Source organism: Pseudonocardia sp. 2-7, assembly GCF_056341085.1.
Genome location: NZ_CP094507.1, coordinates 4,093,959 through 4,150,178, shown reverse-complemented (window position 1 = coordinate 4,150,178; position 56,220 = coordinate 4,093,959). Strand labels below are relative to the sequence as shown.

The 56,220-nt window shown below is 71.3% G+C and carries 53 protein-coding genes, 3 pseudogenes and 1 other annotated feature (2 of these 57 running past the window's edge); of the genes and pseudogenes, 30 read left to right on the top strand and 26 right to left on the bottom strand.

Features of this window, described 5'->3' with window-relative positions:
• From MTO91_RS19955 to mobF, 6 genes are all read left to right on the top strand, one after another.
• Window positions 1–202, top strand: the final stretch of a protein-coding gene (locus MTO91_RS19955; protein ID WP_476652269.1) for a hypothetical protein. The gene continues 332 nt to the left of window position 1, outside the view; only the last 202 of its 534 coding nucleotides appear in the window; its start codon lies beyond the left edge, outside the window; its stop codon occupies window positions 200–202.
• Entirely contained in the window at window positions 202–2,088 is a 1,887-nt protein-coding gene (locus MTO91_RS19950) for a type IV secretory system conjugative DNA transfer family protein (RefSeq protein WP_476652267.1), read from the top strand. The genes MTO91_RS19955 and MTO91_RS19950 overlap by 1 nt, the downstream gene beginning before the upstream one ends.
• Entirely contained in the window at window positions 2,085–2,744 is a 660-nt protein-coding gene (locus MTO91_RS19945) for a hypothetical protein (protein WP_476652266.1), read from the top strand. Before MTO91_RS19950 ends, MTO91_RS19945 begins: the two co-directional genes overlap by 4 nt.
• A complete protein-coding gene (locus MTO91_RS19940; protein WP_476652265.1) occupies window positions 2,741–3,400 on the top strand; it encodes a hypothetical protein in 660 nt (219 codons plus the stop codon). The genes MTO91_RS19945 and MTO91_RS19940 overlap by 4 nt, the downstream gene beginning before the upstream one ends.
• Window positions 3,397–4,269, top strand: coding sequence for a hypothetical protein (locus MTO91_RS19935; RefSeq protein WP_476652264.1), 873 nt, complete (start codon window positions 3,397–3,399; stop codon window positions 4,267–4,269). Before MTO91_RS19940 ends, MTO91_RS19935 begins: the two co-directional genes overlap by 4 nt.
• A 232-nt stretch (window positions 4,270–4,501) precedes the next feature.
• The gene (gene mobF, locus MTO91_RS19930) at window positions 4,502–8,887 is read left to right on the top strand and encodes a MobF family relaxase (RefSeq protein ID WP_476652263.1); all 4,386 of its coding nucleotides are present in this window, start codon (window positions 4,502–4,504) and stop codon (window positions 8,885–8,887) included.
• Here mobF and MTO91_RS19925 read toward each other — a convergent pair.
• The 7 genes from MTO91_RS19925 to MTO91_RS19895 all read right to left on the bottom strand — a co-directional run bounded on the left by MTO91_RS19925 (window position 8,872) and on the right by MTO91_RS19895 (window position 15,407).
• A complete protein-coding gene (locus tag MTO91_RS19925; protein ID WP_476652262.1) occupies window positions 8,872–9,543 on the bottom strand; it encodes a hypothetical protein in 672 nt (223 codons plus the stop codon). The genes mobF and MTO91_RS19925 overlap by 16 nt on opposite strands.
• A gap of 50 nt (window positions 9,544–9,593) precedes the next feature.
• Window positions 9,594–9,725 (bottom strand) — a sequence feature (AL1L pseudoknot).
• Window positions 9,683–10,015, bottom strand: coding sequence for a transposase (locus MTO91_RS19920; protein WP_476652261.1), 333 nt, complete (start codon window positions 10,013–10,015; stop codon window positions 9,683–9,685). Its footprint overlaps the feature before it by 43 nt.
• A 141-nt stretch (window positions 10,016–10,156) precedes the next feature.
• Window positions 10,157–11,257, bottom strand: coding sequence for a tryptophan--tRNA ligase (locus tag MTO91_RS19915; RefSeq protein WP_476652260.1), 1,101 nt, complete (start codon window positions 11,255–11,257; stop codon window positions 10,157–10,159).
• A gap of 9 nt (window positions 11,258–11,266) precedes the next feature.
• Window positions 11,267–11,950: a deoxynucleoside kinase gene (locus tag MTO91_RS19910; protein WP_476652259.1), complete on the bottom strand. Its 684-nt coding sequence runs from the start codon at window positions 11,948–11,950 to the stop codon at window positions 11,267–11,269.
• Between the two features lie 8 nt (window positions 11,951–11,958).
• Complete coding sequence (locus MTO91_RS19905; RefSeq protein WP_476652258.1) at window positions 11,959–12,987, bottom strand: phytanoyl-CoA dioxygenase family protein; 1,029 nt, start codon at window positions 12,985–12,987, stop codon at window positions 11,959–11,961.
• Window positions 12,988–13,025: 38 nt separating this feature from the next.
• The gene (locus MTO91_RS19900; protein WP_476652256.1) at window positions 13,026–14,675 is read right to left on the bottom strand and encodes a B12-binding domain-containing radical SAM protein; all 1,650 of its coding nucleotides are present in this window, start codon (window positions 14,673–14,675) and stop codon (window positions 13,026–13,028) included.
• Window positions 14,676–14,768: 93 nt separating this feature from the next.
• A complete protein-coding gene (locus MTO91_RS19895) occupies window positions 14,769–15,407 on the bottom strand; it encodes a hypothetical protein (protein WP_476652255.1) in 639 nt (212 codons plus the stop codon).
• Between the two features lie 379 nt (window positions 15,408–15,786).
• Here MTO91_RS19895 and MTO91_RS19890 point away from each other — a divergent pair, with 379 nt between their 5' ends.
• The 3 genes from MTO91_RS19890 (at window position 15,787) to MTO91_RS19880 (ending at window position 19,921) form a co-directional block, all read left to right on the top strand.
• Window positions 15,787–17,199 (top strand): IS1380 family transposase, encoded by a 1,413-nt coding sequence (locus tag MTO91_RS19890; RefSeq protein ID WP_476652254.1) that lies wholly within the window; start codon window positions 15,787–15,789, stop codon window positions 17,197–17,199.
• A gap of 385 nt (window positions 17,200–17,584) precedes the next feature.
• Window positions 17,585–18,373 (top strand): hypothetical protein, encoded by a 789-nt coding sequence (locus MTO91_RS19885; RefSeq protein WP_476652253.1) that lies wholly within the window; start codon window positions 17,585–17,587, stop codon window positions 18,371–18,373.
• Window positions 18,374–18,406: 33 nt separating this feature from the next.
• On the top strand, window positions 18,407–19,921 hold the full coding sequence (locus tag MTO91_RS19880) for an ISL3 family transposase (RefSeq protein ID WP_476652252.1): 1,515 nt from the start codon (window positions 18,407–18,409) through the stop codon (window positions 19,919–19,921).
• A 78-nt stretch (window positions 19,922–19,999) separates the two neighbouring features.
• On the opposite strand, the gene MTO91_RS19875 is transcribed toward MTO91_RS19880, so the two are convergent.
• The 6 genes and pseudogenes from MTO91_RS19875 to MTO91_RS19850 all read right to left on the bottom strand — a co-directional run bounded on the left by MTO91_RS19875 (window position 20,000) and on the right by MTO91_RS19850 (window position 24,930).
• Window positions 20,000–20,851 (bottom strand): vWA domain-containing protein, encoded by an 852-nt coding sequence (locus tag MTO91_RS19875; protein WP_476652251.1) that lies wholly within the window; start codon window positions 20,849–20,851, stop codon window positions 20,000–20,002.
• A gap of 150 nt (window positions 20,852–21,001) precedes the next feature.
• Window positions 21,002–22,006, bottom strand: coding sequence for an AAA family ATPase (locus MTO91_RS19870; RefSeq protein WP_476652249.1), 1,005 nt, complete (start codon window positions 22,004–22,006; stop codon window positions 21,002–21,004).
• The gene (locus MTO91_RS19865; protein WP_476652248.1) at window positions 22,003–22,809 is read right to left on the bottom strand and encodes a mycofactocin-coupled SDR family oxidoreductase; all 807 of its coding nucleotides are present in this window, start codon (window positions 22,807–22,809) and stop codon (window positions 22,003–22,005) included. Before MTO91_RS19865 ends, MTO91_RS19870 begins: the two co-directional genes overlap by 4 nt.
• Before the next feature lie 124 nt (window positions 22,810–22,933).
• Window positions 22,934–23,050 (bottom strand): annotated as a pseudogene (locus tag MTO91_RS19860) (SDR family mycofactocin-dependent oxidoreductase); the annotation flags it as partial.
• 13 nt (window positions 23,051–23,063) lie between these two features.
• The gene (locus tag MTO91_RS19855; RefSeq protein ID WP_476652246.1) at window positions 23,064–23,876 is read right to left on the bottom strand and encodes a mycofactocin-coupled SDR family oxidoreductase; all 813 of its coding nucleotides are present in this window, start codon (window positions 23,874–23,876) and stop codon (window positions 23,064–23,066) included.
• Window positions 23,877–23,988: 112 nt separating this feature from the next.
• Window positions 23,989–24,930, bottom strand: coding sequence for a helix-turn-helix domain-containing protein (locus MTO91_RS19850; RefSeq protein ID WP_073577338.1), 942 nt, complete (start codon window positions 24,928–24,930; stop codon window positions 23,989–23,991).
• On the opposite strand from MTO91_RS19850, the gene MTO91_RS19845 reads away from it, so the two are divergent.
• Together MTO91_RS19845 and MTO91_RS19840 are read left to right on the top strand one after the other, a co-directional pair.
• A complete protein-coding gene (locus MTO91_RS19845) occupies window positions 24,857–25,603 on the top strand; it encodes a transposase (RefSeq protein ID WP_476652245.1) in 747 nt (248 codons plus the stop codon). The two genes, MTO91_RS19850 and MTO91_RS19845, sit on opposite strands and share 74 nt — an antisense overlap.
• A pseudogene (locus MTO91_RS19840) lies at window positions 25,554–25,733 on the top strand (hypothetical protein); the annotation flags it as partial. The gene MTO91_RS19845 and the pseudogene MTO91_RS19840, both read left to right, overlap by 50 nt.
• Window positions 25,734–25,846: 113 nt before the next feature.
• Here MTO91_RS19840 and MTO91_RS19835 read toward each other — a convergent pair.
• From MTO91_RS19835 to MTO91_RS19815, 5 genes are all read right to left on the bottom strand, one after another.
• Window positions 25,847–26,038, bottom strand: coding sequence for a hypothetical protein (locus MTO91_RS19835; RefSeq protein WP_139282944.1), 192 nt, complete (start codon window positions 26,036–26,038; stop codon window positions 25,847–25,849).
• A 145-nt stretch (window positions 26,039–26,183) separates the two neighbouring features.
• A complete protein-coding gene (gene rraA / locus MTO91_RS19830; protein ID WP_476652243.1) occupies window positions 26,184–26,669 on the bottom strand; it encodes a ribonuclease E activity regulator RraA in 486 nt (161 codons plus the stop codon).
• Window positions 26,670–26,730: 61 nt separating this feature from the next.
• A complete protein-coding gene (locus MTO91_RS19825; protein WP_073577341.1) occupies window positions 26,731–27,936 on the bottom strand; it encodes a CaiB/BaiF CoA transferase family protein in 1,206 nt (401 codons plus the stop codon).
• The gene (locus tag MTO91_RS19820; RefSeq protein WP_476652242.1) at window positions 27,936–28,601 is read right to left on the bottom strand and encodes a GntR family transcriptional regulator; all 666 of its coding nucleotides are present in this window, start codon (window positions 28,599–28,601) and stop codon (window positions 27,936–27,938) included. Before MTO91_RS19820 ends, MTO91_RS19825 begins: the two co-directional genes overlap by 1 nt.
• A gap of 128 nt (window positions 28,602–28,729) precedes the next feature.
• The gene (locus MTO91_RS19815; protein ID WP_357439560.1) at window positions 28,730–29,167 is read right to left on the bottom strand and encodes a GlcG/HbpS family heme-binding protein; all 438 of its coding nucleotides are present in this window, start codon (window positions 29,165–29,167) and stop codon (window positions 28,730–28,732) included.
• A gap of 406 nt (window positions 29,168–29,573) precedes the next feature.
• Here MTO91_RS19815 and MTO91_RS19810 point away from each other — a divergent pair, with 406 nt between their 5' ends.
• The 5 genes and pseudogenes from MTO91_RS19810 to MTO91_RS19790 form a co-directional block, all read left to right on the top strand.
• Complete coding sequence (locus tag MTO91_RS19810) at window positions 29,574–30,332, top strand: SDR family NAD(P)-dependent oxidoreductase (protein WP_357439557.1); 759 nt, start codon at window positions 29,574–29,576, stop codon at window positions 30,330–30,332.
• A 35-nt stretch (window positions 30,333–30,367) separates the two neighbouring features.
• Complete coding sequence (locus MTO91_RS19805; protein ID WP_357439553.1) at window positions 30,368–30,814, top strand: flavin reductase family protein; 447 nt, start codon at window positions 30,368–30,370, stop codon at window positions 30,812–30,814.
• 96 nt (window positions 30,815–30,910) lie between these two features.
• Window positions 30,911–32,086, top strand: coding sequence for an LLM class flavin-dependent oxidoreductase (locus MTO91_RS19800; RefSeq protein WP_357439551.1), 1,176 nt, complete (start codon window positions 30,911–30,913; stop codon window positions 32,084–32,086).
• Between the two features lie 35 nt (window positions 32,087–32,121).
• The gene (locus MTO91_RS19795) at window positions 32,122–33,009 is read left to right on the top strand and encodes a hydroxymethylglutaryl-CoA lyase (RefSeq protein ID WP_476652240.1); all 888 of its coding nucleotides are present in this window, start codon (window positions 32,122–32,124) and stop codon (window positions 33,007–33,009) included.
• A gap of 341 nt (window positions 33,010–33,350) precedes the next feature.
• Window positions 33,351–33,494, top strand: a pseudogene (locus MTO91_RS19790) (IS481 family transposase); the annotation flags it as partial.
• Between the two features lie 233 nt (window positions 33,495–33,727).
• Here the strand turns inward: MTO91_RS19790 and MTO91_RS19785 are convergent.
• Window positions 33,728–34,018: a hypothetical protein gene (locus MTO91_RS19785; RefSeq protein ID WP_350589151.1), complete on the bottom strand. Its 291-nt coding sequence runs from the start codon at window positions 34,016–34,018 to the stop codon at window positions 33,728–33,730.
• Between the two features lie 131 nt (window positions 34,019–34,149).
• Window positions 34,150–34,320, bottom strand: coding sequence for a hypothetical protein (locus tag MTO91_RS19780; RefSeq protein WP_246352717.1), 171 nt, complete (start codon window positions 34,318–34,320; stop codon window positions 34,150–34,152).
• Between the two features lie 47 nt (window positions 34,321–34,367).
• Here MTO91_RS19780 and MTO91_RS19775 point away from each other — a divergent pair, with 47 nt between their 5' ends.
• The 4 genes from MTO91_RS19775 to MTO91_RS19760 all read left to right on the top strand — a co-directional run bounded on the left by MTO91_RS19775 (window position 34,368) and on the right by MTO91_RS19760 (window position 36,308).
• On the top strand, window positions 34,368–34,757 hold the full coding sequence (locus MTO91_RS19775; protein WP_343935656.1) for an HAD-IC family P-type ATPase: 390 nt from the start codon (window positions 34,368–34,370) through the stop codon (window positions 34,755–34,757).
• 88 nt (window positions 34,758–34,845) lie between these two features.
• A complete protein-coding gene (locus MTO91_RS19770; RefSeq protein ID WP_350589153.1) occupies window positions 34,846–34,998 on the top strand; it encodes a hypothetical protein in 153 nt (50 codons plus the stop codon).
• A 149-nt stretch (window positions 34,999–35,147) separates the two neighbouring features.
• Window positions 35,148–35,573 carry a DUF6153 family protein gene (locus MTO91_RS19765; RefSeq protein WP_357439545.1) on the top strand — a complete coding sequence of 142 codons (426 nt, stop codon included), beginning with the start codon at window positions 35,148–35,150 and terminating at the stop codon, window positions 35,571–35,573.
• Window positions 35,574–35,648: 75 nt separating this feature from the next.
• Window positions 35,649–36,308: a DUF305 domain-containing protein gene (locus MTO91_RS19760; protein WP_405415796.1), complete on the top strand. Its 660-nt coding sequence runs from the start codon at window positions 35,649–35,651 to the stop codon at window positions 36,306–36,308.
• Here MTO91_RS19760 and MTO91_RS19755 read toward each other — a convergent pair.
• Entirely contained in the window at window positions 36,266–38,422 is a 2,157-nt protein-coding gene (locus MTO91_RS19755; RefSeq protein WP_476652239.1) for a proton-conducting transporter transmembrane domain-containing protein, read from the bottom strand. The genes MTO91_RS19760 and MTO91_RS19755 overlap by 43 nt on opposite strands.
• A gap of 509 nt (window positions 38,423–38,931) precedes the next feature.
• On the opposite strand from MTO91_RS19755, the gene MTO91_RS19750 reads away from it, so the two are divergent.
• The gene (locus MTO91_RS19750) at window positions 38,932–39,789 is read left to right on the top strand and encodes an alpha/beta fold hydrolase (RefSeq protein ID WP_357439536.1); all 858 of its coding nucleotides are present in this window, start codon (window positions 38,932–38,934) and stop codon (window positions 39,787–39,789) included.
• 6 nt (window positions 39,790–39,795) lie between these two features.
• Here MTO91_RS19750 and MTO91_RS19745 read toward each other — a convergent pair whose 3' ends face one another.
• The 3 genes from MTO91_RS19745 to MTO91_RS19735 form a co-directional block, all read right to left on the bottom strand.
• Entirely contained in the window at window positions 39,796–41,436 is a 1,641-nt protein-coding gene (locus MTO91_RS19745; RefSeq protein WP_350589158.1) for an SLC13 family permease, read from the bottom strand.
• A 265-nt stretch (window positions 41,437–41,701) separates the two neighbouring features.
• A complete protein-coding gene (locus MTO91_RS19740; protein ID WP_476652238.1) occupies window positions 41,702–42,661 on the bottom strand; it encodes a DUF3048 domain-containing protein in 960 nt (319 codons plus the stop codon).
• 206 nt (window positions 42,662–42,867) lie between these two features.
• Entirely contained in the window at window positions 42,868–43,686 is an 819-nt protein-coding gene (locus tag MTO91_RS19735; RefSeq protein WP_476652237.1) for an IclR family transcriptional regulator domain-containing protein, read from the bottom strand.
• Between the two features lie 143 nt (window positions 43,687–43,829).
• Here MTO91_RS19735 and MTO91_RS19730 point away from each other — a divergent pair, with 143 nt between their 5' ends.
• The 5 genes from MTO91_RS19730 (at window position 43,830) to pcaD (ending at window position 49,182) form a co-directional block, all read left to right on the top strand.
• Entirely contained in the window at window positions 43,830–44,381 is a 552-nt protein-coding gene (locus MTO91_RS19730) for a flavin reductase family protein (RefSeq protein WP_073577353.1), read from the top strand.
• A 74-nt stretch (window positions 44,382–44,455) separates the two neighbouring features.
• Entirely contained in the window at window positions 44,456–46,051 is a 1,596-nt protein-coding gene (locus MTO91_RS19725) for a 4-hydroxyphenylacetate 3-hydroxylase family protein (protein ID WP_476652235.1), read from the top strand.
• Window positions 46,048–46,920 (top strand): dioxygenase family protein, encoded by an 873-nt coding sequence (locus MTO91_RS19720; protein WP_476652234.1) that lies wholly within the window; start codon window positions 46,048–46,050, stop codon window positions 46,918–46,920. Before MTO91_RS19725 ends, MTO91_RS19720 begins: the two co-directional genes overlap by 4 nt.
• Before the next feature lie 76 nt (window positions 46,921–46,996).
• Window positions 46,997–47,824 (top strand): adenylyltransferase/cytidyltransferase family protein, encoded by an 828-nt coding sequence (locus MTO91_RS19715; protein ID WP_476652233.1) that lies wholly within the window; start codon window positions 46,997–46,999, stop codon window positions 47,822–47,824.
• Window positions 47,821–49,182 carry a 3-oxoadipate enol-lactonase gene (gene pcaD / locus MTO91_RS19710; RefSeq protein ID WP_476652232.1) on the top strand — a complete coding sequence of 454 codons (1,362 nt, stop codon included), beginning with the start codon at window positions 47,821–47,823 and terminating at the stop codon, window positions 49,180–49,182. The genes MTO91_RS19715 and pcaD overlap by 4 nt, the downstream gene beginning before the upstream one ends.
• Before the next feature lie 364 nt (window positions 49,183–49,546).
• Here pcaD and MTO91_RS19705 read toward each other — a convergent pair whose 3' ends face one another.
• Window positions 49,547–50,473, bottom strand: coding sequence for a LysR family transcriptional regulator (locus MTO91_RS19705; RefSeq protein WP_476652231.1), 927 nt, complete (start codon window positions 50,471–50,473; stop codon window positions 49,547–49,549).
• 107 nt (window positions 50,474–50,580) lie between these two features.
• Here MTO91_RS19705 and solA point away from each other — a divergent pair, with 107 nt between their 5' ends.
• From solA to MTO91_RS19685, 4 genes are read left to right on the top strand one after another with little or no spacing between them, the layout of a single operon-like run.
• Window positions 50,581–51,765 (top strand): N-methyl-L-tryptophan oxidase, encoded by a 1,185-nt coding sequence (gene solA / locus MTO91_RS19700; RefSeq protein ID WP_476652230.1) that lies wholly within the window; start codon window positions 50,581–50,583, stop codon window positions 51,763–51,765.
• 32 nt (window positions 51,766–51,797) lie between these two features.
• Window positions 51,798–53,129 carry an aromatic ring-hydroxylating oxygenase subunit alpha gene (locus MTO91_RS19695; RefSeq protein WP_476652229.1) on the top strand — a complete coding sequence of 444 codons (1,332 nt, stop codon included), beginning with the start codon at window positions 51,798–51,800 and terminating at the stop codon, window positions 53,127–53,129.
• 39 nt (window positions 53,130–53,168) lie between these two features.
• A complete protein-coding gene (locus MTO91_RS19690) occupies window positions 53,169–53,630 on the top strand; it encodes a MarR family winged helix-turn-helix transcriptional regulator (protein WP_476652228.1) in 462 nt (153 codons plus the stop codon).
• Window positions 53,627–54,313, top strand: coding sequence for an SDR family oxidoreductase (locus tag MTO91_RS19685; protein ID WP_073577358.1), 687 nt, complete (start codon window positions 53,627–53,629; stop codon window positions 54,311–54,313). The genes MTO91_RS19690 and MTO91_RS19685 overlap by 4 nt, the downstream gene beginning before the upstream one ends.
• Window positions 54,314–54,332: 19 nt before the next feature.
• Here the strand turns inward: MTO91_RS19685 and MTO91_RS19680 are convergent, their stop codons facing one another.
• Window positions 54,333–56,220: the 3' portion of an FdhF/YdeP family oxidoreductase gene (locus MTO91_RS19680; protein ID WP_476652227.1), read on the bottom strand. 476 nt of this gene lie beyond the right edge of the window; only the last 1,888 of its 2,364 coding nucleotides appear in the window; the start codon falls outside the window, past its right edge; its stop codon occupies window positions 54,333–54,335.

Sequence of the window (56,220 nt, the reverse complement as noted above, 5' to 3'; positions counted from 1 at the left end):
CCGCGAGCCCGAACCCGACTCGCCGCCGCTCTACCGCACGCCGTCGGTGTACTGGCGGTGCAGCACCTGCGGGCAGCAGGTCACCGACCGGGGGCCGTTCGAGTCGCACCCATCCGACAACGAGTCCGGCCACGCCGAGGGCTGCACCCGTCACACGGGCGACGTCGCGGCGTGGACCGAGCGGACGGAGGGAGAGGACTGATGGAGATCCTGTTCAGCTCCACCGCGCTAGTGCTGGCCCTGTCCGCCGGCGGCGCGATGGTCGCGTTCACTCGCGGGGCCCGGATGCTCGCGGCCGGTCTGGCTGTCGTCGCGCTGCTGCCTGCGGCGACGATGGTCCAGGCCCTGTCCTGGCCCGCGCTCGTCGCGGTCGCCCTGGTGGCCGGTGTGATCGTGTGGCACCGGTGGTCGCGGTCGTCGGCGACGGTGTCGCGGTGGGCGTCGCGCACCCGGCGCAAGGTCGGTGTCGCATCTGGCCTGGACATCGTCCGGCACGCAGGCACCCTCGCCGTGCGGCGCCGGACCGGCACGGTGCGGCCGTCGCTGGTCGGCCTGGGCCGGTGGGAGCGGCTGCGCCTGCCGACGACCGAGGTGGCGGTCGAGCTGTGCCGCTCGGGTGCGCTGCGGGTGTGGGCCCTGGTCGAGGACGTCGTGATCGTTGTCGGCGGGCCGCGTACCGGTAAGACCGGGTGGCTGGCCGGGCGGGTCCTGGACGCCCCGGGTGCCGCGCTGGTGACCTCCACCCGTACGGATCTGCTGGACCTGTGTGCGCCGTTGCGGCGGCGGGACCGGGGTCCGGTGTTCGTGTTCAACCCGGCCGGGCTGGGGGAGCGGCGGTCGACGATCACGTTCGACCCGCTGACCGGCTGCAGCGATCCGGTGACCGCGACCGAGCGCGCGACGGACATGCTCGCCGCCGTCGCCCGCGGGTCCGGCGGTGACCGCGAGTTCTGGGACGGTCAGGCCCGCCGCGTCCTGGCCGCGCTGCTGCACGCCGCCGCGCTCGGCGGCCGCACGATGACCGACGTCATGGGCTGGGTGTCCGACCCCGGCGCCGCCGGGCGGGACGTCCCCGCACTGCTGATGCGCTCGGGTGTGCGGGCGTTCGAGCAGGACGCGATGCAGTTCATCACCACCAACGACCGCACCCGATCCTCGATCACCTCCAGCGTCATGCCCGCCCTGGCGTGGCTGACCCATCCCGCTGCCGCCGCGGCCGCCCAGCCCAGCGACGGGTTCGACGTCGCCCGGCTGCTCGACGACCGCGCGACGGTGTTCCTGCTCGGCGCGGAAGAAGCCCAGACCGCACCCCTGGTATGCGCACTCACCGGCCACATCGCCCGCGAGGCCCGCCGCCTCGCCGCGACGCGCCCGGCCGGACGCCTCGATCCGCCGCTGGGGCTGTTCCTCGACGAGGCCGCCCTCATCAGCCCCGTCCCGCTGGAGTCCTGGACCGCGGACATGGGCGGCCGTGGTGTGACCATCGTGTGCTGCTTCCAGTCCCGCGCCCAGCTCCTCGCACGCTGGGGCGAGCACAAGGCCGCGACGATCCTCAACAACACCGCCGCCGTCATGATCTTCGGCGGCACGAGGGACAAGGCAGATCTGGAGTTCTGGTCGACCCTGGCCGGTGAGCGGGACGAGCGGATCACCACGACCGATCTGCACGGCAAGGTCGCCTCCCGCACCGTCCGCAAGGTCCCGGTGCTCGCGCCGGCGCAGATCGCGAACCTGCCCGCCGGGCGGGTGGTGCTGATCCGGCGCGGGATCGCCCCGGTGATCGGCCGGGCGCGGATGGCGTGGAAGCGCCGCGACGTCCGCGACCACCAGCGTCAGGGGCGCCGCATCGATGTCCGAGCCGCCCGAGCATTCCGGTGGGACGAGCTGCGCATGTGGCGCGACGACCTCACCCAGCTCGCACTCGGCGTGCTCGCGAAGCGTTGGCCGGACCGCTACCAGGCCCGGTTCGAACGTCGCCGGGACGCGAACGCGATGTTCCGCGAGCTGGCCGTCATCCACGACAGCACCGGCCGGGATACCGCCCGCGCCGCAGGCACCGACGACGGCGACGAGGAGGCCGGCCGATGACGCGGCGAGACGCGGTCTACCCGCGCGACGTCGCGGCCCTGGAGTCCCGGCTGCAGCAGCTCCTCGCCGCCTGGGGCGGCGCCGACGAGGCGCAGATCGCGGACTACGAGGCCCGGCGTGAGTGGGTGCTCGACCGCATCGGCGACCAGATACGCGACCAGCGCCGCTACGACGAGCGGCTGCGCGACCCGCGGGCCGAGCACCGACGGCACGACCTGGCCGCCTACGGCCGGCACGCCCATCTCGCCGCGATCCCCGGCCTGGAGCGAGACGATGCCGAGGCTCCGAACGGCGCCCCGTACCGGCGGGAGGCCGGAACCGCGTACGCGGCGGTCGACCAACGGCTGGACGAGATCGACGACGCCCTGCGCACCGACACCGACGCCGAGCGCTACCGATGGCACGCCGACGAGGCCGGCGACCGGGAGCGCGTTCTCACCGAGGGGCCGGCGACGTTCATCGGCGGGATGTGGTTCACCCCGGACGACGACGCCCCGGGCGGTGTCCGCCCGTTGACCGAGGCCGAGCTGCGCCGGATCACCGATCAGGTCCGCGCGACCCAGGCCGATGCCCTCGCCCAGGACCTCGACCGGCCGCCGGACCACCGACCCGCCGAATCCCAGGACGTCGCCGACGGACAGGAGTGGGATCGATGACCGACCACAAGCCCGCGCACCCTGCCCCTGACCCGCGCGCGTCGCTGAACCACCTGGCCAACCAGGTCGACGAGCTGCGTCGCCGCGTCGACGACCTCGACCCGCTGAGCGGCCAGGTCGACGAGCTGGGCCGCCTCGTCGGGCGTCTCACCGACACAGTCGCGGCCGTGGCTGCCCGCCGGCGACCCGCGCCGGCGCCGTCCTGGCTGGTCGCCCCGGCCGACGAGGATGCGGTCCGCGACCGGCTCGACGAGCTGTGCGCCTGGCTGGCCGCGGTGTACCTGCGCTATCCGGACGGCGAGCAGGTGCTGCCGCTGTGCTGGATGTGGCACCCCGACGTCGTCGAGGAGCTGCTCTGGCTCATGCACGCCTGGTGCGCCGCCTACCAGGGCGCGGACGCCTCCGTCGCGGCGGCGGGCGAGTGGCACGACCGCCAGCGCCCCGGCGTGGTCAACCGGCTCCGCAAGTCCGTCGGGTCGTGCTCGCTGGAGCGCCACCAGACCCGCGAGGGCTGGCCGGACCCTCCCGGCGGCGCGATCGCCGTGCCCGGCATCGAGGCGGCCGGGCCGCTCGCCGCCTGGTGGGCGCTGCGCCGTGACCAGGTGGCACCGGAGCCGATCCCCACCGCCGACGGACTCGCGGGGGTGCGCGGATGACCGACCACTACGAGGCGGGGCCCGACCGGGCGGCGCGGTGGGGCCGGGCGGCCGTGTGGCTGCCCGGCCTCGCCGTCGCCATCGGCGCCGCGGTCGCGACCGCGCATGGTCTCTACGAGGTCGCCGCCGCAGCCGGAGTTCCCGCCGGGATCGCCTGGATCTACCCCCTCATCACCGACGGCCTGGCGCTGGTCGCCTACGCGGCCACCGCGCGGCTGCACGGCTCCGCCGCCCGCTACGCGTGGGTGGTCGTCACCGTCTCGGCCGGGCTCTCCGGCCTGGCACAGGCCAGCTATCTCGCCTCACCCGCCGACGCCGCACCGGGCGGGCTGGTGGTGAGCCCCGCGCTGCGCTTCGGCGTCGGAGCGTGGCCCGCGATCGCCGCTGCCGTCGTCGCGCACCTGCTCTACCTGCTCGCCGCCGCATCGCCCGCCGTGCCGGTCAGGGCGGCGGCGGGTGTCCGGCCGGACAGCCGGACACCCGTGTCCCAGCCGGACACCCGGAGCGTCGGACACCCGCACCGTGCCGTCCTGGACGGTCCGATTCTCCTGCCGCCCGAGCCGCGTCCGACCGAGCCGCCGTGCACCGCCGAGCCGCTGTCCGACGATGAGGCCGGGCACGCGGGACAGCTACCGGCCGATCCGACGCCCGCGGCGGACTCCCCGGCGCGCGACCGCGCCCGCGACGCCGCCGCCAAGCATCGGGAGCGGCACAACGTGCTCCCGACCGTGCGCGAGCTGCAGGCCCTCGCCGACGTCGGCCGAGGCACCGCCGCAGACGCCCTCAAACAGCTCCGAGACACCCCGCAGCAGTCCCCGACCGGCCTGCGCCTCGTCACCGACGACCAGGAATCCAGGACCCGACCATGAACAGCGACCTCAAGAACCGAGCCAGCACCACGAGCACGAGCCGAGCGACAGAGCACAACACCGACCAGCAGCACCACTACGCCGAACAGGCCAACAGCACCCCAAGATCAATAGCGTCACACCCTTGCATCACGATCCGCGGGTCCGTGCCGGCCTCCGGCCGACCGGTGAACCCACGCGCCGCCGTTGATCTTGAATGCGCCGATTTCATGATCGTTCCGGGGTGGTCGCGATGCTGAGGATCAGCAACGGCTACAGCCCCGAGTACCTCCTCAAGGAGGTCGCGACCGGGCGGGAGAACTACTACACCGGCGCGGTCACCGACGGCGAACCACCGGGCCGCTGGTGGGGCGCCGGGGCCGAACAGCTCGGCCTGACCGGGCTCGTCGACGCCCAGGACATGAACGCGGTCTACGAACGCTTCCTCGACCCGCGCGACCCCGCGTTCCGTGACCGCGACGCGTGGGACGAGGTGTCCACCCTCGGACACACCGGCCGCAACTACACCTCCGAGGACGAGCTGTACCGGCAGGCACTGGACAACGAGCCGGACGCGTCCGCCGAACGCCGGACACAGCTCCGGACAGAGGCCGGACAGAAGGCCCGGCACAACGTCGCGTTCTACGACGCCACGTTCTCCGTCCAGAAGTCCGTGACGCTCCTACACACCGCGTTCGAGGCCCGCGAGGTCGCCGCCCGCAACGCCGGACGCGTCGAGGAGGCCGCCGCGTGGGCCGAGTTCCGGACCGCGGTCGAGGACGCGATCTGGGCCGGGAACAACGCCGGGCTCGAGCTGCTGCAGCGGGAGGCCGGCTACACCCGCGTCGGACACCACGGCGGCGCCGCCGGCCGCTACGCCGACGCGCACGCGTTCACCGTCGCGTCGTTCTTCCAGCACGACTCCCGCGACCGCGACCCGCAGCTGCACATCCACAACGCGATCCTCAACCGCGTCGAGGGCCCCGACGGGACCTGGCGGACGGTCGACGGCCGCAGCTTGCACCGCTGGCGCCCTGCCGCGGCGGCGGTCGCCGAGCGCACCACCGAGGAACGGATCACCGCGTCGTTGGGGATGTTGACCGCGACCCGGCCGGACGGGAAGGCCCGCGAGGTCCTCGGTGTCTCCGAGCAGGCGATGGGGCTGGTCTCGACGCGGCGGCACAAGGTGACCGTGAAGACCGCCGAGCTGGTCGAGGCGTTCGAGGCCCGCTATGGGCACGCCCCGAACGGCTACCAGCTCGAACGCCTCGCCCAGCAGGCCACGCTGGCGACGCGGGCGGCGAAGTCGCACGACGGCGAGACCCGCGAGCAGCTCCTCGATCGGGTCGAGCAGAAGATGCGCCGCGAGGTCGACGGCGGCCTGGCCGGCATCGCCGACGCCGCCCTGGCCGCGCGCCCGGACCAGATCACCGTGCAGCAGTGGTCACCGTCGGAGGTGATCGAGGTGGCGCTCGCCGAGGCACAGCAGTCCAAGTCCGCGTGGACCCGCCCGGACCTCATCCGCGCCCTCAACACCGCACTGCCCGACCATCTCGGGGTCAGCGACGGCGCACAGATCGCGAAGCTGCTCGACTCGCTCGCCGACGAGGCGATCGACGCCGGCCTCGTGACGCTGCAGACCGAGCGCCCGGCCACCGACGTGCTGCCCGACGAGTACCGCCTCGCCAACGGCCGCTCGGCGTTCGAGGCCCCCGGCGGGACCCTCTACGCCACGAAGGAGCACGTCCACACCGAACGGATCCTCGCCGGCGCCGCCGGGAACCGCGACGGCGCCCGCCTCGCCGAATCCTCGATCGACCGGTTTCTGACGACGCTGGGGGAGCAGGGCACCCGCCTCGGCAGGGCGCAGGAGGCCGCGGTCCGCGGTGTCCTCGGCTCCGGCGCGCGGGTCGAGACACTCGTCGGGCCACCGGGCACGGGGAAGTCGTTCACCGTCGGCACCCTCGCCCGCGCCTGGACCGACCCGGAGCTGACCGGCGGGACACCACGGCGGGTGTTCGGGCTGGCGACCTCGCAGCAGGCCACCGAGATCCTCTCCGAGCAGGGCCTGACCTCGCGCAACATCGCCGCGTGGCTGGCCACCCAGGACCGCCTCACCGCCGGACGGGCCCGCGACGACGCCGATCTCGGGTTCCGGCTCGGCGCGGGGGACATCGTGGTCGTCGACGAGTCCGCGATGACCGACACCCCGGCCCTGGCCGCCATCCACGGCCACGTCGACCGCGCGGGGGCGAAGCTGCTGCTGGTCGGGGACCCGCGCCAGCTCGCCGCGATCGGCGCCGGCGGCGGCATGGACCTGATCGCGAACGCGGGCGGCGCCCGCTATGAGCTCAGCGAGGCCCGCCGGTTCACTCACGAGTGGGAGCGGGAGGCGTCGCTGCGCCTGCGCGAGGGCGACACCACCATCCTCGATACCTACCACCGCCAGGGACGGCTGCTCGACTGCGGCACCCGCGAGGCCGCCGAAGCATCGGCAGCGCGGGCGTGGCTGGCCGACACCCTCGACGGGAAAGCGTCGCTGCTGCTGGTCGACACCAACGACCAGGCCGACCGGCTCTCCGCCGAGCTGCGTGCGCAGCTGGTCGACCTCGGCCTGGTCGACGAGGACGGCGTCCGACTCGGCCGCACCGGCGCGTTCGCCGGCGTCGGCGACATCGTCGAGTCCCGCACCATCGGCCACGACCTGGTGGGCTACGAGGGCAACCACCGCGGCCCGCACACCCGCGAACGCTTCCGCGTCCTCGCCGTGCGCGACGACGGCGGCCTGGACGTCACCACCGACCTGAACCGCACCGCCGAGGACGGGGCGGGGGAGCGGATGGTGCTGTCCCCGCGGTTCGTCGCCGACGACCTCGCGCTCGGCTACGCGGGTACTCGCTATTGCGGGCAGGGCGCCACCGTGCAGACCAGCCACTCGGTGATCACCGACCGCACCGACCACGCTGCCGGCCTGGTCGGACTCACCCGCGGCCGCGACGCCAACACCGCCCACGTCGCCACCGTCACCGAGCTGCCCGACCCCGCGGACGGCGGCGAACACCACCAGCTCCACCGCTCACCGCAGTCCGTGCTCACGACCGCGCTGGAGACCGCCGAGCCGGACCGCTCCGCCCTCACTGTCGCCGAGGAGTCCGCCGACTGGGCCGACTCGGTCGCCACCGCTGCCGAGCTGTTCGCCGACGCCGCCCACCAGGCATCGGTACAGCGCACCAGCACCTGGCTCGACCGGCTCACCGACACCGGCGTCCTCACCGCCGAGCAGCGCGACCAGCTCGCCGCCGAGGACGCCGCCACCTCCCTCACCCGGCCCCTGCGCCGCGCCGAGGTCTCCGGCACCGACGCCTACCAGGCCCTGCACGACACCATCAGCACACAGCCACTGACCGGCGCCCGGAACCTGACCAACGTCATCCACGCCCGCCTCCGTGACCGGCAGCAGTTCGAGCCCCAGGTCGGAAGCTGGGCCGAGCGAACCCCGCAGCTCGACGACCCACAGATGAGCCGCTACCTCGACCGACTCGCCGAACACCTCGACCAGCGCACCACCGACCTCGGCAAGGAGACCGCCGAGGACGCGCCCCGCTGGGCCACCGAGCTGCTCGGCGACGTCCCCGACCGCGACGACACCGACGCCCGCGCCGAGTGGGAGCGCAAGGCCGGCGCCGTGGCCACCTGCCGCGCCCTCACCGGCCGCGACACCGAGGAACCCACCGACGAGGACGACAGGGCCGAGGCCCTCGACGTCCTGGGCAAGGCGCCGAAGCCCGGGATGGTCGAGTACCACGCCGCCTACTGCGCCGGATGGGACGCGCTCGGCCGGCCCCGCGCGGACCGCGAGGAGTTCGAGATGTCCGACGGGCAGCTCCGGATGCGCGTGCGCGCCTACGAGCGCCAGCAGGCCTGGGCGCCCCGCTACGTCGCCCACGAACTCGCCGGCACCCGCCAGGCCGCCGAACACCACCGCCACACCGCCGTCCTACGACGCACCGAAACCGACGCGGCCGACGACCCCGCCCGCGCCGAAGCCCTCCAGGCCGAGGCGACCGGAGCGACCGCACTCGCCGCCGAGCTGGACGAGCGGGTCGGCGAGCTGGAGGAAGTCGAGGAGGCTCGCGGGCGTTGGCTGCTGCGGACCGCCGTTGACAAGGAGAAGCACGACCGCGCGCTCATCGCGCTCGCGCACCGCAACTCCGACCGCGACGAGCCCGACGACCGGGTCTCCGCCGACGAGTGGCTCGCCGCCCACGACGAAGCGATGCGCGCCGAGGACGAGCACCGCCCGATCGCCGAGGATGACGTCGACGACCAGGCCGCCGAGGCCGCCGTGGATACTGCGCCCGACGACAAGCCGGTCCTGGAGACCGCGGTTCCCGACGTGCGAGAGATCGCCGAGGCCGAACCGCGTGAGCGGCACGAGGACGACGTCCGTGTGCCCACGACGGCCGAGTCCGAGGACGCGGTCACCCGTGCCCGCCGAGCGCTCGACGAGATCCACGCGCAGGAGGCGTACGAGGCGAGCCAGGACACCGCTGCCGACCGCGACGTCGACCACGCCCACGAGGACCCGTTCGCCGACGAAGCCGACGACGGGTGGGACGAGGACTACGCGGACTCCTGAATCTCGAACACCGTGCCCGGAAGCTCGGCCACGACGCGCCGCCACAGTGGCAGTTCGTGGTCGGGCTCCGGGCGGGCCAGCCAGCCCGGCTCGTAGCCGTCCTCAACCATCGTCAGGTAGAGATCGGCCTGCTCACGGGGGTCTGACCAGGTGCGCTCCTCCCGCCACAACGCGAGAAGATCGACGATCGGCTCGGGAAGCCGACCACCCAGGATCCGCTGCCGCGGTCCCCACTCGGGGACCGCGGTCGGGAGACCGTCCGGCGTCATACCTGTTTCGACGAGGTCCATCGGGTGCCAGCGGACCTCGTGCTCGCCGCCGCGTGGCACGTCGACGACGACCAGCCCGGATGGCAACGGCTCCGGCCGCTCAAGCGCGATCGAGAGATCAGCCTGCTCCCACACCAGCATCAGGCGCGCCGCTGCGGTCATCGACGCCATCCAGCCGAGGCCAGTGATCGCGCGGTGTGCGTCCTCGCCGCGGTAGAATGGCCGGGTACGCAGGTAGCCGACATAGGGCAGTTGCGGTAGTTCTGCGCACAGCAGGTACGCCGTAGGGGGAGGAACCCAGCCCCCCTCCGCCAGCATAGCCGCGGTCGTGCCGATCGCGAGCTGCTCCAGTTCGTCCACCCATGTCGGCTCGGTCATCGTCAGCATGGGCGCAGTGTGACTCGGACCCCTGACATCTCTGTCTCATAATACGTCTGCGGGGCGATCTGCACCCCGTGCTCCGAGAGCACCGCACAGATTGGCTCGACCCCGAAACGGCTTGGATGTTCGTGAACGAACAGAAGTCTTACCTGAGGCGACGGTCCGGCTCCGCCTGCGCGAAAAACGCCGAAGCAGTCTTCAGGATCCCATTCGCCCGCCGCAGCTCGGCGTTCTCCGCGCGCAACCTCCGCAACTCCGCCGCCGCATCATCGCCGTTGCCAGCCGAGCCGGGCCCGGAACCGGAATCGTGTTCCTGCGCCTCGACCCAGTTCCGGATCGTGGCTGGGTTGACGTCCAACAGCTCACCGACCTGCTGGCGCGCGGCCAGCTTCGACTCGCCGTGATCACGTAGACGGTCCTGGTAGAGGCGGACCGCGCGGGCACGGGTCTCCTCATCGAACTTCCGAGGTGCTCCCACAGGCTCCAGTCTCCTTGCTAGATCAGGAGCCTCTCCACCACCCAGGACGGTTCACGACCAAGAGAAGATCAACCACCGCAGATCGGCGGGGTTGACCGACCCCGCTCCTTCAGGAATGACACCCGATCGAGAGCCGTCCTCCTACTTCAACGACAACTCGCGCACGAAGAAGTCCTGCCGCATGGCCCGCTTGGCCAGGGCAAGAGTCTCCTCGGTGACCTGGTTAGCCCTCTGAGTGCCTAAGCGGATCGCGTCGACGACGTCGTCCGGCCGGGCCTCGTACTGCGTGCGGAGCGTTCGGATGGGCTCCAGGAAATCGTTCAAGGCCTCGATCAGCTGGCGCTTGAGGAACACGTCGCCGACCTCGCCCGCGCTGTAAAGCCGGCGTTGCTCGGCGACCCATTCCTGGTCGGGGTGGAACGTCTCCAGGAATGCCCACAGGGGGTTCTTGGCCGGATCGACCTCGCCCGGCTCCTTGCCGGTGATCCGGTTCGGATCGGTGTACATCGCCATGACCTTGCGGCGCACCGTGTCGGCGTTGTCGGATAGGAAAATGGCGTTGTTGAGCGACTTGCTCATCTTATAGAGCTGGCCGGTCCCGGCATTCGGGCCGCCGGTCCCGACCAACCGCTTGACGCGCCCCAGCTTGCCCTCGACGACCGGCATGAGCCCGCCCCGAGCGAGGTGGTCGTCGTCCGGCGTCGTCGGATCGACCCCGCAGTAGATCTGGTTGAATCGGCGCGCGACCTCGCGCGTGAGCTCGAGGTGGGCGAGCTGGTCCTCGCCCACGGGCACGAGCTCGGCCCGGAACGAGAGGATGTCCGCGCACTGGCCGACGGCGTACAGCGGGAATCCGAAGGGGTACTTGTCACCGAGCCCCTTGTCCTTGATCTCAGCGGCGAGCGTGGGATTGCGCATGACGCGGTTGAACGGCAGCAGCATGGACAGGAAGAAGGTGAGCTCGTCAATAGCGGGCACCTCGCTCTGCAGCACCAGGGAGCTGCGGACCGGGTCGATGCCCACGGCCAGCCAGTCGGTGGCAATCTCTATTACGTTCTGCCGGATCTCGTCGGGCTGGTTGGCGCGCGTCGTGAAAGCGTGCTTGTTGGCGATCAGGAAGTAGCACTCGTAATCGTCCTGCAGTGCCAGGCGGTTCTCGATGCTGCCCACATAGTGACCGAGGTGGAGACGGCCGGTAGGAGTGTCACCGGTGAGGATGCGCGGCCTGGCGGGAATTGACACGACGGCATCTTACGACGTCATCGACGCCGCTTGCGGCGAGGGCGGTGGGTCCGGGCTCAGCTCGTCGAGCACACGCAGGCGTGCATGCCGAGCGCAGAGCTCGCGAGCTAGGACGTCCGGGTCCCAGAACGAGTCGTAAGGGACGCGGATGACGGGAACCGTCCGGCTGATCTCCTCGACGAGCCCCTCGTAAACCTCCCGCATCGCTGAGAGGAACTCGACGGTTGTCTCGACCTGGCGGCCGCGCCCTCGGTCCCGGATCCGCCGCAGGGCCGTCTCGGGTGCGACGTCAAGGAACAGGATGAGATCGGGCGGTCCCATGACGTCCGAGAGGGCGCGGTAGAGGTTCATGTACGTGTCGCGTTCGAGCGGGGTCAGCGCGCCTCGGTTGAATAGGGACCGAGTGTAGGCGAGATCCTCAAGGACCGTGCGATCCTGTACCCCTCCTGCGCCGCACCACCTGATCTCCTGGTGCTGGGTGAACTGCTGGGTCAGCAGCCGCACCTGTGCGACGAAGCTGGTGCGCTCCGGAAAATCGTGCAGGTCGGCGCGGAGCTTGTCGTCGATCTCGGGGCCGGGGTAGACGCCCAGCTGCAGCCGGGCGCCCAGCTCGATGGCGAGGGTGCTCTTGCCGGCGCCGATCAGGCCACCGATGCCGATCAATGCACCGTCGAGGGAGTGCTGCGCTCTCACCGAGCCGATTATTCCCCATGAGGGACAGCCGCCGCCGGGTCGCACTCCGGGCAGACGGGCGAGTTGTCAGGATTCCATCGCGTGTAGGGCGGCATCGGGCGGCCCGCGAGTCGTTCCCGGGCCTGTCGCCACGCGTCGGCCCAGCTCTCGTGGCCCTCCAGCACCAACTCGGGATGCGCGCTACTGCGGGCTGCGAACCCGGGGAAGAAGGACCGTCCTGTGGGCTGGCCGATCGGGCAGTAGCGGATGTCGAAGCTCCAGCGCAGCCCGTCGCTAAGGTTGGGCAACGAGGCGTGGAACGTCGTGCGATGCAGGAACAGCACGTCGCCTGCCTTCATCGGCACCGCGACTGGCTCGCAGTCGTCGACCAGTCGCTCGGGAATGCCGTTTGCCGTCGGCGTGCGGCAGTGGTGGACCAGACCATGGCGGTGGCTGCCCGGGACCACCAGCAGGCAGCCGTTCTCCTCGGTAACGTCAGATACAGCCACGAAGGCCCCGACCATGTTAGTCCCGTCCGCCTCCGGGTTGATCACGGCGAGGTCTTGGTGCCAGAACGATGACCCGGTTAGCGGCGTGCGTTCGCCCGCCGGGAGCACTGACTCCGGTGGTTTGACGCGGACGTGCTGGACCGGGACGGAATAGATCTCCGGACCGACGAAGGTTTGGACGGCGTCGAGGAGGCGGGGATTCCGCAGGAGGTCAAACACAGCGGGTCCGGTATGGACGGGGCTGGTCGGGCGGAACGCGGGTGGATCGGTGAGGTAGGGGTTCAAGGTAATATCGAACGGCCCTTGGTATGCGCCGTGGGCCGCCTGCTGCACGTGCAGCAGGCGCTGCGCGAAGGGCTGTCGCGGGTCGTAACCGGCGAGGGTGCCGTCCTGCACCCAGCCGGCTGCGAGGCGGTCGAGCAGCGCCGAGTACTCGTCGACGACGGGCTGCAGGTCGGTGTCCGGGTCGAGTACGCCCTCCCACAGCACGTAGCCGGTCTCGTCGAAGTGCCGGCGCGCAGCAGTCTCCCGGTCAATGACGCTCTGCACCTCGTGGACCTCCTCGGATCGCTCGGTCGATGGTGGGCTTATACCGCCAGTGGCGTGTCGACGAACGCTCGCGCCCGTGCTCGGACGGGCTCCAGCCGGGCCGATGCGCTGAGCTTGGCCGCGCGCTCCTCCATCCACGCGTACCACGCGCGGATCTCGGCCGTATGGTCCGGCGACGTCAGGCGCAGGATCCGCTCCAGCGTCGGCGCTCGCAGGAAAAACGCGCAATTCGCCAGTTCGTAGACCTCGTTGAGGTCATCCTTGGAGAGCGCTCGGCTGACGGTCGGGAAGCCGTACGGGGGAGCGGTGCCGAAGAGATCGGGCCGCGGCTTGAGGTTGAACTTGCCGCCGTCGTCGCCGAGCAGGCGGAGTGCGGGGATCTCCTTTCTCGCCCGTAGGTACTCGACGGTGCCGATGTCGGGGGTGAGGATCGCCGCGCTCAGGAAGTAGATTGGCAGGTCCATGAGTCGGTCGAGATCGGCGAGTGCGCTGTCGAGCGTGTCGTGGGGGGCCCCGATGATGTAGCCCGCCACGACCCCAATCCCGACCGCGTCCAACAAACGAACGGCCTCCTGGTTCATTTCGACGGTCGTCGCCTTGTGGTAGTAATCCAAGCTCTGCTGGTCGAGCGACTCCAGACCGAGGAAGATCCGTCGGCACCCGGCGGCGAACATCTGCTCCGCGCGCTCGCGAGTGATGAACTCCGAACGCGCATTGCAGCTCCAGGTCGCCCCCTTCGACGCCAGCAGGTCCATAAGCCGGTCGAACTCGGTGTGCTGGAGGATGTCGTCGTCATGGAACTGAATCGAGTCGTGGCCGAACTCGTCGAGGATGTAGTCTAGATCTGCGCTCACGAGATCAACCGGGCGGGACACTGCGCGCCCGTGGATGAGATAGGTGGAGCAAAACGTGCAGCGTGCCCGACAACTCTGGGTGCAGATGTAGATCTGAGGTCGGCTGCCGGTGGCCTTCCACCAGCGTTCCTGCGGACGTTCGATCATGTTTGATCGTGACTGACTCAACTCGAACGCGAACGCAGGTGCCGGCAGCACAGCTAGCGAGTTGTCGTACGCGGCCCCGCTCATCTGCTCTTCGCCGTCGCGCACGAAGCAGATGCCGCGGGCGTCCCGGCCCTCGCCGAAGTCGGGATCGAGGAGCTTCGTGACGATGTGGCGCAGAGCGGCGCCGCCTTCGCCGCGCACTGCGACGTGCGCGAAGTCTGTGCGCGGCGCGACGGTGGCGTGCGCCCCGCCCACCACGATGCAGTGCTCCGCCGGGTCGAACCGACCCAGGAACGCCGCTGTCCGCTCGACCGCGAGGGTGTACAACCCGGCGAGAACGTAGCGCGCCTGTGCAGGGCGCAGCCATACGGCAACGGCGTTCGCCAGGTCCTCGTCGTCGTCGAAGCAGTCCTCGTCGAAGTAGCGGAACTCCGGCTCATGAGGCAGCAGACCGCGCTCCGAGTCGACCTGGAGCGAGCGGGCGAGATTCAGCAGGCCCAGGGACGGGTAGCGGGGGGAGAAACGCGGTCGGCCGCTGTCCAGGATCTCCAGCTGGGTGGTGCGGAAACCGTGGTGAATCAGGGCCAGCCGGGGTGGCCCCGCCTCGGTCGAGAACCGCCCGCCATCGCGCAGCAGAGCAAGGTCAAGCATGCGTTGCCCCTCATCGGCTCGGAGGTCGTCGGACATCACGTCGGGGGAAGAGCCCGTCCACCGACCGGCGGCGGACGGGCTCTACGACGGCGCCGGTCATGGCGCAGCCGAGCGGGACCTGCGGTTGGTTCAGAGCTGCGCCGCGGCCGCGATCGTCAGGCTCAGGCTGCGGATGAACTGCGTGGAGATACCGCGACGGCCTTCGCGGTCCAGGGTCACCTGCCGTCCGTAGGTCGCCGCGAGCTCGTAGAACTTGTCGGCACTGAGGTCGATCCCGAGGCTGGCCATTACCGTCGCGCCCACCTCCGGTGAGAACATCAGGCGGCTGGTGTACTCCGGCATCACCGCCATTACCTTCTCGAACAGGACGACGTTCGCCTGTAGGAAGCGATCGATGTTCGCGTCGTCGATGCCGACCGGCGCACCGACGTTCGTGGAACCGCGCAGGGTCATCACCGCCGCGTCGACGATGTGCCACGTGAACTCGCTCCGGGAATCGGCGCCAACCTCGTCGCGGCGCACATATTCGAGGGACCGCACCGCCTCATAGACATCGGTGGCGACGGGCGTCGAGAAGCCGAGCGCGCCGAAGACCCGCTCAACTGTTTCCGGATCCAGGATGAACATCGCCTGGCCCCACGAGTCCGTGAGTTCCATGGCCTTGGCGGAGATGCTGCCCGCGTGGACCTGCAGTCGATCTAATGCGTCGAGGTCGACCAGCTCGGTGGATTCCACACTAGTCTCAGAGATCAGTTGTGCGGTGCTCATTCAATGCCTCCAGAGCGAGGATGAGTGCCGGAACTGTGCCGGCATTGACCCCCGGGGTCATTGCCTGAGGCGCGCCAGCCTTTACACGCTAACCCGGGGGCCCGCTCGAGGACAAGATGCAGTGTGGAATTCTGCGCGATCACGATCACGACCTTTCGGCTATCCCTAGGTCTCTGATCTTGAAAGGATCACGGCGGGTACTGCGTACGTGCCGTGCATGGGGCAGGATGGGGGCACGACGCAGCGTCCTTTCGCCCTAACCCGCCTCTTCGTGATCTTGAGGGCTGGTCGGGACCCTGAACGCCGAAAGTGCCTAACGACCAGGTAGGGCAGGACTTGTCGAAGGTTCTGTTCACCGGGTCAGAGAGGCACTTTCCGAGTGCAGGCTACAGTCACGCGTCCGAAGATCATCGTCACCGCCGATGGGGACGGGGTGATGTCGCATGTCGGGTCGCGGCTGCTGGCCGATGTCGCCGACCGCACCTCGCTGACCGGGGAGTTGTCGCAGGTGCTGGCCGGGCTACGCCGGCCGCGGACCCGCCACGACCCCGGCCGGGTCCTGGTCGACATGGCTGTCGCGGTGGCCGATGGCGCCTCGACGATCTCTGACGTCGCGGTGCTGGCTGATCAGCTCGCGGTGTTCGGCCAGGTGGCGTCGGACTCGACCTGTTGGCGGCTGCTCGACCGCCTCGACCACCGAGTCCTGTCCTCGGTCGCCGCGGCGCGGGCCCGGGCCCGTGAGGTCGTGTGGGCCCAGCACGCCGAGACCCACGGCCGGGCGTTCCCGGCGTCCCGTGCAGCGGGCCGGGACCTTGGCGAGACTCTGGTCATCGATCTGGACGCGACGATCGTGATCGCGCATTCGGAGAAGGAACAGGCAGCGCCGACGTTCAAGGGGACCTTCGGGTACCACCCGATGCTGGCGTTCTGCGACAACACCGGCGAGTTCCTCGCCGCCCAGCTGCGCCGCGGCAACGCTGGCGCGAACACCGCCGCCGACCACATCACCGTCCTCGACCAGGCGTTGGCTCAGGTTCCCGACAGCTATCGGTACGGGCACCCGATCCTGATCCGTGCCGATACCGCGGGCTGCACCCGCGCGTTCCTCGCCCACCTCCGCAGCCTCGGCGAACACAGTGTGAACTGCGAGTTCTCCGTCGGTTGGGCGATCACCGACCGGGAACGCGCCGCGATCGGCGCGCTGGGCAGACGGATCTGGACCGCGGCGGTCGACACCGACGGCGAGCTGCGTGGCGGGGTGGCGGTCGCCGAGATCACCCGACTGCTTCCGGCTGCGTCGCTGGCCGGGTATCCGGCCGGGACACGGGTGATCGTGCGCCGCGAACGCCTCCACCCCGGAGCGCAGCTCGACCTCATGGAGACCCGCGACGGCTGGCGCTACACCTGCTTCGCCACCGACACCCGCGCCGGACAACTCGCCTTTCTCGACGCGCGGCATCGTGCTCATGCCCGGGTCGAGGACCGGATCCGCACCGGCAAGGACACCGGGTTGGGGCACTTCCCGTCGCGGGAGTTCGCGATCAACGCTGCGTGGCTGACCGTCACCATGCTCGCCGTCGACCTGCTCGCCTGGACCCAACAGCTACTCCTCGGCGGCGACCTGGCGCGCGCCGAGCCGAAGACGCTGCGCTACCGGCTGCTGCATGTCGCTGCCCGTCTGGTTCGGGGTGGGCGTCGGGTCCGTGTCCGGATCCAGCGCAGCTGGCCCTCGGTCGGCGAGTTGGCGGCCGCGTTCACCCGGCTCTACGCCCTGCCCGCACCGGCGGGCTGACACGACCCTCACCGCAGCGACAAACAGGACGGAGCACCCGGCAGAATCGCAGGCAGGACGATCTCGCACGCCCACAGCCGCCGAACGCTCGAACCAAGCCGAACCGCCCAACTGATCAACTTTGGATCGGCTCGATGTGACACGCTTTATGACACGAACTGTCGGTGGGCGACGTCGTCAGAGAAGTCTGTGCGTGGTGACCTGCGACTGTCGTCGCTGGTCGTTCACATACTCGAAGGTCGCGAACTGCCTTCCAAACTGGCTACGCGGGTTCGATTCCCGTCGCCCGCTCCACGCTCTGAACAGCGGAAACGCTGATCAGCTCTGATCTTGAGACAGACTTCGTGCATCAAACGTGGTGCGAGTCGGTCCTAGCGTTGACTGCATGGCAGGTCGACAGCTCGCGAGCACGGCTCGCGCCCGGGGCAGCATCACCACGCTTCCGAGCGGCACCATCCGCGTCCGGGTCTACGCCGGGATCGACCCGGTGTCCGGGCGCCGGCACTACCTCACCGAGCTGGTCCAGCCCGGGAAGAAGGCGCAGCGCGAGGCCGAGGCCGTTCGGGCCCGGCTGCTCGCCCAGGTCGAGGAGCGCCGCAACCCGCGGACCAACGCCACGGTCGACGAGCTGGTGCGGCGCCACCTCGACCAGTTCGCCGGGGCGCCGAACACCCTGCAGATGTACCGCGGGCACGTGAAGAACCACATCTCCCCGCTGCTCGGGCGGATCAACATCGGCCGCCTGGACCCCGAGATCCTGGATTCCTTCTACGCCGAGCTGCGCCGCTGTCGGATCCACTGCTCCGGACCCGGGCTCGTCGATCATCGGACCCGCCAGGACCACGAGTGCGACGACCGGTGCCGCCCGCACCGGTGCAAGCCGCTCTCGGCGACGACGATCCGGCACATCCACTTCATCCTCTCCGGCGCCTACAAGCGCGCCGTGCGCTGGCGCTGGGTCGCGGTGAACCCGCTCGCGCAGGCCGAGCCGCCGCCGGCCCCGAAGTCGAACCCGCGGCCGCCGAGCGCCGAGCAGGCCGCGCAGCTCCTCAACAAGGCGTGGGACGACCCGGACTGGGGCGCCTTGATCGGGACTGTAAGAACATCGGCTCTGGCACAGATGCGGTGGTGGCCGCGGGCGCGTCACGTCCGGGTGACGCGCTCGGCTCTGTGATCATCTCGCTGGTGCGGTCGTGATCTTGAGAGCGTGTTGTTCCCCGGGTTGTCGTCCCTGGTCGTCGAGGATGTCGTCGCCACCGGTTCTGTCTTACGGATCACCGCACGCAGCGCTATGTCCTCGGCGCCGTGCCCGCGATGCGGCACCGAGTCACGCCGGGTGCACGCCTGGCACCTGCGCCGACTGGCCGACCTTCCGGTCGGAGGACGCCCGGCCGTGATGGATCTGCGGGTCCGCCGGCTGCTCTGCACCGACGTGGAGTGCCCGCAGCGGACCTTCCGCGAGCAGATCCCTGCCCTGGCCAGCCGATACGCCCGCCGCACCCTACGGCTGGCGGCCACGATCGGGCAGGTCGCGATCACGCTGGCCGGACGAGCTGGTGCCGCCCTGCTGGCCACGCTCGGCGTGACGGTCTCCCGGTCGAGTCTGCTGCGCGCGCTGATGGCGCTCCCGCTACCGACCCTGCCGGTGCCCTCGGTGCTCAGCGTCGACGATGTCGCACTGCGCCGCGGGCGCCGCTACATGACCATGGTGATCGATCCGATCACCCACCGCCGGATCGACGTTCTCCCCGACCGGCGAGCCGCGACCCTCTCGGCGTGGCTACGCGACCGGCCGGGGATCACGGCAGTATGCCGGGACGGGTCGGCCAGCTACGCCGAAGCGATCACCGCCGGCGCACCGGAGGCGGTGCAGGTCAGCGACCGGTGGCACCTGTGGCACGGCCTCGGATGCGCAGTGGAGAAGGTCGTGATCGCCCACACCGCGTGCTGGCGACCCGCTGCGGCCGGCGCGACAAGCACACTGCGGGAGCCGGCGCTCGCGCAACGGACACGGGCCCGCCACGCCGCGGTCCACGCCCTGCTCGATCAGGGCGTGGGGCTACTCGAGTGCTCGCGACGGCTGGGCTGGTCGCTCAACACGATCAAGCGCTACGCCCGCGCCGCGCGGGCCGAGGAGCTGATCCGGCCACCCCGCTACGGGACCACCCTCGTCGACCCGCACCGCGATCACCTACGACGTCGGCTGGCCGCGAACCCGAACGTGGCGACCACCCAGCTGTTGGCCGAGATCCGCGAGCGCGGCTACACCGGCAGCGCGAACCTGCTGGTCCGCTACCTCAACCAGGGCCGGGCCCGCACCGAGCGGCCGGTGCCCGCGCCACGCCGGCTGGTCTCGTGGATCATGACCCGGCCCGCTGACCTGTCCGACGATGACCGCACCCACCTCGACGACCTGCTCGCGGCATGCCCGCAGCTCACCGCGCTGGTCGAGCACGTCCGTGGCTTCGCGAACCTGCTCACCCAGCGGCGCGGCGCCGAGGTGCGCCCTTGGATGACCGCAGTCGAAAGCAGCGACCTGACACCGTTGCACGCGTTCGTGCGCGGCCTGCGCAAGGACCTGCCGGCCGTCCTGGCGGGCTTGACCCTGCCCTACAGCAACGGCCCGATCGAAGGAGCGAACACAAAGGTCAAGCTCCTCAAGCGGCAGATGTATGGCCGGGCCGGGTTCCCGCTGCTCCGGCAGCGGATCCTGCTCAGCTGACTCGGCTCACCACCCAATCTGCGCCAGAGCCGATGTTCTTACAGTCCCCACGTTCGTCTCTCGCATGAATGATCCGCCTCAGTCGGTGAAGATCGTCGTGAGGGCCGCCGCGACGTCACGATGATCGCGCACCAGCCGGCACCGTCCGCGCCCGAGGCGGGCGAGGTCGCGACCGAGGTCGACGTCGTCCTCCCCCGAGGTGTCGAGCAGGACGTCGAGACGGGGCAGGCGGGCGGCGGTGAGGCGCGGGTCCGGGCCGGCGTTGTGCACGCAGTCCGACAGCAGCAACACCCGGGCGTCGCGCGGCGGCACCCCGGCGAGCTGACGGCTTGCGACCTGCAGCGCGAACGCCACGTTCGTCAGGCCCCGGGTGGGCACCCGCAGCAGCAGGTCGAGCACGGCCAGCGGCTCCAGCTGCTCGCCCGGGCGGACGAGCACGGCGGCGTCGGACCAGAACGCCACGACCGCGAGCGAGTCCCGACCCAGCTCCGCGGCCAGCGCGCCGACGGTGGCCGCCGCGGTACGCACCCGTTCGCCCTTCATCGACCCGGAGACGTCGACGACGAGCACCACCGAGCGGCGCGTGCGGACCCGTTCCCGGACCCACACGTCGTCCTCGGTGATCACGGCGGTGCCTGCCACGGACTCCAGGGTGCGCTCAAGGTCCAGCTCGTCAGAGCCCCCGGACCAACGCAGTCTGGTGAGCTCCCCGACGCCGCGCCGCGCCCGTCGGTCGCGGGGTGGGCGCGCCACCGCGAGGGTCCGGGCGATCTGCCGAGCCCGAGCCCGAGCGAGCAGGTCGGCCTGCGAGGACTCGGTGAGCTCCGCGAGCGCGATCAGGTCGGCGTCCTCGTCGGACTCCCCCGGAGCGGTGACACCCGCCCGCGCCGGGCGGGCCGCGGAGCGCCGCCGGTCACCGGACGACAGCACCAGCCCGCCACCACCGGCCGAGGGCCGGAAGAGTGAGGGCTCCTCGTCGAGCTGCTTGGGACGACGCCGCAGCGGCCGCAGCGCACGGGTGCGGCGACCCGAACCGGGGCGGTCTCGGCGGGTCAGCGGTGAGTCGGCCTCGACCGCTCTTCAACCGGGTTCCGCCGCCGCGGGCAGCAGCAGGAAGTGGTCCTCCCAGATCTCGTGGAGCACCTGCTCGGGGGTGGCCTCCACGGTCTCGTCGAGCTGGATGCGTCCGGACAGCGCGAGGAGCATCGCGTCCTTGACGAGCGCGGTGTAGTCCGGCGGGAGATCCCGAGGCGGCGCCACCGAGGGCTGCTCGGGCAGGGCCACGTCGCGCATCGCCGCGAGCTGCGCCGCGATCAGGGCGACGTCGATGGCGCCACGCACGCTGCTGCCCTGGCGGACGTCGTCGCGCTCGCGGGTGGCCCGCGTCAACGCCACGGCGTCGGCCACGAGCCGGGCCGAGGAGATCGCGGCGCGGCGGGTGACGATGCCCCGCTCGGCCTCGGCGTCCTGGTAGTCGATCGCCATCCGGCAGATCCGGTCGTGCACCGAGGTGGAGAGCCGGGTGGTGCCGATGGTGTCGTAGGGGTTCATCGACGCCACCACCCGGAACGTGGGCGCCGCCTCCACCGTGCCCACCCGCGGCACCGCGATCCGGCGCTCGGCCATCGCGGTGAGCAGCGTGTTGAGCGTGTCCTCCGGCGCCCGGTTGAACTCCTCGACGTAGAGGAACCCGCCGCTGCGCATCGCCTCCACCAGGGGTCCCGGCACGAAGTTGTCCGCGGTGTAGTCCTCCCGCAACACCCGCGCGGGGTTGTGGTGGCCCACCAGGCGGGTCGGGGTGAGGTCCGCGTTGCCCTCGACGAACAACAGCGGGATGCCCCACTCCGTCGTGATCGCCCGCAGCAGCGTCGACTTGGATGTACCGGGCGGGCCCTCCAGCAGGACGTCGCGACCGGCGGCGACGGCCGCGAGCAGGAGATCCAGTTCCCGCTCGCGGCCGACCAGATGCCGAGCGACCCTCGCCCGGACCCGGCGCACGGACCCGCCGTCGGCGCCGGTGACCCGGCTGCCGGTGATGGCGGTGTCGGGGACGGATCCGTTGATCGCCGTCTCGTGCAGCGTCATCGGATCGTGCAGCCCGCGTCGACCTTCATCTCCAGTCCGGTGACGTAGCGGGCCTCGTCCGACGCCAGGTAGAGCAGCGCGTTGCTGATGTCGACCGGGTCGACGACCTCGACCGGCATCGTGTTCATGAAGATCGGGCCCATCGTCGGACTCTGCTCGATGAACTGGTTCATCCCGCCCAGCCCCGCCACCAGCGGGGTGTCCACGCCGGCGGGGTGGATCGTGTTGACACGGATGTCGTGCTCGGCGAGCTCGTTGGCCAGCGAGCGCATCACGCCCACGATCCCGTGCTTGGCGGCGACGTAGGGGGCGAGCCACGGCTGCCCCTTGATGCCCGACGTCGAGCTGGTGATGACGATCGAGCCGCCGCCCGCCGTCAGCAGGTGCGGGATGGTCGCCACACAGGTGTGCCAGACACCGGTCAGGTTGACGTCGAGGGTGTCCGCCCAGATCTGCGGGGTCACCTCGTCCCACTTCTGCACCGTGCAGATGCCGGCGTTGGCGGAGACGATGTCGAGCCGGCCCAGCTGGGCCACACCCTCGTCGACGGCGGCCTTGAGCGCCGCGGCGTCGCGGACGTCGGCCTTGACCGCCACGATCCGGCGGTCCAGCGCCTCGACGGCCTTGACCGTGTCGGCGAGGTCCGCCTCGGTGGCCATCGCGTAGCCGACCGTGTCGAAGTCCTGGCAGGCGTCGACGGCGATGATGTCGGCGCCCTCCTCGGCCAGCCGGACCGCGTGGCTGCGGCCCTGGCCCCGGGCGGCTCCGGTGATGAACGCGACTTTGCCCTGCACACGCCCCATGGCGCGGCTCCTCTCGTGGATGGTGGTCTTGCTCGTGCTTACTTCTGCGTCATGCCGAGGTTGTCGAACCCCTTGATCCCGGCCGTCGAGCTGGTGAGGATGATCGCCCCGCCCGCTTCGACCAGATGTCGAGCGCGATGATGTCCGCGCCCTCCTCGGCGAGGCGCAGCGCGTGCGAGCGGCCCTGCCCCCGCGCCGCGCCGGTGATGAACGCGACCTTGCCCGTCACACGTCCGGCCATGGTCTGCGGCCCCCTACTTCTGGTTGAAGCCGGCGTCGACCGGGATCTGCGCGCCGGTGACGTAGCGCGCCTCCTCCGAGGACAGCCAGACGACGGCGTTGGAGACGTCGACGGGCTCGATCATCTCCACCGGCAGCGGGTTCTTCAGGGCCTCGAGCATCTCGGAGTGCTCGGTGAACCACTTCTGCATGAAGTCGTTGGTGACCAGCGGGGTGTTGACGCCGGTCGGGTGCACCGCATTGACCCGGATCGAGTACTTCGCCAGCTCCAGGGCCAGCGACCGCATCAACCCGACCACACCGTGCTTGGCCGCGGCGTAGTGCGCGATCTGCACGAAGCCCTTCATGCCGGCGGTCGAGCTGGTGAGCACGATCGAGCCGCCGTTGCCAGCCGCGATCATCGCGGGGATCGCCGCCTTGCAGGTCTTCCAGACGCCGGACAGGTCGATGTCGATCGTCTCGTCCCAGACGTCCTCGGTCATGTCCCAGGCGTTCTCGACGTAGGAGACGACGCCGGCGTTGCCGCAGACGATGTCGAGGCGGCCGAACTCGGCGACGCCCTCATCCACCACGGCCTGCATCGCCGCCATGTCTCGGACGTCGGCCTGCCGGGCGATGATGCGGCGGTCCAGGTCCTCGACCAGCTTCACCGTCTGCGCGAGGTCGTCGGCCGTGCCCAGCGCGTAGGGCACCGTGCGCATGTCCTGGCAGGCGTCCAGCGCGATGACGTCCGCGCCCTCCTCCGCCAGGCGCACCGCGTGCGACCGGCCCTGCCCCCGCGCTGCGCCGGTGACCAGCGCGACCTTGCCTGCCAACCGTCCGGCCATGTCGGCTCCTCCTTGAGCTGTCCTGTGCAGCTGAAGGTACGAGCGGCCGACATGCGGATCTTGACCGTGCCCGCACGCGCTCTTGCACGAGGCCGCACAGCCGGCGGAGGAGTCAGCTGCGGGCGCGTCGTTCCCGCGGGGTGATCCCGTAGCGCACCTTGAAGGCGCGGGTGAAGTGCGACGCGTGGCTGAAACCGACGGCGAGAGCGATCTCGGAGATCGTGCGGCGCGCCCAGCGGGTGTCGACCAGCAACGCGTGCGCCCGGCCGAGCCGCTCCTCGAGCAGCCACCGCCCCGGGGACGTGCCGTCGGCCTCCAGGAGCGCGTAGAGATAGCGCTGCGAGATGTTGATGCCGTCGGCGATGACGGCGGGCGTGAGCTCCGGATCGGACAGGTGACCGCGGATGAAGCTCCGTGCCCGGGCCAGGTGCACCGCGCGGACGGACCGGCCCTCGACATCGCCGCCGACCCGGTCGTGCAGGGCTGCGGCCACCAGGTCGAGGACGGATCCGCTGACCGGTGCCACCGATTCGGTCTTCTCACCATAGAGCGGAAGGGACCGCAGGAGCCCGGAGGCGAGCGCACCGACGCCGCTGGTCCCGGTGACGGTGACGCCGGTGGCCCCGGCGAACCCCGGCAGCCACGCGCCCAGCTGGTCGCGGGGCACGCGCACCACGATCTGCCGGGACCGGTCACCGAGGCGGCCGCGGTACGGACGGGCGCTGTCGAGCAGCACGAAGTCACCGGGCCGGTCGAGCACCGCGCGCCGTTCGTCCTGCTCGAACACCCCCTCGCCCTGCACGAGTAGGGTGAGGAACAGGTCATCGGTGTCGGCGCGGCTGATCAGCCGGGCCGTGCGGGCGACCTCGTGCGCGTCGGCGGTGACCGTGTCCACGTGCAGCCGGTCGACGATGCTGCGCACGATCTCTCCCACGAACCGGTCGGACGACGGCCCGGCGGCGTTCGCGGTCAGCTCGACGATGTGTCGGCAGATGGCGTCGCGCCAGTACGCGAAGCCGTCGTGGCCGTCGACGTCGGAGGTTGAGAGTCGCACTGCCATCAACCACCTCGCACGGCCGGGGTCGGGGTGCCTCCCATCGTGCCACCAACCGCCGCGATCCCGGCCGTCGAGCGAACGGTGGACCCCGCCGGCGCGGGCGCTCAGCTCGGGAGTTCCTCGAGGGTCTCGACGTCGCCGCCGTCGGGTTCGGGAACTACAGTGGAGCACGGGTCGTACCCTTCCGACCGGCGTTGGCGCGCCGGCCTTGCTTGAGGACCGTCAAGATCACCGGGAGGGTACGACCCCTCCCCGGTCATCCACAGGTCTCAAGCATTGCTCGACGGGGATGCCAGGACGCCCGTTCGCTGATCACCGCAGAGTGGTGGAGGGGATCATCTACCGGTTCCGGTGCGGGCTGGCCTGGCGTGATGTCCCGGTCGAGTTCGGTCCGTGGCAGACCCTGTGGAAGCGTCACCGCCGCTACAGCGGTGACGGCACCTGGGATCACATTCTCGCTGCTCTGTTGGCCGATGCCGACTCCGCCGGCCTGGTCGGCTGGGTGGTCAGCGTCGACTCGTCGATCATTCGCGCCCATCAGCACGCCGCGACCCTGTCCCGGGACACAGGGGGCAGGATCGAACTACAAGAATCTGCGCATCGAGCCGCCCGATCACGCCGTGGGTCGTTCCCGCGGCGGCCTGACCACGAAGATCCACCAGCTCGTTGACGGACACGGCCGTCCGCTGGTCGTACTCGTCGGACCCGGCCAGGCCGGCGACGCCCCGATGTTCACGTACCTGATGTCGCACCTGCACATCGACCGTGTCGGCCCGGGCCGGCCGCGGACCCGCCCCGAGCGAGTCCGCGCCGACAAGGCCTACTCCTCGCGGGCGATCCGCCGTCACTTGCGCGAGCACCGACCAGCCGGGCGGGCGCGGGAGGGCGCGGACCGCGCTCGGATGAGTCTCGGTCAATACCCCCAGCCGCGCCCCAGCATGGCGGAGACCAGCACGCTGACCAGCTCTGCGCCCCGATGCGGATCGGCCGCCCAGATGTCGCGGCTAAGCGCAAGCGTCAGGGTCGCCGCCACCTCACCGGTGCGCTCGTCGTGGACTACGCCCGGCGAGGCCAGCAACGTCCCCATCGGGTCGTCCGCGTTCACCGGCCGCAGCTCCTCCTCGCGCTCGTCGCCGTCCCGCTGTGGGACGGCGGTAGAACGACAGCGCTGGCGCGCCACCAAGATGACAGCGCCGTCAGATCGGCTCCAACAGGGGCAAGGCTGGTGCTCGTACAGTCGGGCTCGCCCCTCACGGCGTCCCGGCGAGCCTGCCGGGACGGGTGACGATCACCCCGTCGTTGTCGCTCCACAAGTGTTGTCCCGGTACGAAAGTTGCACCTCCGAAGCTGACAGGAATGTCGATCTCTCCCGTGCCGTCGAACGCACCGCGGCGCGGATTCGATCCGAGCGCCTTGATCCCCAGGTCGATCGTTGCCAGTGTGCGGGTGTCGCGTACGGCGCCGGCGATGACCAGACCTGTCCATCCGTTCTGCACTGCGCGGTCGGCGAGCACGTCACCGAATAGCGCGTAGCGCAACGAGCAGCCGCCATCGACGGCGAGGACCGCTCCGTCGCCAGGCCGGGCCAGCAGTTCCCGGAGGAGCCCGACGTCGTTGTGACAGCGCAGGGTGCGGATCGGTCCGTCGAACTCCGTGCGTCGGCCGTACTGGCGGAACTGCAGATCACAGCTATCGAGGATGTCGCCTTGGGCATCCATCCGGTCGGCGGTGTCCATCTGGTGATAGGCCTTCCGGTACGTGGTGGTTCCGCGTCGCGGGCGGTGGGACGGGTCGGTCCTAGACGACGGAGTCGTCGCGCAGCCGCTCGATTTCGGCGGCGTCGTATCCGAGGCTCGCGAGCACGTCGTCGGTGTGTTCGCCGAGCTCGGGCCCGGTCCATCGGACTCCGCCAGGGGTCGCGGACAGGCGCGGGGCGACGTTTTGCATGGCGAACTCGTGGCCACGGCTGTTGTGGGCCCGCACGATCGCGTTCCGGGCGGCGAAGTGCTCGTCGGCGAACATGTCCTCGGACCGGTAGACGCGGCCGGCGGGAACGCCGCCCTCGTGCAGCATGTCGAGGAGGACGTCGGCGGTGTGCTCGGCCGACCAGTCGGCGATCAGGTCGTCGAGCTCAGATTGACGTTCGCCGCGCGCGTGGTGGCTGGCGTAGCGGTCGTCGGTGGCGAGTTCGGGCCGGCCCATGACGGCGGCCAGGCGCCGGAAAACGGTGTCCTGGTTGGCGGCGATGAGGATGCTGCTGGCGTCGGCGGTGGGGTAGACGTTGCTGGGCGCGATGTGGGGCAGGATCGCGCCGGTGCGTTCGCGCTGGTGCCCGATGGCGTCCCATTCGGTCACCGAGGCCTCCATCATCGCCAGCACCGCCTCGTAGATCGCCGAGTCCACGATCTGCCCGCGTCCGGTCGTGGTTCTCGCGTTGAGTGCGGCGACGGCGCCGAGTGCGGCGTAGGTGCCGGCCAGGGAGTCGCCGATGCTGATGCCGGCGCGCGCCGGCGGTCGGTCCGGTTCCCCGGTCAGGTAGCGAAGGCCGCCCATCGCCTCGCCGATCGAGCCGTAGCCGGCGCGGGGAGCGTAGGGACCGGTCTGACCGAATCCTGTGACTCGCACGATGATCAGGCCCGGGTTGGTCTCCCATAGACGTTCCGGGGAGAGGTTCCAGCGTTCGAGCGTTCCGGGTCGGAAGTTTTCGATCAGGATGTCGGCCTGGTCGAGCAGTTGTTGGGCGATCTGCTGCCCCGGCTGCACCCGCAGGTTCAGGGTGATCGATTTCTTGTTGCGGGCGATCACGGGCCAGGTGAGGGAGTCACCGTCGGCGTTGGACACGCCCCACAGCCGCATTGGGTCGCCGACCTCGGGCGACTCGACTTTGACGACGTCGGCTCCCATGTCCCCGAGAAGCTGCCCGCAGAAGGGTCCGGCGATCAGCTGGCCCATCTCGACGACGCGAGTGCCTGCCAGCGCGCCCGCGGGGGGCTCTGTGGGCATCAGGTACCTCCTTCGGGATCCGCCGCGACCGTGGAGTCCATGAGGACCGCACGGGCGGCGATGATGTGGGATCGCATGACGGAGGCGGCCCAGTCGGGCACGCCGGCGCGCAGAGCGGCTGTCAGCTCGCGGTGGTGGCCCATGCTGCGGTCGAGCGCTTCGGGGGTGTAGCGCGCGAAGGTCCGCACGACGAGCGGGACCTGCACGACGGAGGCGAGCATGGTGGCCAGCCGGGGGCTGTCGGCGCCGTCGATGATGATGCTGTGGAAGCGGGCGTTGAGCTCGCTGAGCGTGTGCAGGTCGTGTCGGCCGCCGCGCCGCGCGCAGGCCTCCATCTGCTCGCACAGCTCGGTGAGATGGTCGTTGTCCTGACCGCCGATGCGTTCGGCGGCCCGTCCCGCGGCGTGGCTTTCCAGCATGATCCGCAGCTGGTAGATCTCCTCGAGGTCGGCCACCGACCAACGGGCGACGCGGGCGCCGCGGTTGGGCAGGATTTCAACGAGGCCGTACGACGACAGAGTCCGGAGCGCCTCACGAACGGGGGTGCGGCTCACGCCGAGCTGTGCCGCGAGCTCGACCTCCTGCAGCCTGGCCCCTGGCTCGAGGGTGCCGTCCAAGATCAATCGGCGTAGCTGCGTCGCGGCCTGCTCGGTGGCAGCTGCCATGGTCCCCTCGTTTCGGTGGTGGGCTGGTGGCCGTCGGCTCGCTCGGACGGCGCGATGGCGGGGCGATCGCCGTCCTGCGAAACCTCAGCACTGTGCCGGGGTGGCCCGGCAACCGGGCCACCCGTTGCTCAGCCCGCGGTCGCGGCGTCCACTGCCCGCAGCCCGGCCTGGGCGATGGCCATGTCCTGCGAGTAGTGCCCGCCGCTCACCCCGATCCCGCCGATGACAGCGCCGTCGACGGTGATCGGGTAGCCACCTCCGAAGGCCACGAGCCTGTCGATTCCGGTCGGGGCTCCAACGCGCAGGGGCTCGTCACCCTTGATGAAGTCGAACCAGCCGTCGGTCGGCATGCTGAAACCTGCGGCGGTGTAGGCCTTGTCATGGGCGACCTGCACCGAGAGGAGCGGGGCCCCGTCCATGCGCGCGAAGGCCTTCTGGACGCCGGACTCGTCGACGACGGACACGACGTAGGCGCCTCCGTCGGCTGCTGCCTGGGCCACGGCCTCGCGCACGATCGCCTGGGCCAGCTCCAGCGTGATGGACGGCCGGTTGTAGGTGCTGCTCATGGGTGGGGCTCCTTGTCTGTTCCGGACCGACTAGGGACGATGCATACAATCGAGTCACCGGTGATCTGTCAAGTACAGAGTGATGATCGCATGTATGTATGCGTCCTGTGGGGTGGTTCCGACAGGCGAAGCGCCCTTGACTGACACCGAAGAGCGCTCTTGGCCCACGTACATACTGGTCAGTGCGGTTTCAGTTGCTGGGTGCGGATTCTGCTGCCAGTCAGCCAGTCTCTGCCAGTGCGGCTGAACTGTGTGCACGTTGGCTGTCTTGGCGCGTGCGGAAGTGGTGCTTGACACCACAGTTGGAGCGTAGTTGCATACAGATGCCGCGTCGCTGCGGGTGCCTCATCGTCACCGGCCGCGGCAGGGGTACGGCCGACACAGACATCGAGGATTCGAGGCGACGATGGGCAAGCTCGACGGCAAGAACGTCGTGATCACCGGTGCTGCCGGCGGTATGGGACAGGCCGCCTGTCGCATGTTCTGCGAGGAGGGGGCGACGGTGCTCGGCGCCGACCTCAACGGTGGGGCGGTCAAGGAGCTGGAGTCCAGGCTGAAGGCAGAGGGCCTCGACTACCGCTCCGCCGAGGTCGACGTGACCTCGTCGGCGAGCGTGGCTGAGCTGGCCGCGACCGCGAAGAACGGGCTCGGAGCAGTTGACGTGCTCTACAACAACGCCGGGATCATCATGGGCAAGCCGATCCTGGAGACCACCGAGGACGAGTGGGCCGATGTTGAGCGGCTCAATTCCAAGAGCATCTTCCTCACGACGAAGGCTTTCGTGCCACTGATGGCCGGTCGTAAGGGATCGATCATCAACGTTTCGTCCATCGGCGGGGTCGTCGCGTTCGAGAACATGGGCGCCTACGGAGCGGCGAAGGCCGCGGCCGCGCACTTCTCCCGGGTCGCGGCCGTCGAGTTCGCCCCCGACATCCGAGTCAACGCGATCTGTCCCGGTGTCGTCGACACCCCGATGCCGCGCAACTTCACCAAGGACATGAGCAACCGGGACGAGATCTTCCAGGCCTGGAATCACGAGCACCTCACCGGTCGCCTCGGCCGGCCGGAGGAGGTCGTCTCGCTGGCGCTGTGGTTGGCCAGCGACGACGCCGGGTTCATGACCGGTGCCGTCCTCAACATCGACGGTGGCTACTCCACCCGCTGATGGCCCCCACACCGTCCCCGGTCGACCCGACGTCGATGCGCGACGTGCTCGGCCACTTCTGCTCGGGCGTCACGGTGATCACCGCGATCGGTCCGCGGGGGCCGGTCGGCTTCACCTGTCAGTCGTTCGCGTCACTGTCCCTGGAGCCGCCGCTGGTGAGCTTCGCCCCGGCGCGGACATCGAGCAGCTGGCCTGTAGCCCGCGCGGCGCGCACCTTCTGCGTCAACGTGCTCGCCGACGACCAGGAAGGCGTGTCGAATGCCTTTGCCCGGTCGGGTGCGGACAAGTTCGCCGGGATCGACTGGCGTCCGAGCCGCCGGGGCGCGCCCGTCCTGGCTGGGGCCGTGGCCTGGGTCGAGTGCGAGTTGTGGGCGGAGCACGACGCGGGCGACCACACGTTGGTTGCCGCGTTGGTGCTCGGGCTCGGATCCGACACCGACCGCGCTCCGCTGCTGTTCCATCGCGGCGCCTACGGACTGTGAGAGACGCCGTACGCGAGGAGGAATGGTCCTGATCCCTGACCTGGGCGTCCACCTCGCCGAACCATCCATTCGATACTTGACCTCTAGGGAGTACCCGTGATCCGCGCAGCCGAACAACTGGGCCTCGTCCCCGCCACCCCGCGCCCAGAAAGCCATCGCACACCGCTGGTTGACGGCCGCAGCACGCATCCGATCTTCAACGACCAGCCGCTCAAGCTCGGGCTGTTCGGGACCAACTGCTCCAACGGGCTGACGATCAGTCATGCCGAGACGACCTACGAGCCGACTTGGGAGCACACCCTCAAGGTCGCGCAGAAGGCCGACCGGCTCGGGTTCGAGGCTCTGGTGCCGGTCGCGCGCTGGCGCGGGTTCGGCAGCACCACCAACTTCAATGGCACCTGCTTCGAGACCTACACCTGGGCGACTGGTCTCGCCGCTCAGACCGAGAACATCGGCATCTTCGCCACCTCACACCTTCCGACGGTGCATCCCATCGTGGCGGCGAAGATGGCGGTCACGGCCGACCACGTCTCGCGCGGCCGGTTCGGGCTCAACCTCGTCATGGGTTGGTTCACCCCGGAGATGGAGATGTTCGGCGCCGAGCAGCGTGAGCACGACCAGCGCTACGGCTACGGCCAGCAGTGGATCGATTTCGTCAACAAGCTCTGGACCGAGCCGGGCTCGTTCGACTTCATCACCGATGACTTCCACAGCCTCGACGTCGAGTCCTACCCGAAGCCCTACCAGGCCCCGCGGCCTGCGCTGATCAACGCCGGCAACTCCAAGTCGGGCATCGACTTCTCGGCCCGCAACGTCGACGTCAACTTCGCCGCGATGGACACCGTCGAGACGATGAACAAATACACGTCGCAGCTGAAGGCGATGGCCCGCGAGGACCACCAGCGTGAGATCCAGACCATGACCTTCGGCCTGGTCGTCTGTCGCGACACCGAGGACGAGGCCAAGCGCGACTTCCAGCACATCGTCGACATGGGCGACCGCGAGGGCGCCAACAACGTGATGAAGGTCCTCGGCATGCAGAGCCAGTCGTTCGCCTCGCAGATCGAGTCCTACCAGGAGCGGTTCATCGCCGGGTGGGGCGGCTACCCGATCGTCGGCACCCCAGAGCAGGTCGCCGACGAGATGCTGCGCATCCACAACACCGGCGGCATGAACGGGATGATCATGGGGATGCTCGACTACCACGAGGAGATGGACTACTTCGGAGACAACGTCATGCCGCTGCTCAAGCAGGCCGGCCTGCGTCACTGACGTCCCCTGACCTGCCTTCCGCGAGGAGAATGCGCATGGCTGTGGCGATCTGTGAGGTCGGACCGCGTGATGGGCTGCAGAACGAGCCGGAGGTGCTCGCTCCTGCCCTCCGCGCCGAGCTCGCCAACCGGATGGCCCGCACCGGCGTGCCCAGGGTCGAGGCGGCGAGCTTTGTCAACCCCGAGCGCGTGCCGCAGATGGCGGGCGCGGAGGACGTCCTCGCGGCGGTGCAGCCGAGCCCGACCCTGAGCCGGGCCGCATTGGTGCTCAACGAGCGCGGCTATCAGCGGCTCCGCGAAACCTCGTGCGAGGAGGTCCACATCGCGTTCTGCGTGACCGAGACCTTCAACCGACGCAACCAGGGTCACTCGGTGGCGGAGTCGCTGGCGCAGGCAGGGGCGATCGTCGCAGACGCGCACGAGGACGGTCGCCGGGCCACGGTCACCCTGGCTGCGTCGTTCGGCTGCCCCTTCGAGGGAGCCGTGGATCCGGCGATCGTGCTCGGACTCGCCGAGCAGCTCACCACCGCCGACGAGATTGTCTTCGCCGACACGATCGGCGTCGGCGTCCCGCGCCAGGTCCGCGCCCTGCTCGGTGGAGCGCGGCACCTGGGCACGCCGCTGGGTCTGCATCTGCACAACACACGCAACACCGGCTACGCCAATGCCTACACGGCCCTGGACGAGGGGGTAGCGCTTCTGGACGCCTCGGTCGGGGGCATCGGCGGTTGCCCGTTCGCGCCACGTGCCACCGGGAACATCGCGACCGAAGATCTGCTCTACCTGCTGGACCATGAGGGCGTGGACACCGGCATCGACCTCGATGAGGTCATCCGCGTCGCCGAGTGGCTGGAGACCGTCCTCGGCCGTCAGCTGCCCGGCCAGCTTTACCGCGCTGGTTCCTTCCCACCAGCCCTCTCATGACAGGGGGCGAGCAGGGTCGCTTCGCCTGGGACAGGTATGCCGCTGCGCGGCAGTTCGTCGTGGACGGTCGCGAGTAAATGCCTGGCTCGGAGAAGCTGAACCGAAGCGATCCCCGCACTTTCCAGCCGTCGGCGGCAACACAACGTGTCGAGAATGGGTCGTTTCTCGACGCCCGTCGACTGGTCGGCGAACCTGCAGGTCGACGCTGTCGGTAACACGCGTGGGACTGCCCAGAGTTCAGTTGACGCGTGTCGATAGGTGGGTCAGGCCGCGTGGGCGGTGTCGAGCAGTGTCTCGAACTCGATCGGGGTCAGTCGATCGGCGCCCGCCGGGGTGTGTTCATCCTGACCCGCTGCAGGCTGCACCGCCTGGCCCACGTCGACCGGGTCACCGGCGAGGCCGTACGCCGCTACCAACACCCGGACCCCGGGGATCTGCTCCACGTCGACGCCAAGAAGCTTGACAGCATCCCTGAGGGCGGCGGCTGGCCGTTCACCGTGCCGCTGATGTCGTTGACCACGACGCGTGCGCCGCGGGCGGCGAGGGCGTGGGCACGGCCGAGGCCTCCGCCCGCGCCGGTGACGACGGCGACGCGTCCGGCGAAGTCGAGTGGCATGTGTTGTTCTCCTTGGTCGGGAGCACCGCGTGGTCGGCGCCCTGGGGTGGGGGATGAGGCCGGGGGTGGGCGAGCGTGTCGCTTGCCCACCCCCGACTCGTGCTACCCGGCGGTGACCGTCAGTCGTCCGAGGGTGGTGGCGGCGTCCGGGTGGTCGGCGGGAACCACCGCGGAGGACAAAGCGGTCCAGCAGGATGGGCAGCTGTAATGCAGGAAGACCACCGGCGCGTCGACGTAGTCGCCAGCGGTCGCGATGATCTGCGGGCCGGCGTCCGTGGGAGCGCCGTCGTAGACCGCGAGTGCCAGCGGGCCGTCGGCGGGGTCGCCCAGGACCTCGCCGCAGTGTCCGCACGCGGCCGCGGACCCCATCTCGACGAGGTTGTCGTCGAACAACCGTCAAGATCAGGCCACCCCCTCACAACGGCAAGGCGGGGCTCGTCACCCGGCACCACGAGCACCTCCGCCGCTGGAGCCAACGAGGACCGTCACCCCGGGGACAACGTCAGTGGACGTCGCCACCCGGTTCAGCGCTGTCCGGCCCGGTGCAGCCGGCGCGTGAGTTCTCCTCGTCCCCCGCGGTCGCGGTCGGGGTCGAGGCCACCGCGGACGGCACGCTGATCCAGGTCGGCGGACCTCACCTGCTCGACCAGCACGGCGCCGCCGAGTTCGCGGTCGCGGACCAGTGGTGCCGCCAAGGGGCGATCGTCCTGCACGCCCTCGTCGACGGTGAGGTCATCGCGCGCTGCGACGGGAAGACGAGATCAGGCCAGCGTCCCGGAAGGCGGGCGAGGCCCTGCACGCCGTCGGCACGCAGGCGGTCATGATCACCGGGGACGCCAGGGCAGTGGCTGACACCGTCGCTGCCGACCTCGGCATCGACCGGGTCTTCGCCGGAGTCCGGCCTGAGGACAAGGCCGCCACGGTGGCCGAACTGCAGAGCCAGGGTCGTCGGGTCGCGATGGCCGGGGACGGCGTCACCGACGCTCCTGCCCTGGCTCAGGGCGACGGGGGTATCGCGATCGGGGCCGGGACCGATGTCGCGATCGGTTCCGCCGGTGTCATCCTCGCCTGGTCCGACCCGAGGTCGGTGCTGTCGGTGACGACCTGTCGCGCGCGACCTACCGGAAGATGAAGCAGAATTTGTGGTGGGCGGCCGGCTACAATCTGGCCTCTGTCCCGCTGGCGGCCGGGTCCTCGCTCCCGTCGGGTTCGTCCTGCCGATGAGCGTCGGCGCGATCCTGATGTCGGTCTCGACCGTCGTCGTCGCCCTCGACGCTCAGCTTCTTCGCCGTCTCGACCTGACGCCTGCGCGCAGCACGGCACGACTCGCCGGTGCCGACACCACCGAGTGCGGTGCCCGTGCAGCGGTCTGACCCCAAAGGCAATCGACCGACGTGGCCGGCGGGGCGAGGGCATGGCGGGACGGATGTGGATCCGATCCGGTCGTGCCCGCCGTCTACGGCAGGCCGGCTGTAGCGGCAGCGCGCGCGGGCCGGGCGATCACCCCGGTACCGTGACCGACATGGGCAACAGGCGAGAAGGGCTACAGCTGGTGCTGCTGGTCCTGCCTGTCCTGCTCGGCCTGATCGGGATGCACGCACTCGTCGCCCCGCCCCCCACGGCAGACACCGGGCACGGGGTGGCGGCGACAGCGCCGGGGCACAGCGACCATCGTGCCGTCGAGGCATCCGCGCCACCGGCAACGGTGGCAGTCGAACCTCCGATGCCGGCCGACCACGGCGAGCACGACGCCACCCACGCACTGCACCTGTGCCTGGCCGTGTTGGCTGCCACCGGGCTCGCCCTGCTCGCGGCGTGGCTGTTCCTCGGACGTCTGACGCTCCCGGTAGCGATCACCGCGGCCCGTCGGCGCCCCCGCAGCCGACCCGCGCAGCGGCCGCCGCCCGTTCCCAGACGACTCGCTCAGCTCTGCGTGTTGCGGACCTGATCGGCCCCCGGCGCGGAAGAGCGCCGGATCCCGGCCCCGATCACCCGTACTCGACACGGAGAGCCAGAACCACCCATGAAGATCACCAACGTGGCCACTGCGGCCACGACACTGACCGCTGCCCTCGTGCTGTCGGCCTGCGGCGGCGCAGAGCCCACCGGCAGCGCCGCGCCCACGGCCCCCGCCCCGACCAGCTCCGCTGCTCCGGGCGCGGCGATCTCGGCCGAGCACAACCAGGCCGACATCGCCTTCGCCCAGGGCATGATCCCGCACCACCAGCAGGCGGTGGAGATGTCGAAGCTGGCCGCCGACCGTGCCGGCAGTGACGACGTCCGCCGTCTCGCCACCGAGATCGAGCAGGCCCAAGGCCCGGAGATCGCGCAGATGCAGGCCTTCCTCACCACCTGGGGCGCTCCCGCATCCGGTGGTATGCCCGGGATGGACCAGGGCGGCATGTCCGGGATGGACCATGGCGGAACGGGCCAGGGCGGGATGGATCACGGCGGTATGGCCGGGATGATGACGCCTGACCAGATGCGCCGGCTCGAGCACGCCGACGGCGCCGACTTCGACCGCATGTTCCTCGAGATGATGATCGCCCACCACGAGGGTGCGGTGCAGATGGCCCAGACCGAACTCGCCGCCGGAGCCAATGCCGAGGCGAAGGCACTGGCCCAGCAGATCGTCGACGCTCAGCAGGCCGAGATCGGCCGGATGCGCCAGCTGCTCGGCTGACCGTCCGCCGTCCACGGGCGACGACGGCGACCACGAGCCGCACTCACCCTGACCGATACGGGTGGGGGACGGGCCGTGAATCGGTATATCCCCCACCCGTGTCGACGGCGGAGGCCCTCCGATGGTGAAGAGTGCGCGTCGGCCCGCTGCCCGAGATCCACTGTCCGCAATGGTCGCGGCCGCCAGGTCTGGACCCGGCCGTGCCTTCCTGCGCTGCCTGCTCGCCCGAGTCCAGATCGGAGACAACGTTCTTGGCCGCGTTCTACGTCGTAGACGACCTGGGTGATGAAGAACCTGCATCCGGCGTCCTGTTTCGCGAGCAGCCGTAGGTGTTCGTCGCCGCTGCGGGTGTGTCGTTCCGGGAGCGGGCAGCTCGACGGCCTCGGTGAGCGTGTGGGTTGACGAGTCGCGTACACATGCAGGAGGGGGATGAGCAGGTGCCGGGCAGGGGCGTCACCACGGTAGGGGCGGCCGGTGGCCCGGCCCAGGCCGACGACACCGCTGCGCAGCCGCTCCACGACCGCGACGCCGGTGACCGGGAACAGCGCCCGGTCCAGTGCCCGGTCCACCCACCGGTGAGCGACGGCCACCACGGTCCCCAGGGCGATGGCGATCGCCGAGACCACCAGCGCCGGGGTGACGCCGTGCCACACGGAGACGGCCGGGACCGCCGCCGGGGCCACCCCGAGAGCCGCGGCCGCCGAGGACCGCAGCGCGCCGTCGAGCAGCCAGACCGCCGGCCCGAGCAGGGCACCGGCGAGCGCGGTGACGGTGACCGTCCCGGCCATCGTCCGTGCACCGCCGGGAGGACCGAGCGCGGTCGTCGACCCGAACAACACGGAGAACACCATCCGTGCGCTGTAGGCGACGGTCAGCACCGCGGCGGCGCCGAGCCCGACGGCGGCGAGCAGTGCCGGGCCCCCGTCTCCGGACAGGGCGGCGTCGAGGACGTACTCCTTGGAGACGAAGCCCAGCGTCACCGGTACGCCGGCCATGCTCAGGGCGATCAGGGCGATCAGGGCGATCATCGTGGCGGTCCAGGGCATCGACCGGAACAGGCCGCGCAACTCACGCAGGTCGCGGGTCCCGGCGCGGCGCTCCACCAGCCCCACGGTCATGAAGCCGGCGGACTTGAACAGGGCGTGCGTGACGACTCGGGCGCTCGCGGCCAGCAGCGCGGTCGTGGTCCCGACGCCGATGACGGCCACGAGCAGACCGAGCTGGCTGATCGTGGAGTAGGCGAGCATCTCCTTGAGATCGCTGCGCTGCAACGCGAACACGCCGCCCAGCAGCGCCGTCACCACGCCGACCGTGACCAGCAGCCATGGCCACAGCGGCGACGCCGACGCCGCGCCGGCGAAGCGCATCAGGAGGTAGATGCCGGCCTTGACCATCGCCGCCGCGTGCAGGTAGGCGCTGACCGGGGCCGGGGCGACCATGGCGTCGGGCAGCCACGAGTGGAACGGGAACTGCGCCGCCTTGGTCATCGCGGCCACGGCGACCAGGACGGCGACGGCACCGGCGAACACCGGATCCAGCGTCCAGGCCGGGTCGGCGAGCGCGGCCGACAGCTGCGTGGTCCCGGTCCGCACCACGATCGCGCACACCGCACCCAGCAGCGCCAGGCCGCCGGCGACGGTCACCAGCAACGTGCGTGCCGCCGGCGCTCGCCCCGCAGGTCCCACCCGCAGGATCAGCAGATAGGAGCAGAGGGTGGTGACCTCCCACGCCACGAACAGCACGACCAGGTCGTCGGCGAGGACCAGGGTCAGCATCGCCGCGGCGAACGCGGTCATCAGCGCGAAGAAGCCGCCCGCCCGCTCCTCGGTGACATAGGAGGTCGAGTACGCCAGTACCACCGTGCCGACTCCGAGGACGAGCAGGGCGAACAGCCAGCCGAGCCCGTCCACACGCAGCCGCAGCGCGATCTCCAGCGAGGGGATCCACGGCACCGCCTCGGTGCGCGTGCCGGGTCCGCCGGTGGCGACGACGGCGGTCAGGGCCGTCAGCACCACGACGGCGAGCCATCCGCCGCGCGCCCCGACCCGGTTCGCGAGTACTGCGACCGCGGGAACGAGCAGCCACAGGGCCGCCAGAACACAGAACAACGACATCGGGGAAAGAGCTCCTCGCGCGAATTTCGGGCACAAGTATCAGGCGGAACCCGGAATGGGAATCGCCGACGTGTCGAAACATTGCAACCCGCGCACCGCGATGCTGCGCATGCGGTCAGTTCGCGGCGACATGCCGCCTGTCGGTGCGGAGTCGCGAGCTCAGGCGTCGGGAGCGACGCCGGCGAGGATGGCTCCCCACGACGAGGGATGACCATCGGTGCCCGGATGCGGCACGAGCCACTGCAGGGCTCGGAAGGCGCATCGAGTAATCACGCCCAAAGACTACGCGATTCTTGCGGCTGTCGTCGCGCTGGGCGGATGCGATCCACGCCACCGTTGTCGCCGCATGACGAAACAATTGCGACGACGATCCGTGCGCAGCGTCTTTGCGCGATCTTTACGGACCCCTCGTTCGCTCACGCGCCTCGACGTGCCTACGGTGGCCTCGGTGTGCCGGGAAGCCTGGTCGGCGAGCAGAGCACGCACGCTCGACGAAGGGCAGCCCCGCGATGGACATCTACCGCTCCGAACCCGGCCGTACCCTGCTGCGCGACTGGAGCAACCTGCAGATCAGCCGCCTTCTGCCCGACGCGCGTTGCCGGTGGATCGACACCCCCTTGGGGCCGACCCACCTCACGACCGTCGGTTCCGGGCCGGCCGTGGTGCTCCTGCCCGGTACGACCCTCGGCGCCGCTGCATCGGCGTACGTCGTGCGGGCTCTGGCCGCCGACCACCGGGTCACGGCAGTGGACGTCCCCGGGCAGCCCGGACTCAGCCACGGCGAGAGGCCCGCCGACGATCTCGTCGGCCGATATCGCGCCTGGATCGACGAGGTGCTGGCCGCGGTCGGGACCGAGCCGGCGACGATCGTCGGCGAGTCCCTCGGCGCCGCTATCGCGCTCTGCGCCGGGCCCGGCCCGGCGGTCGCCGGGCTCGTCCTCGTCGCCCCGGCCGGTCTGGTGCCCGCCCGGGTCACCGCGAGTCTGCGCCCGGCCCTGCCCTGGCTGTGGCATCCCACCGAGGCCCGCACCGAGCGGGTGCTGTCCTTCCTCTCCGGCGGTGCACCGCTGCCCGACCGGCGCCACCTCGTCGAGTGGATGACGCTGGTCCCCGAGCACACCCGCAGCTCGCTCGCGCCGGCACCCCTACCCAACGCGGTCCTCACCGCCTGGCGCGACATCCCGTGCGTCGTCCTGGCCGGCCGTCGCGACCCGATCTTCCCGGCGGAGGAGCTGACCCGCCCCGCCCGGATGCTGCTCGGGGCCCGCGTCGAGTTCGTCGCCGACGCGGGGCACCTGCTCGCCCACTCCCACCCCGACGCCGTCCGTCGCGGGATCACCGCGCCGGCCGGCCCCGGGTCGGGGTGAGACGGCTCAGAACTGCAGGCCCAGCGCCCATCCGCCGAGCAGGAACGCGAACCCGGTGATCAGCACGACCCCGACCACGTTGAGCAGCAGACCACCGCGGGCCATCTGGCCGATGGTGACCACACCGGACCCGAAGACGATGGCGTTGGGCGGGGTGCCGACCGGCAGCATGAACGCGCACGTCGCGGCCAGCGCCGCCGGGATGAGCAGCGTCATCGAGTCGGCGCCGATGCCGATCGCGACCCCGCCGAGCACCGGGATGAACGTCGCCGCCGTCGCGGTGTTGCTGGTGACCTCGGTCAGGAACAGCACGATCGTCACCACCGCCGCCACCAGCAGCAGGACCGGAAGTACACCGAGGCCGGCGACGCTGGTGCCGATGAACTCGTCGAGCCCACTGGAGGCGACCGCCCCGGCCAGGGCGAGCCCGCCCCCGAACAGCAGCAGCACGCCCCAGGGCAGTCCCGCCTGGGCGTCGGGCCAGGCCAGCAACATCCGGTACCCGCCGCGGCGGCCGGTCGCGGCCTCGTCGGGCGGGATGGTCGCGGAGGGCAGGAAGAACAGCGCGACACCCGCGGCGATCGCGATCGCGGTGTCGTTCAGCCCGCCCAGCCACGGCAGCGCGGCGTCCACGGCGTCGAACTCGGTGAGCAGGCCCGGCACGATCCACAGGAACGCCGCGGAGGCGAACACCGCGAGTACGCGCTTCTCGGCCGTACTGGCCGGGCCCATCTCCCGGAGCTGGTCGTCGATCATCTCCCGGCCGCCGGGGATCTCGGTCAGTGTGGTCCGGAACAGCACCCGGGTGATCAGCAGCCACGCGACGGTCACGAACACCACGACGATCGGGACCCCGAGCTGCATCCAGCCGACGAAGCTGATGTCGCGGTCGAGCTCGTCCTGTACGTAGCCGGCGACGATGGCGTTCGGCGGGCTGCCCAGCAGCGTTCCGAGTCCGCCGATCGACGAGGCCCACGCCACGGAGAGGATCAGCCCGATGCCGAACGAGCGCACAGCCGGGTCGCGGATGGTCTCACTGAGCGGGGCGCCGCGACGGACCTCGCCGCCGCCGCCCCCGGCACGCTCGGCGACCAGCGCCAGGACCGACAGCGCGATCGGCAGCATCATCAGTGTGGTCGCGGTGTTGGACACCCACATCGACAGGAACGCCGTCGCCACCATCATGCCGAGCACGATCCGGGTCGGTGTCGTGCCCACCGCCCGCAGCGTCAGCAGCGCGATCCGCCGGTGCAGGTGCCACTTCTGCATGGCGATCGCGATGAGGAACCCGCCCAGGAACAGGAAGACGATCGGGTCGCCGTAGCGGGCGGTCGTGTCGGCCACCGACACCACCCCGAACGCGGGGAACAGCACCACCGGCAGCAGCGCGGTCGCCGACAGCGGGATGGCCTCGGTGACCCACCACGTCGCCATCAGGACACCGATTGCCGCGACCATCCGCGCCTCGGGGGGCAGTTCCTGCGCCGCCCCGAGCAGCAGCCACGTCAGCAGGGCGAGCGCCACGCCGAGCAGACGCAGCGACCACGTCGCCCGCGGGGTTCTGCCGTCGGCGGCGGTCGCCGCTCCCGGAGCCTGAGGATCCGCCGTGGCCGTGCCGGGCTCGGGACCGCTGTCGTTCGTCGTCATCGTCGGAACCCCTGTGTCGTACGGCCGCTGTGCTGCGTCGCGGACCGTACCCGAATTATCCCCATTCGGGTCGTTTGTTCTCGTTCGAACGCATGACCGAGCGAACGGAGGAACGGCACGGGCTCGACGGCGTGGTACGTCGGGACGGCCACGACGCGGGTCACCCGGGCGGCGTCCATCGGGAATCCCTGCGATCGACGATGCCGTCACGGCACCTGCGCCCTGCGACCGCGGAACGGGGCCGCACCATGCCCGACCGGACCGCCTACGCGACGAGCAGTACCCAGGTCCGCCCCGGGTGCAGGGGCACCTCACGGCCGTCGGGCGCGGTCAGACGGGTGGGGTCGCCCACGGCGGGGCGGGACCACCGGGCGGGGAACGAACGGCCGTCACGCAGGACCTCGACATCGCCCGCGCCGACGGTGAGCGCGATCGGGGAGGCCGAGCCGGCGCTGTCCCGGACCGAGGACTCGACGACCCCCACCCGTTGCACGACCACCGTGTCCGCCCGCACCGGCCGCCGGTCCGGACCGGCGACGGCGATCTCCTCGCCGGTTGCGATCGTCCAGGCGTCGTCGGGTGCGCTCCAGGTGACGGTGACGGCGGTGGAACCCACCCGGACGGTGCGCTCCGGGGCGGGGGCACCCCCGTCCGGCGCGGGCCCGAAGCGCAGGCCGATGTCCTGGACCGGTCCCGCCTCCGGCACCCGGCCGCGGAGGTCCGCCAGGTCCACGTAGACGTTCACCGGCGCCGGCCGCCGGTCGTCACGCCGGAACGCCGCCGGGAACTCGCGGGGCACGGCCGGGACCAGCGGCGCGGCGACGATCTCGTCCATGACCGGCGGTGCGGCGCCGGAGAAGACGAGGGCCGGGCGGCCGTAGGCGCCGAGCACGCCCATGTCGGTCTCCCGGGCACTGCGCACCGGCCCCACCGAGCCCGGCAGCTGCGAGGCGAACACCGCGAGCAGCCGGGTGAGGCCGCCCTCGACCGGCTCGACGTAGACGACGTCGGCGAACTCGACGCCGTCCCACGGGCGCGCCTCCGCGGTGTTGTCGACCTTCACGGCGAACACTCTCGCTCCGGGCTCGGAGGGCAGCCCGGTCAGCGGGGACAGGAGCGGCGCCGGAGCGGTCGCCGGTGGCGGTACCGGCACGGACGGAGCGCATCCGACGGCGCCCACCAGCACCAGTCCGACGAGGGCCCTCACCGCCGGGTTCCCACGCACCGGCGCACCGTACTCCGCCACGTCGCGCCACGGCCGGTCGCACGCCAGGGCGCGAACCACACGGACCCGCTGGACCGCGACCACGGCGGACCCGGCCATGGCATACGACCTGGTGGCGTCACCGGAGGGCCGGGCGGCGGCCGCCGACCTGGAGAGCTCCGCCGACGGCGGAGCCACTCTGTTCGTCGCGCACGACTGACCCGCGGTCAGTAGAACCCGTCGCGGGTGGCGCCGAACCGGGCGCGCGAGGGCCGTCCGAGGCTCCGGCTCAGGCGTTCGGCCGTGGCCAGTACGTGCGGCAGGACGGTCTCGACCAGCCTCTCCGGTGAGCACCGGCCGACGCTGGTCGCGGACGCCAGCGCCGCGACGACCGCTCCCGTGTGGTCCCGCACCGGGACCGCCACGGCCATGAGGTCCGGGTCGAGCTCGCCGACGGCCAACGCCCAGCCCCGGGTATGCACCTCCCGGAGGATCCCGCGCAACGCCTTTGGATCGGTGACGGTCCGCGGGGTGCAGGCCGGGGGGGGCGCGGCGAGCACCCGGGCGATGGTCGGTTCCCCGGCCCAGGCCAGCAGGACCCGCCCCATCGCGGTCGCCGTGGCCGGGACCCGGGTGCCGGGGGAGACGTCGACCTGCAGGATCCGGCGTACCGGCACCCGGGCGACGTAGACGGCGTCCGTGCCGTCCAGCACGGTCAGCGAGGCGGACTCGTCGGTCTGCTCGGCCAGCTGCGTCAGGTAGGGGCGGGCGGCGTCGACGATCGAGTGCGTCGCGATGTACCGCTGTCCGACCGACAGCACGCGCGGCGTCAGCCGCCAGTGGCCGTGCGCCTGCTCGACGTAGCCGAGGTGCTCCAGGGTCAGCAGGATCCGCCGGACGGCGGGCCGGGACAGGCCGGTCGCCGCCGCCACGTCCGAGCTGGTCGGCCGGGGCCGGTCGGCGTCGAAGGCGAGCAGCACGGCGAAACCCCGCTCGATGCTCTGGATGCGGTCCCGAGCACCGGCACCGTCGGCCACGTCGGTCATTGGGACGGGATTCCTCTCAATTGATCGTGACCCGGTCCGTGCGGGCGCCGCAGGGGCGTTGACCAGCTCGAACCCACTCGACACAGTGGTCGTGAACGCAAAGCGGGCAGTGTGTACGCAGAGCGTACAGGGAGGAGCGATCGATGGCGATCGACCCGCGAGAGCTGCGCCGGTGCCTCGGGCACTTCGCCACCGGCGTCACCGTCATCACCTGCCAGGGGGCCGACGGCACGCCGCACGGCGCGACGGTGAACGCCTTCACCGCAGTGTCGCTCGACCCGCCGCTGGTGCTGGTGTCGCTGGACCGGCGGTCGCGCTTGTGCGCCCTGGTCGAACAGGAGCGGCGGCCGTTCACCGTGAACGTCCTCGCGTCGGGGCAGAAGGAGCTGGCGCTGCACTTCGCGGGCCGGCCGAACCAGGACGTCGCGTGGCTGCCCGACAGCGCGTGCGGTGCGCCGCGGCTCGACGGCGCCCTGGCGCACATCTCCTGCACCCCCTGGCAGGCCTACGACGGCGGTGATCACGTTCTCTATCTGGGCGAGGTCCAGGAGTTCCTGATCCACGACGGAGCCCCGCTCCTGTTCCACACCGGCCGGTTCCACCACCTCGGGGACGACCACGAGCCGGTCCTGTGGGGCGACTCGGCCGACGGCCCCGCGGGGCAGAGCTGGATCACCCCGGCCGCGGCCCGCTGACCACCCCCCCCGTCCATGACGCCGTGCGCACGCACGGCTCGCCCCCCCGAGCCCGAACGACAAAGGAGTCGATGATGACCCTGCAGCAGGATTCGGTCGCCACCCCCACCGACGCCGACGGCCGCGTCACCCGGCCGATGACCGGCGACGAGTACATCGAAAGTCTCAAGGACGACCGCGAGGTCTACCTCTACGGCGAGAAGGTCGCCGACGTGACCACGCACCCGGCGTTCCGCAACGCCGTGCGGATGACCGCGCGGCTCTACGACGCGCTGCACGACCCGACCCGGTCGGAGAAGCTGACCGTCCCCACCGACACCGGCAGCTCCGGGGTCACCCACCCGTTCTTCCGGACCCCGCACTCGGTCGAGGACCTCAGGAAGGACCGCGAGGCGATCGCCGAGTGGGCCCGGATGACCTACGGCTTCATGGGGCGCAGCCCCGACTACAAGGCCGCGTTCCTCGGCACCCTGGGCGCGAACTCCGAGTTCTACGACCCCTACGCCGCCAACGCCCGGCGCTGGTACGAGGAGTCGCAGGAGAAGGTCCTCTACTGGAACCACGCGATCATCAACCCGCCGGTCGACCGGCACCGCCCGCCGGACGAGGTCTCCGACGTGTTCATGCACGTCGAGGAGGAGAACGACAACGGCGTCGTCGTCTCCGGGGCCAAGGTCGTCGCCACCGGCTCGGCGATCACCCACTTCAACTTCCTCGCCCACTACGGCCTGCCGATCAAGAAGCGCGAGTACTCCCTGGTCTGCACCGTGCCGATGGGCGCGCCCGGGATGAAGCTGATCTGTCGCCCGTCCTACGCCCAGCAGGCCTCGATGATGGGCACCCCGTTCGACTATCCGCTCTCCTCGCGGATGGATGAGAACGACACGATCTTCATCCTCGACAAGGTGCTCATCCCCTGGGAGAACGTGTTCATCTACGGCGACGCGGAGAAGGCGTCGACGTTCTTCCCCGGGTCCGGCTTCCTGCACCGCTTCACCTTCCACGGCGTCACCCGGCTCGCGGTCAAGCTCGACTTCATCGCCGGCCTGCTGATGAAGGGCCTGGAGGTCACCGGCTCGAAGGACTTCCGCGGCGTGCAGACCCGGGTCGGCGAGGTCATCGCCTGGCGCAACATGTTCTGGGCGCTGTCGGATGCGATGTGCGCCAACCCCGACGAGTGGGTGGGCGGGGCGAAGCTGCCCAAACTCGACTACGGCCTGGCCTACCGCTGGTTCATGACCCTGGGCTACCCGCGGGTCAAGGAGATCATCATGCAGGACCTGGGCGCCTCGCTGATCTACCTGCCCAGCCACTCCGCGGACTTCCTCTCCCCGGAGGTCCGGCCCTACCTGGACAAGTACGTCCGCGGCTCGAACGGCTACGAGGCCGTCGACCGGGTCAAGCTCATGAAGCTGATCTGGGACTCGATCGGCTCGGAGTTCGGCGGGCGCCACGAGCTCTACGAGCGCAACTACTCCGGCAACCACGAGGGCGTGCGCGCCGAGCTCCTGTTCGCCGCCGAGGCGTCGGGCACCGCGTCGGCGATGAAGGGCTTCGCCGAGCAGTGCCTCGACGAGTACGACCTCAACGGCTGGACCGTGCCCGACCTGATCAACAACGACGACGTGCGGCTGTTCGGCCGCAGGGTCGCGGAGGGGGACGGGTCATGACCACCACCGACCAGGGCACCGCACCGTCGGGCGCCGAGCTCGCCGGGGCCAACGCCACCGAGTCCGCGCGCCTCGGTCTGTCCAGCACGCGGGAGACGCCCGGGACCGGCGCCGACGCCGACCGCGTCGCCGCCGTCGTGGGCGCCGCGCTGGAGGGGATCCGGGCGGCGATCCGCGACCACAAGGTGACCTACTCCGAGTTCGACGCGTTCAAGCGCTGGCTCATCGAGGTCTCCGACACCGGCGAGTGGCCGCTGTTCCTCGACGTCTACCTCGAGTTCGAGGTCGAGCGGGTGGCCGCCGAGTCCCAGCAGGGCTCGACCGGCACCATCCTCGGCCCGTTCTGGCTCGACGGCCAGGTCCGGCTGCAGTCCCCGGCGACCCTGCCGATGCGCGCGGACGAGCCCGGCACCCCGCTCGTCCTCGCCGGCCGTGTGACCGGCACCGACGGCACGCCGCTGCCCGGGGCGACGGTCGACATCTGGCACACCGACGACGAGGGCTGGTACTCCGGCTTCGCGGAGAAGCCCCCGGCCGGGAACCTGCGCGGCGTCGTCGCCTGCGACGAGCAGGGCCGGTTCGAGATCCACACCCGCAGGCCCGCCCCGTACACGATCCCGCTGGACGGCCCGACCGGGAAGCTCACCACGACCGCGGGATGGAGCCCGTGGAGACCGGCCCACCTGCACCTGCTGGTCTCCGCCCCCGGGCACCGCACGGTCACCACCCAGCTGTTCTTCACCGGTGACCCGTACCTGGACTCCGACGTCGCCTCGGCGACCAAGCCGGAGCTGGTACTCGACCCGCAGCCCACCGGCGACGGCGACGAGGTCCGCTCGGACCACGACTTCGTCCTCGAACCCGAGTAGTCCGAACGGGTGGGGTGGGCCCCGGCACGGGGCCCGCCCCACCCGTCGGCGCAACCGTGACGTGGAGGTCCCGGTCATGACCGCCGCCCAGGCACCCGACCGCACCCCGAGCCGGCCCGTCGTCCCGCTGTGGTGGGGCGTCGACGCCGTGCCCGACTCCTTCGGCCCCTGCGTGGTGACCGTCGGTGTCTTCGACGGCGTCCACCGTGGCCACCGCCGCCTCATCGACCACGCCCGGGCCGTCGGGCGGGAGCGGGGGCTCCCGGTCGTGCTGCTCACCTTCGACCCGCATCCGGCCCGCGTGCTCGGGGTCGACCGCGACACCGCCGTCCTGACCACCGTGGACCACCGCGCCGAGCTCGCGGCCGCCGCCGGTGTCGACGCGGTCTGCGTCCTGCGCTTCACCGCCGGGCTGGCCGCCCGGACCCCGGACGAGTTCGCCCGCGACGTCCTGGCCCGCGGGCTGGGGGCCGCGGCGGTCGTCGTCGGCGCGAACTTCACCTTCGGCGCCCGCGCGGCCGGCGACGTCACCACGCTGGCGACCCTGGGGACGGGGTTCGGCTTCACCACCCACGTGGTGCCGCTGGTGCGCGTGGTCGACACCCCGTGCTCGTCCACCCACGCCCGGCGGTGCATCCGGTCGGGCCGGCTCGACGCCGCGGCGCGGGCCCTCGGCCGCCCGCACCGGGTCGACGGCGCCCGCCGCGGTGACGTCGTCCGTCCCGAGCCCGGGACGGCGCTCCCACCGCCCGGCCGCTACCGCGGCCTCGTCGACGGCAGGACGGCCGACGTCGAGGTGCTGCCCGACGGGCGGGTGCGGATCGTCGCGGCCGCGGGGGACCTGCCGTCACCGGACGGTCCGGTCTCGGTCGTCTTCGCCGGGGACGGCGGCGCGCTCCGATGACCACCGCGGAGCAGCGCCTCGCCCGGCTGGAGGCCATCGAGGAGATCCGGGCCCTCGACGCGCGCTACTGCCGGGCCCTCGACGACGGCGACTGGGACACCCTGGTCTCGCTGTTCACCGACGACGGCGAGTTCGTCGGCCTCCGCCACGCACGGGGCCCGGTCGGTCTGCGCCGGTTCTTCGCCGGCCTGGCCCGTGAGGGGCTCACCTCGTTCTGGCACCACGTGTCCAACCTGGAGGTCGAGCTGGACGACGACGCCGTCGACGGCGAGCCCGCGGCGGCGCGTGTCCACTCGCTGCTGTGGCAGCCCTGCGTCCGCGACGGGGTGCCGCACGTGGCCGCCGGTCGCTACGACGACCGCGTCGTGCGCCTCGACGGTGAGTGGCGCTACCGGCGCAAACGTATCTCGTTCGACTACTTCGCGCCGCTCGCCGACGGCTGGGAGAAGGGCGTGTTCAGCGTCGAGGACGCCGCCGCGACCTTCCGGACGGGCGCGCCCGAACCGGAGGTCGAGTTCGTCCACGCCCCGATCGACCTCGCGCACCGGATCGACGGCCGCGAGGGTGCCCCCGTCCTCGTGCTCGGACCGTCGCTGGGCACCGACCTGCACCTGTTCGACGAGCAGGTCGACGCGCTGGCCGACGAGTTCCGCATCGTGCGCTACGACCTGCCCGGGCACGGTGCGAGCCCGGCACCCGCCGGGCCGTACACGATGGCAGGCCTCGCGCGCGACGTCGTCGCGCTGCTCGACCGGCTCGACATCGGCCGCGCCCACTACGCGGGGGTCTCGATCGGCGGCGCCATCGGCCAGCAGATCGCCCTCGACCACCCCGGCCGTCTCGAGACCCTCACGGTGATCGCCTCGGCCGCACGGTTCGCCGAACCCTCCAGCTGGCCAGCGCGTGCGCAGGAGGTCCGGGCGAAGGGGACGGCCGCGATGATCACGAGCCGGGCCGGGGTCTGGTTCACCCACGACTTCGTGCGCACCCGCAACGAGGAGGCCGTCCGCCTGCTGCGGATGCTCGGGGCGACCGACCCGGAGGGCTACGCCGGATGCTGCGAGGCGATCGGCGCCTTCGACGTCCGGCGACGGCTGCCGGAGATCACCGTCCCGACACTCGTGATCGCCGGTGGCGCCGACCCGGCCACACCGCCGGAGCTGGCGAAGATCGTCGCCCACGGGGTGGCGGACGGGCGCTACGTCGTCATCGACGGGGCCGCGCACCTCACCAACGTGGAGGCGGCCGAGCGGGTCACCGGACTGGTGCGGAGCTTCGCCGCCGGCCCGCGCGGCGGCGCCGCCCCGACACCGGGCGGAGGAGAGGCCCGAGGAGGTCGGCGCGCGAGCCACTCCTGATCGTGGGCGGGTCCGGTCGCCGGAGCGGCACGGCCGGGAGCCGACGGCGGTCCGTGCCCGCCACGCCGCCCCTCCCGCTGCTCAGCCCGCCCGCAGCGGTTCGTTGCGGTCGACGGTCCAGGCGACCATGGCGCTGTCGAGGTAAGCGCGGACCTCCACGATCCGGGCGCCGGGCCGGGCCGATCGAACCGGCGGGCCCGGCGGTAGCCGTTGTCGAACGGCGCCCCGTCGAGGGTCACCGAGGTCGCGCGCAGCTCGGCGACGGTGATCTCCCCGGCGACGTGGAGGTGGCTGACCTCGAGGCGGATCCCGTCCCGCATCAGCGGTCCGGGTCCGCCGTGACCGGCGTTGTCGCTGTCCGGGGTCAGGCCGCGGCGAGCCGGTCGGCCAGCTCGCGGCACACCTCGTCCAGGGTCGCCAGCCCGGCGGCCACCGCGGGCCGGTGCCGCGCACCGGCGCGGACCGCGGCGACCACCCGGCGGATCGGCACCGGCGGCGTGCCGATCCGGATCCGCCGGGTCTCGTGACGGGCTGGGACGTCGGCCAGGCGGGGGACCAGCGCGACGCCGAACCCGCGGGAGACGAGCGCGGCGCCGGTGTCCCACTCGTCGGCGTGGTGGGCGATGTCGGGCGCGAACCCCGCGCCGGCGCAGGCCATCGTCACGAGCTGGTGGTAGGCCCGTCCCGGATTGCTGCAGATCCACCGCTCCGCGGCCGTGTCGGCCAGCGCCACGTCCGCGCGCCCGACCAGCGGGTGGTCCGGGCCGACCAGCAGGTCCAGCGGCTCGTCGAACAGGGTCCGCTGGTCGAACGCCGGGTCGGTCACCGGCGGGAGGCTCGACGTCGCGACGACCACCACGATGTCGGTGTCACCCGCGGCGAGCAGGTCGAACGCCCGCGCCGGCTCGCACTCCCGCAGCTGCAGCTCCCACCCGGGGTGGGCGGTGCGCAGCCGTCCCAGCACCTCCGGCACGACGGCCGCCGCCGCGGTGGAGAACCCGCAGAACCGCAGCGCCCCGCCGGTGTCGCCGTCGCGGTGGGCCGCGAGGTCGGCCTGCGCCCGTTCCCACTGCGCCCGCAGGGTCTCGCCGTGCGTCAGCAGGGTCCGCGCCGCGGCGGTCAGGCGCACGCGTCGTCCGTCGGGTTCGAGCAGCGTCACCCCGAGCTCGCGGGACAGCGCCTGCATCTGGTGCGACGCCGCCGACGGCGTCATCCGGCACACCTCGGCCGCCGCGGTCACCGTCCCGTGCCGGGCGATCGCGGTCAGCACCCGCAGCCTCCGATCGATCATTCGCAGAACGTACAAGATTCCGGGTCCGATTCTGCGATGGACCTGAACGGTTTCCGGCGCCCACCCTGTCGTCGTCAGCACACCGCGCAACGGCAGGAGCACGACGGATGGGTGCGTACCGCGCGATCGTCATCGGCCTCGGGGGGCTCGGCTCGGCCGCGCTGCACCGGCTCGCCACCGAGCTCGGTCCGGGGGTCCTGGGTCTGGAGCAGTTCGCGCTCGGCCATCACCGGGGCGCGTCCCAGGACCACTCCCGGATCATCCGGCTCGCCCAGCACCAGGACGCCTACGCCGCCCTGGCCGCACCCGCCTACCGGGCCTGGGCCGCCGTCGAGGAGGAGTCCGGCCAGCGGCTCGTCACCCGCACCGGCGGGCTGGTGATCGAGGACCGGGTCGCCCGGGCGGGCACCGCGACCGGCACCCGGAACATCGAGGGATACACCGCGCTGTTCGACCGCCACGGCGTCGCGTACGAGCTGCTCGACGCCGACGCCCTCACGGGGCGCTGGCCCCAGTTCCGGACCTCCGGTGGCGAGCAGGCCCTGTACCAGGAGGACTCCGGCATCGTCGACGCCGCGCGGGCGAACGCGGTGCACGTCGCGCTGGCCCGGGCGCACGGCGCCGAGGTCCGACCGCACACCCCGGTCCGGTCGATCCGGGCCGACGGCGGCGGGGTCGCGGTCGTCACCGACGGGGGCACCCTGCACGCCGACCGCGTCGTACTGGCCGCCGACGCCTGGACCAACCAGCTGCTCGCCGGGGTCGGGCTGCGGCTGCCGCTGACCGTGCTGCGCGAGCAGGTCACCTACTACGCGACCCCGCATCTGGCCGAGTTCTCGCCCGGCCGGTTCCCGGTGTTCATGTGGCACGGCGAGCACAACTTCTACGGCTTCCCGGTGTACGGCGAGGTCGCGACCAAGCTCGGCCAGCACATGGGCGGCGAGGAGACCACCGCCGACGGCCGCTCGTTCGACCCCGACCCGGTCCGCCGCGAGCGCTACGACGCCTTCCTCGCCCGGCACCTGCCGCGGTTCCGCGGTCCGGAGCTGTACTCGAGGACCTGTCTCTACACCGTCCCGCCGGACCAGGACTTCGTCCTCGACACCCTGCCCGGCACCCCGCAGGTCGTCGTCGCCATCGGGGCGGGGCACGCGTACAAGTTCGCCGCGCTGATCGGTGGGCTGCTCACCGACCTCGCTCTCGGGAAGGAGCCGGCGCATCCGGTCGACGCCTTCTCCGTCACCCGGCCCGCGCTGACCGACCCCGCCTTTCCGCGCAGCTTCCACACCTGAGCCCGTCCGTCCCGCGACGAGAGGAGACCCCCGTGAGCATCGACCTCCCGGTCACCCCGGGCCCGGCGCCCGCCCCCCACGACGCCCTGCCCGCCCGGCCGGTCGACCCCGCCACGTTCGGCGACGAGGCCACCTACCGGCACACCCGCCTCCCCGTGGACCAGGCGTCGACCCTGCTGCCCGACGCCTACACCTCACCGGAGTTCTTCGCCCTCGAACGGGAGCGGGTGTTCGCGACCGGCTGGGTCGCGGTCGGCCTCACCGCCGACGTCGACCGGCACGGCGCCTGCGTCGTCGTCGAGGTCGCCGGGCGGTCGGTGATCGTCACCCGCAACCGGCACGGCGAGCTGCGCGCCTTCCACAACGTCTGCCGCCACCGCGCCACCCGGCTGCTCGACGCCGGGGCCCGCGAGGTCGGCAGGCGCGGCCGCATCCGCTGCCCGTACCACAGCTGGACCTACGACACCGACGGCGCGTGCCTGGGCACCCCGCTGTTCGAGGGCTCCGACGTCCCGGCCGGGCAGGAGCCCGTGTTCGACACCTCGGTCGCCACCGGCTTCGACCGCGCCGACCAGGCGCTGCTCCCCGTCGCCGTCGACAGCTGGGGGTTCCTGCTGTTCGTCCACCTCGGCCGCGACCCGGGCCCGCTGCGCGAGCAGCTCGGCGACCTGCCCGCCCGGTTCGCCGGCCACCAGCTGGAGGCCTGGTCGCCCCGCCGTCGCCGCCGCTACGACGTCGCGGCCAACTACAAGCTCGTCGGCGAGAACTTCATGGAGTACTACCACCTGCCCTGGGTGCACCCCGAGCTCAACCGGGTCTCGCGGTTCTCCGACCACTACCGCTGGCAGGGCCCCGGCATGTACACGGGCATGTGCACCACCCCGGTGTCGCGCAACACCGAGGCCGGCGGCTGGGACGGCCCGGCGCCGCTGAGCACGCTCGGCCCCGGCGACGCGGACAGCGGCCGCTTCGTCTGGCTGTTCCCCAGCTGCGCGCTGGTGGTCCTGCCCAACCACGCCTTCGTGCTGCTCAACCGCCCGGTGGCGGCCGGCCGGACGGAGGAGACCGCGGTGCTGCTCACCCACCCCGAGTTCGTCGACGACGAGGACGGCCGCGCGGGGCTCGACCAGCTCGAGGCGTTCTGGGACCTGGTCAACCGCCAGGACCTGGAGATCGTCGAGCGGGTCCAGCAGGGCCTGGTGGACCCGGCCTTCCGCGGCGGCCGGATGTGCTTCCGCTTCGAGGAGCCCGTCCACCGCTTCCAGAACATGGTCGTCGACCGGATGGTCGGCCTCGACCGGGTCCCGGCCGGCGACGACGTCACCGCCGTGCGGATGTTCCCCGACCCGAACACTGTCGTCTGATACCTGTCGTGTGACAGCTATTGGGTGTACCGTGACGGCGTGGACGACGACCAGGAGACCCGGCTGTTCGAGCTGGCCGACCGCATCCTCGCGGTCGGAAGGCTCATCCACGCGTCGAAGGAGCCCGCGTTCGCCGGGCAGAGCTGGACCCCGCTGGAGAGCGCGGTGATGCGCGTGGTCGACCGGGAGTCGGGCATCACCGCCGGTGCCGTCGCCCGGGCGACCCGGCTGATCTCCAGCAACACCAGCCGGGCGCTGCGCAACCTCGAGTCCAAGGGCCTGGTGCGGCGCGTGTCCGACCCCGACGACGCGCGCCGGGTCCGGCTGTACCCGACCGACCGCGCCGAGCAGAACCTGCGCGAGCTGCGTCGCATCTGGAGCGAGCTGCTCGACGGGGTCGCCGACGACCCCGCGGGGATCGACGCGGCCGTCGTCCTGCTGCGCCGGATCGAGAACGGGCTCGCCGGCGACCCCCGCACCGACACCCAGGAGCAGACATGACCGACCGCACCGCACTCGTCGTCGGGGCCTCGCGCTCACTGGGGCTCGCCCTGGCGGGCGAACTCGCCGAGCGGGGGTTCGACGTCGTCGCCACCGTGCGTGGTGAGACCCCGGAGGCCCTCGCGGCACTCGCCGACCGGACCGGGCGGGTGACCGTCGAGCACCTCGACATCACCGACACCGGGCAGATCGACGCGCTGCGCGAGCGGCTCGGCGACCGCCGGATCGACCTGCTGTTCGTCAACGCCGGCATCACCGACGCCGACGTGCCGGCCGCCCAGGTGCCCACCGAGGTGTTCGTCGAGGTCATGGTGACCAACGCGCTGAGCCCGATGCGGGTCGTCGAGGGGCTCGCCCCGCTGGTCCCGCCCACCGGCACGATCGGGGTCATGTCGTCGCGGCAGGGCAGCATCGGGTTCAACACCCGGGGCGGGCACGAGGTCTACCGGGCGAGCAAGTCCGCGCTCAACCAGCTCATGCGCAGCTACGCCGCCCGGACGGCGCAGGACCCGCGCACCCTGCTGCTCCTGCACCCGGGGTGGGTGCAGACCGAGCTGGGCGGCCCCGGGGCCCGGCTGACCGTCGCGGAGAGCGCGCGCGGGGTGGCCGAGGTCCTGGTGGGCCACGCGCACGACGGCGGCCTGCAGTTCCTCGACCACACCGGAGCGGTCGTCCCCTGGTGAGCCCCGGCACGCCTCACGGTCAGGACAGGTGCGACACCTCCGGCCGGGACTTGTGGCCGTCGTCGTCGCCGACCGCTCCCTGGGCGCCCCGCGGGTCGCACTCCTCGCTCCCGGCCACGCCGAGCCGGACCACCACCGACTTCGACGCCGGCTGGTTGCTCTTCAGCGCGGTGGCGTCGAGCGGGACCAGCGGGTTCGTCTCCGGGTAGTACGCCGCCGCGGTACCCCGCGGGACGTCGTAGGCCACCAGGCGGAAGTCGGACGCGCAGCGCACGTGCTCGTCGCCCTCCCAGCGCGTGATCAGGTCCACGTGGTCGCCCTCGGAGTACCCGAGCGCCGCGATGTCCTCGCGGTGGCAGAACACGACCCGGCGCCCACCCTCGATGCCGCGGTAGCGGTCCGACAGGCCGTAGATGGTGGTGTTGAACTGGTCGTGGCTGCGCAGGGTCTGGAGCAGCAGGTGCCCGTCGGGCACCTCGAGCACCTCGATCGGCGACACCGCGAACTCGCCGCGCCCGGACCCGGTCTCGAAGGTCCGCGAGTCCCGCGGCGGGTGCGGCAGCACGAACCCACCGGGGCGACGGACGTTCACCTCGTAGCTCTCGCAGCCGGTCACGACGCGGGAGATGTGGTCGCGGATGCGGCGGTAGTCCCCGCGCATCGCCGCCCAGTCGATGCCGTACCGGTCGCCCAGGGTGGCCTCGGCGATCCCGGTGATGATCGCGACCTCGGAGCGCAGGTGCGGGCTCGCCGGCGGCAGCGGGCCGCGGGACGAGTGCACGGAGCACGTGGAGTCCTCGACCGAGACGAACTGCGGTCCGGACTCCTGGACGTCGCGCTCGGTCCGGCCCAGGGTGGGCAGGATCAGCGCGGTCCGGCCGCCGTGCAGGTGCGACCGGTTGATCTTCGTCGAGATCTGCACGGTCAGCCGGGTGCCGGTCAGCGCCGCGGTCGTGACGTCGGTGTCCGGTGCGGCCTGCAGGAAGTTGCCGCCGAGGCCGACGAAGACCTTGACCTTCCGGTCACGCATGGCCCGGATGCTGTCGACGGTGTCCAGGCCGTGCTCACGGGGCGGGTCGAACGCGAACTCGGCCTGCAGGGCGTCGAGGAAGGAGTCCGGGACGCGCTCCCAGATGCCCATCGTCCGGTCGCCCTGGACGTTGGAGTGGCCGCGGACCGGGAAGAGCCCGGCGCCCGGACGGCCGATGTTGCCCTGGGCCAGGGCGACGTTGACGACCTCCTTGATCGTCGCGACGCCGTTGCGGTGCTGGGTCAGACCCATCGCCCAGCAGAAGACGGTCTTGCGCGAGTCCCGCAACAGGGCCGCGGCCCGGGTGATGTCGGCCCAGGACAGCCCGGTGGACCGGGTGACGGCGTCGCGATCGATCGAGGCGACGTGGTCGCGCCAGGCGTCGAAGCCGCTGGTGTGCCGGTCGAGGAACTCGTGGTCCAGGGCGTCCCACTCGACGAGCAGTGAGCCGATGGCCTGGAACAGCGCCAGATCGCCGTTGACCCGGACCGGCAGGTGCAGGTCGGAGATGTCGGTGCCGCGTCCGAGCACCCCCTGGGGGGTCTGCGGGTTCTTGAACCGCATCAGCCCGGCCTCGCGCAGCGGGTTGATCGTGAGGATCGTGGCGCCGTTGCGCTTGGCGTGCTCGAGCTGGGTCAGCATCCGCGGGTGGTTGGTGCCCGGGTTCTGCCCGGCGATGACGATCAAGTCCGCCTCGAGCAGGTCGGGCAGCGTCACGCTGGCCTTGCCGATCCCGATCGACTCCTGCAGGGCGATCGAGGTCGACTCGTGGCACATGTTCGAGCAGTCCGGCAGGTTGTTGGTCCCGAACGCCCTGGCGAAGAGCTGGTAGACGAACGCGGCCTCGTTGGACGCCCGGCCGGAGGTGTAGAAGGTG

Coding starts and splice junctions, on each gene's coding strand:
- MTO91_RS19795 (WP_476652240.1), top strand. CDS start 32,122: ATGGCTGTGGCGATCTGTGAGGTCGGACCGCGTGATGGGCTGCAGAAC.
- MTO91_RS19770 (WP_350589153.1), top strand. CDS start 34,846: ATGAGCGTCGGCGCGATCCTGATGTCGGTCTCGACCGTCGTCGTCGCC.
- mobF (WP_476652263.1), top strand. CDS start 4,502: ATGCTGAGGATCAGCAACGGCTACAGCCCCGAGTACCTCCTCAAGGAG.
- MTO91_RS19855 (WP_476652246.1), bottom strand. CDS start 23,876: ATGGCCGGACGGTTGGCAGGCAAGGTCGCGCTGGTCACCGGCGCAGCG.
- MTO91_RS19765 (WP_357439545.1), top strand. CDS start 35,148: ATGGGCAACAGGCGAGAAGGGCTACAGCTGGTGCTGCTGGTCCTGCCT.
- MTO91_RS19845 (WP_476652245.1), top strand. CDS start 24,857: ATGTGTCGGCAGATGGCGTCGCGCCAGTACGCGAAGCCGTCGTGGCCG.
- MTO91_RS19895 (WP_476652255.1), bottom strand. CDS start 15,407: ATGAGCACCGCACAACTGATCTCTGAGACTAGTGTGGAATCCACCGAG.
- MTO91_RS19815 (WP_357439560.1), bottom strand. CDS start 29,167: ATGAGCAGCACCTACAACCGGCCGTCCATCACGCTGGAGCTGGCCCAG.
- MTO91_RS19720 (WP_476652234.1), top strand. CDS start 46,048: ATGACCACCACCGACCAGGGCACCGCACCGTCGGGCGCCGAGCTCGCC.
- MTO91_RS19805 (WP_357439553.1), top strand. CDS start 30,368: ATGCGCGACGTGCTCGGCCACTTCTGCTCGGGCGTCACGGTGATCACC.
- MTO91_RS19935 (WP_476652264.1), top strand. CDS start 3,397: ATGACCGACCACTACGAGGCGGGGCCCGACCGGGCGGCGCGGTGGGGC.
- MTO91_RS19735 (WP_476652237.1), bottom strand. CDS start 43,686: ATGACCGACGTGGCCGACGGTGCCGGTGCTCGGGACCGCATCCAGAGC.
- rraA (WP_476652243.1), bottom strand. CDS start 26,669: ATGGACACCGCCGACCGGATGGATGCCCAAGGCGACATCCTCGATAGC.
- solA (WP_476652230.1), top strand. CDS start 50,581: ATGGGTGCGTACCGCGCGATCGTCATCGGCCTCGGGGGGCTCGGCTCG.
- MTO91_RS19760 (WP_405415796.1), top strand. CDS start 35,649: ATGAAGATCACCAACGTGGCCACTGCGGCCACGACACTGACCGCTGCC.
- MTO91_RS19725 (WP_476652235.1), top strand. CDS start 44,456: ATGACCCTGCAGCAGGATTCGGTCGCCACCCCCACCGACGCCGACGGC.
- MTO91_RS19810 (WP_357439557.1), top strand. CDS start 29,574: ATGGGCAAGCTCGACGGCAAGAACGTCGTGATCACCGGTGCTGCCGGC.
- MTO91_RS19940 (WP_476652265.1), top strand. CDS start 2,741: ATGACCGACCACAAGCCCGCGCACCCTGCCCCTGACCCGCGCGCGTCG.
- MTO91_RS19825 (WP_073577341.1), bottom strand. CDS start 27,936: ATGCCCACAGAGCCCCCCGCGGGCGCGCTGGCAGGCACTCGCGTCGTC.
- MTO91_RS19885 (WP_476652253.1), top strand. CDS start 17,585: ATGGCAGGTCGACAGCTCGCGAGCACGGCTCGCGCCCGGGGCAGCATC.
- MTO91_RS19750 (WP_357439536.1), top strand. CDS start 38,932: ATGGACATCTACCGCTCCGAACCCGGCCGTACCCTGCTGCGCGACTGG.
- MTO91_RS19925 (WP_476652262.1), bottom strand. CDS start 9,543: ATGCTGACGATGACCGAGCCGACATGGGTGGACGAACTGGAGCAGCTC.
- MTO91_RS19755 (WP_476652239.1), bottom strand. CDS start 38,422: ATGTCGTTGTTCTGTGTTCTGGCGGCCCTGTGGCTGCTCGTTCCCGCG.
- MTO91_RS19820 (WP_476652242.1), bottom strand. CDS start 28,601: ATGGCAGCTGCCACCGAGCAGGCCGCGACGCAGCTACGCCGATTGATC.
- pcaD (WP_476652232.1), top strand. CDS start 47,821: ATGACCACCGCGGAGCAGCGCCTCGCCCGGCTGGAGGCCATCGAGGAG.
- MTO91_RS19900 (WP_476652256.1), bottom strand. CDS start 14,675: ATGTCCGACGACCTCCGAGCCGATGAGGGGCAACGCATGCTTGACCTT.
- MTO91_RS19685 (WP_073577358.1), top strand. CDS start 53,627: ATGACCGACCGCACCGCACTCGTCGTCGGGGCCTCGCGCTCACTGGGG.
- MTO91_RS19945 (WP_476652266.1), top strand. CDS start 2,085: ATGACGCGGCGAGACGCGGTCTACCCGCGCGACGTCGCGGCCCTGGAG.
- MTO91_RS19745 (WP_350589158.1), bottom strand. CDS start 41,436: ATGACGACGAACGACAGCGGTCCCGAGCCCGGCACGGCCACGGCGGAT.
- MTO91_RS19865 (WP_476652248.1), bottom strand. CDS start 22,809: ATGGGGCGTGTGCAGGGCAAAGTCGCGTTCATCACCGGAGCCGCCCGG.
- MTO91_RS19705 (WP_476652231.1), bottom strand. CDS start 50,473: ATGATCGATCGGAGGCTGCGGGTGCTGACCGCGATCGCCCGGCACGGG.
- MTO91_RS19870 (WP_476652249.1), bottom strand. CDS start 22,006: ATGACGCTGCACGAGACGGCGATCAACGGATCCGTCCCCGACACCGCC.
- MTO91_RS19715 (WP_476652233.1), top strand. CDS start 46,997: ATGACCGCCGCCCAGGCACCCGACCGCACCCCGAGCCGGCCCGTCGTC.
- MTO91_RS19730 (WP_073577353.1), top strand. CDS start 43,830: ATGGCGATCGACCCGCGAGAGCTGCGCCGGTGCCTCGGGCACTTCGCC.
- MTO91_RS19950 (WP_476652267.1), top strand. CDS start 202: ATGGAGATCCTGTTCAGCTCCACCGCGCTAGTGCTGGCCCTGTCCGCC.